Consider the following 49,508-nt stretch of genomic DNA (forward strand, 5'->3'; position numbering starts at 1 on the left):
AGCGGGCTCAGTGACGTACTCGCGGCAATCGAGCACTGGGTACTGAACAATGTACAGCAGCTGTTCGCCGGCCTGCTTGGCGATGCCGGCAGATGGGCGCAGGCGGTCTACAGCAATGCGATCCTGCCTGCCGTTCAAGGCGCCGAGTACGTAGTCAATGTGCTGAAGAATGCTTTCGGCAAGACGCTTGATGAAATCGGTTACTTGCTAAGAGGGTCGACGTACGCGCTGGATGAAGTTGCGAATGCTCTGAGGAGCACCTTCGGTGCCGCAGCCAGCGATGTCGCGGGCGCACTGACTACAGCGTACCAGGCGACCGACCAGGAGGTGGCCAAGGCCCTGCAGGCGGCCGGCTATGCTGCCGATCAGATCGCCAGTGCGCTCAAATCGGTCTTCGACCTCACGGGTAACGCGGCTGCAACCGTGCTCAATGGCCTGGGTTATGGCGCCGACCAGGTCGCCAGCGCGCTGTCCACGGCCTATGGCGCTTCTTCCCAGGCCGTGGCCTCCGCGCTGCGCGGGGTCGGCTACGGGGCCGAGGCGACCGCCCGTGCCTTGAGCGACGTCTTCAACCTTGCGCCCGATGCGGTCAATACCGTTCTGCAGGGCGCGGGCTATGCGGCGAGCGAAGTGGAGAGTGCCTTCAACACAATAGGAGGAGCGTTCGCCAGCTTTGCGCAAAGCACGTGGGATACCGTGACACATTACGCCGACCCATCGAACTGGTAGGGAACAGGTTATGTTGATGAGCAATAGCGATGCCTTGAATTCGTTTGTCCGGAAACTCCAGGACCCGGCGTTCTTCGCCAAGGTCGGCCCCAGTTTCGCCTTGCTCGCCCCCGGCGACTGGCACGGGCTGCTGCGCTGGAGCGAAGCACTGGGCTACAGTTTCACGTTGGCGGAACTCCATGCATTGTGCTTGGACAACCCACAAATCCTAGAGCCGTTGGCAGGCTCGGAGCACTTGCGCAACTGGAGCCAGGTCAGCCTCACGCAGCTCGCCAAAGGTCTGTAATGGCGTCGCCGCACATGCCTCGACTACAGTTGCTGGGGCAGCACCTCGCTGCCCTGCCAGGTCTGCGCCTGGAATGTTCGTGGCGGCTGCTGGACGGTCGCCTGCAAACCCGCCCCAAGCCCATGTTCTGGCTCGGGGCGGCCCACCGTCACAGCCGCGTCGACTTCGACCGGCTGCACGGTCTACTGTCAGCCCTGGAGTGCCCGTCGGCTTGGCTCGAACTGCACCGACAGTACTCGGTCACTTCACGCTATCAAGGTGTCGCGGTCGACCTTGACGCTCGGCACAATCGCGGCACGCTATTCATGCACTACCGCGATGAAACCGGCGAGCGTCGCCTTGGCCTTGCCTGGGATGGCGACAACTTGCAGCGCAGCGAATACTGCAGTGCGCGCCTGAGCCAGTCGGGCGAGCATCACCGTTTGCTACATCAGGTGCATGCCGTTCATCGCGACCTTCTAGCAGCGCTGCTGCGCGATACGCGGTTGCTCGACCAGGGCGGCTATTGGGTACAGCACCGTCAGGGGCAAGCTATCGAAATCTACTTGACCTACCCTTGGCATCCATCGTCAGGTCAACTCTGGCAGCCGTTTGACGCCCGATTGCTGGCACGACTACCTGACGGTTGGCAACGCCACCAGGAAGTACTCATTCGCCATATCGGCTTCAGTTGCCAGTCCGTTGCCGAGCCGACGCTGACCTTCTATACACCGCTACCACGCCCTGACGTCTGGCCAAGCAGCCAAGCGATGCTGGAGCGTGGACTCTACACGCCAACGCAGGCGGACGCCGCTGGGGCCAACGGTCACTGCCCATTGACGGCTATCAAGGAAGACAGCTCCGGTCGATAGCCGCGCGACCGTAGCGCCAGAAGTTCGATCCGCTACACCGTTGCCTCGCATCATAGAAAAATCTGCAGCGACGGCGAAAAACACCCAGCAATCTATGCTCACCAGACCTACCTCATGGAGCCGTTCGAAATGGACATTCGCCAGAAAACCATCGGGTTCGGTCTGGTCAGCATCCTCGCCGCGCTGTTGCTCGGCGGCAGCGGCCTGCTCGCCGAGCATGACCAGAACCAGGCACTCAAGCGCAGCGAGGACAGCATGGCCGCCCTGCGCAATCACATGGAAGGCGACATGATGCACGACGCGCTGCGCGCCGACGTGCTGGCTGCCCTGCTGGTCAAGCCAGCTGATACGGATACCGCCAACCAGGTGCTGGCCGACCTCGACGAGCACGCCAAGTGGTTCCGCAGTGTCGTGCAGAGCAATCTTGAGCTGCCCCTGGACGCCGATCTGCACCAGGCTATCAGCGACCTGGGCCCCTTGCTGGAGCAATACATCGCCAGTGCCACCTCGATCATCCAGCTGGCACTGAAGTCGCCCGAGCAGGCCCAGACGCAGTTGCCGGCCTTCGTCGCGGCGTTCAAGGAGCTGGAGCAGCGCAACAGCACCCTCAGCGACCTGATCGCCGGCAACGCCGACAAGAGCCGCGAGCAGAGCACCGCCACCCTGCACCAGGGCATCGCCGTGCTGGTCGGCGGGATGATCCTGGCCACCCTGGTCCTGGCGCTGTGCACTTTCCTGTTGCTGCGCTCGATCCTGCGCCCCCTGAGCCAGACCATGGCGGTGGCCGAGCGCATCGCCCAGGGCGACCTGACTACTCAGATCCAGGTCCATGACCGCGACGAGACCGGGCACCTGCTGCGCTCGCTGGCCGACATGCGCGACAGCCTGGGCAACATGATCAAGGCGATCCACGAAGAAAACCTGCTGCTGCGCGAGGTAGCCGATGAACTGGGCCAGGCCTCCAGCAGCCTGGTGGAACGCACCAGCCAGCAGTCCGACAGCGCCGTGAGCATGGCCTCGGCTACCGAGCAGATGATCGCCAACCTGGCGCAGATCGCCGAACATGCCCGGGATGCGCAGTCCATTTCCGGTCAGTCCGAGCGCCTGGCCAGCGACGGTGGCGAAGTCATCCTCAGCGTAGTCGGCGGCATGCAGGGGATCGACGAGGCGGTCAATCGCTCCTCCGAAACCATCACTGTGCTGGGGCAAAGCTCCGAGGAAATCTACTCGATCATCCAGGTGATCAATACCATCGCTGAGCAGACCAACCTGCTGGCCCTCAACGCGGCCATCGAGGCGGCTCGCGCCGGCGACGCCGGACGCGGCTTCGCCGTGGTGGCCGACGAGGTGCGCGGCCTGGCCGGGCGCACGGCGCAGTCGACCCGGGAAATCGCCGACATGATCGAGCGCATCCGTCACAGCACCGGCAATGCCGTGGACAGCATGCAGACTGGCGTCACCCGGGTACGCGCCGGGGTGGAGCTGGCCACCCAGGCCGGCGCGTCGATCCAGCAGATTCGTGAAGGGGCGCGCCGCGCCGCCTCGGTGGTCGAGGAGATCTCGCAGACCATCGGCGAGCAGACCAAGGCCAGCCAGGAGGTGGCGCAGCAGGTCGAGCTGATTGCCCGCATGTCGCGGGACAGTACCGACACCACGCGGCAGCTGGCCTCGGCGGCGCAGCGGTTAGGGGAGATTGCCCATGGTATGCAAGCGAGTGTGTCGCGGTTTCGGGTGTGAGGGGGCTGCGGGGTGCCCGACAAGAGAGTTGCAGCGCTCTTGAGATCGAGCGCCACCCGCGCGGCGCATCGCGACACAAGGCCGCTCCTACATCTGTTTCGGGCCAGTCAATCCTGTGCCATTACCGGGTCCGTCTTGTTGGTATGACGCGGTTTCAGCGTGGGCACCACTGGCGCCTCACCTGTCTCAAGGCAAGCGCCAAGGCGGGCAACCATAGCCTGACAGGTTCGGCACGTTGCAAAAAATGTAGGAACGGGCTTGTCCCGCGATGCGCCGCGCGGGCGGCGCTCGATCTTGTAGGCGCTGCAAGACTATCGCCAAGCACTTGGTGACCACACGCCTGGCACCGGCTATGCCGGTGATCGCGTGCCAAGCCCGCTCCCACGCTGATGATGATTGTCAACTTCGAACCCTGTACGAGCGGTTATGCGTCACCGTGCGGCGCTGGTAATGGTGTGTCCGTGCCGAGGCTATCAACCCAGGCCTGAACGGCCTGATGATCAATCACACAGTCAGTATCAACATCCGCCAGTGCTTCCAATGTTAACCGCATGTGTTCTTTTTCATTGGCCAAGATTGAGCAGGCTTTGATACGAGTCGCCATGATCGGATCTCCTCAGTAGTCGGGCTGAAACTGACCGCCCGCTCATGAACACCTTCACCAGTGCTCCATTTTGCAAGGCCGTTCAGCAGTTTGATGCAAAAGTAGCAAATGGTCATCCAGCGTCCATGGGCTGCAGAGCCTGGCACCGGCTGCGTGGTGATCGCGGTGCAAGTCGCACCGCCCCTCCCACGTAGCCAGTGCTGGTCTGGCTAGAAATCCACCGAGGTAGAGAACAACAACGACCGCGGCGTCCCCAGCCCACCGGACAGGCCACTGCCATCGCCGCCGTTCCACGACCCGATCCAGTAGGCCTTGTTGGCCACGTTCTGCACGGTAGCGCGCAAGGTCACCGGCTTGTCCGAGATCTTCAGGCTGTAGCGGGCGCCCAGGTCGAAGATGGTGTAGGACGGCAGCGACAGGTTGTTGGCATCGGTGGCGTAGCGCCGGCCGGCATAGTTGGCGTTGCCGGTCAGGGTCAGGCCGGGAAGCGCGCGCAAGTCGTACTCGACGCCGAGCTTGGCCAGCACCTTGGGCACGCCAGTGGCCTGGTTGCCCTCGTTTTCCTTGCGTATCGATTTGGTCAGCTCGGCCTTGGTGTAGGACGCGCCCCCCAACAGGCGCAGGCCCGGCTCGAGCTCGCCGAAGAACGACCATTCCAGGCCACGGTTGCGCTGCTCGCCGTACACGCCGTAGATCTGCGTGGCCGGGTCGGTATAGGCGCTTGGCTTCTTCACCTGGTAGACACTGACCGTGTGGGCGAAGGTGCCCAGGTCGAGCTTGGCGCCCAGCTCGTACTGCTTGGTCTGGTACGGCGCCATGATCGCGCCCGCGTTTCGCGCGTTGTCCGGCGCGATGCCGCCCTGGCTCAGGCCTTCGATGTAGTTGCCGTACAGCGACAGCTCGTCGGTGACCTTGACCAGCAGGGCCGTGGCCGGCGATACACGGCTTTCATCGTAGGCCTTGGAGGTGCGCTGGTGGTTGCCGTCGTAGTTCGACGCTCGCACGTTCTGGTGGCGTGCACCCACGGTCCACTGCACCTTGTCATCGAGGAACGACATCGTGTCGAGCAAGGCTTCGCTGCTCAGCCGGGCGCGCATGCGCGAGGTGACGTTGCCGTACTCGCCGATCTCCGGGCGCGGGCCGTAGTCCAGGTTGTAGTAGTTGGTGAGGATGCGCGTCGGCAGGCGCTTGTCCTTGAAGCTGTTCTCGGAGTCGTAGCGGGTGGCCGCCAGCGACCAGGCATGGTCCACGGGCCCGGTGGCGAAACGCCCGCGCAGGCCGACTTCGCCAGACTTCTGCTCGCCGTCGCGGGCCGAGCGGATCGGTGTGGCGGCGATGTCGCCGGCATCATTGAGCAGCATGCCGCTCGTCATCAGCGCGTTGTAGCCCCCTTCCCTATGGCCCCAGCCGGCAAAGGCGGTAAGCGAGTCGTTGAGGTCGTACTCGCCGCGCAGCACTACGGTGTCGGTGTCGTTGACGGTGTAGCCCCACTCCGGAGCCAGCGAGTGATCGCCCTTCTTGGCCTTGGGCAGGTGGGTCACCCCGGGGCTGATCGAAGAGATACCGAAATAGTTGACCCCGTCCATGCGCTCGCGCTGGTGGTAGTAGTCCAGCGACGCCCTCGCCCGCTCGCCGCGCCAGTCCAGGGCCAGCGACGACAACTGCATGCGGTGCTGCTGGTCGTCCACCGGGGTGTCGCCGTCGCGGTAGACGCCGTTGAAGCGCACGCCGAACTGCTTCTGGTCGCCGAAGCGGCGGCCGATATCGGCATGCATGCCGGCCAGACCGTCGGACTCGTAGGAGGCGGTCAGCCGGGCCAGGGGCTCGTCGCCGGCTCGCTTGGGCACGATATTGATGCTGCCGCCGACGCTGCCGTCGGGCGGCATGCCGTTGAGCAGCGCCGACGGGCCCTTGAGCACCTCGATGCGCTCGGCCAGCTCGGTGGAGCCGCGCATGTTCGGCGCCATGCTCGACAGGCCGTTGAAGGTAATGTCGTTGCCGGTGCTGTAGAGGCCACGAATAAAGAAGGTTTCGAAGATGCCGCGCTTGCTCGGCACGTAGACCGACGGATCGGTGGCGCCGATCACCGAGCCGATGTCCTGGGCCTGGCGGTTCTCGATGTATTCCTTGGTGTAGCTGATGGCGTTGAACGGCGTTTCGCTGAAGTCCTTGTTGCCCATCAGGCCGAGCCGGCTGCCTGAGCCGACCTGGCCACCGGCATATTCCGGCGGCGGAGCGCCGAGGGCGTCGCGGGTGTCCTGTACCAGTGTTTCCGGCAGGGTCAGGCCCTCTTCCTTCACATCGGGGGTCTGTTGCTGCGCCGAGGAGGTGGGGCGTGGCGGTTGCGCGAAGGCATTGCCGGCAAGGGTGGCCATGCCCAGCAGCAGGGTTATGTGCAAGGCCCTGCGGGGCAGGTTTGGGGCCTTGGGGTATTGCAGTGGCGACATGAGGGGTTCCTTTGGGACGGAATGGTAATGTTTCTCATTAGTCATTCCGTACGAGGCGGTGAATCCCTCAACAGAAATTACAGTCATTTGGCCACTATCCGTGTAGGAGCGGCCTTGTGCCGCGAAAGGGCTGCGCAGCGGCCCCAGGATTTCAGCGTTGACGCAAAGATCGCCGGGGCCGCTTTGCGGCCCTTTCGCGGCACAAGGCCGCTCCTACAGGGAGTGTGTCAAATGGCAGGATCAGCCCTGATACCCCTTCACCACTTCGTCCGCTACCCGCTCCAGGCAGGTCACGCTGGCCGTGCACAGGTACCAGGTCTGCGGGTCGACGAACACCACATGGCCGTTTTTCCACGCCTTGGTCTGGCGCAGCAGCGGGTTGTCCAGGGTCTCGCGGTCCAGCGCGGCCCGGCGCTCCATCACCGCCGTACGGTCGATCACGTAGAGGATGTCCGGGTCGGCCTGGTGAATGAACTCGTTGGAGATCGGCTGCCCGTGCAGGCCGGCCTGCATGTCGTCGCTGGCCGGCTTGACCCCGAGGGTGTCGAAGATGAAGCCATAGCGTGAGCGCACACCGTAGGCGGTGAACGCGCCGTTGTTGTGCAGCACCACCAGCGCCTTTTCCGGGCGCCCGTCGGTCACCTGGCGTACCTGGGCCACCTTGGCGTCGATGCGCGCGGCGGTTTCCCGGGCCCGTTCTTCCTTGCCGAGGATCCGCCCGACGGTCAGCAAGTGCTGCTTGGCGGTCTCGATGACGTTGCCCTGGCGGTTGTCCATATCGATGTCGTAGTGCACCGTCGGGGCGATCTGGCTCAGTTCCTGGTAGCTCTGCGCCTGCAACGGCGAAATCAGGATCAGGTCGGGCTTGAGCGCATGCAGGCGTTCGAGGTTGGGCTGGATGGTGGTGCCGACATCGGCCACCTGCGGGTCGTCGCGGTACTTGACCAGGAAGCCCGCCACATAGTCCTTGGCGATGCCGACCACCGGCGCGCCGAGCTGGTCGAGGGTGTCCAGTTCGCTCATGTCGAAGGCCACCACGCGCTGCGGCTGGTGTTCGACCAGCGTGGTGCCCAGGGCGTGCTCGACCCTCACCGGGGCGTAGTCGGCGCTGGCGGCGCGCTCCTGGGCCGGCGGGGCCTGGTCGCAGCCGGGAAGCGCGGCCGCCACGGCGGCGGCCAGCAGTATCTTGCAGATTCCGTTCATACCAGCTCTCTCGATAGTGATGGGTTGAAGTAGTTGCAGACAAAACCGTGCGCGCTGGGCAGGATCTCGAAGGCCAGGCCGAACAGCGCGCGCAGGTTGGCCTGGGTGACCACCTCGGCGACCGTCCCGTGGCTGTGCACGGCGCCGCCCTTCATGGCGACGATGTGGTCGGAATAGTTGGCGGCGAAGTTGATGTCGTGCACCACCAGGATCACCGTGCGCCCCTGCTCGTCGCAGAGCCTGCGGATCGCCTGCATGATCTGCACCGCGTGCTTCATGTCGAGGTTGTTCAGCGGCTCGTCGAGCAGCAGCAGGTCGGTGCGCTGGGCGATGGTCATGGCCAGGAACGCCATCTGTCGCTGGCCGCCGCTGAGCTCGTCGAGGTAAGCCCCGCGCAGGGGTTGCAGCCCCAGGAAATCCAGCGACTCGTCGATCACATGCCGGTCGTCGGCGGTCAGCAGGCCGCGGCTGTACGGGAAGCGGCCGAAGGCGACCAACTCCTCGACGGTGAGGCGCAGGTTGAAGTCCAGCACCTGGCGCAGGGTGGCCACGCGGCGGGCGTAGTCGGCGATGGCGATGCGACCGATGTCCTGGCCGTCGAGCAGGATCCGCCCGCGATTGGCCGGCAGCAGCCGGGCGATGCACATCAGCAGGGTGCTCTTGCCGGCGCCGTTGGGGCCGATCAGCGAAGTGACCTGGCCTGCGGGAAACGCCAGGCTCACATCGTCGAGCACGGTCTTCTCGCCGTAGGCCTTGTGCAGGTGTTCAAGGGTGATCATGGGGTGCCTCGGGTGCGGACCATCAGCGCGAGGAAGTACGCGCCGCACACCAGGTTGACGAGGATGCTCACGCTGGTCCGGTAGTTGAACAGGTGCTCGACCAGCAGTTGGGCGAGCAGGAACATGCCGATGGCCACGGCGCAGACCAGTGGCAGGGTCACCTGGTGCCGGGCGCTGCGCGCCAGGGCGTAGGCGATGTTGGCGACGAACACGCCCATGAACGCGGTCGGCCCCACCAGGCTGGTGGACACCGCCACCAGCACGGCGATCAGCGCCATCTGCAGGCGCAGGCAGCGGCCATGGTCCAGGCCCAGGGCGATGGCCTGGTCGCGCCCCAGCGCCAGTACGTCGAGCACCCGCGTGCCGCGCGCCACCAGCAGCGCCACCGCCGCCACCAGCAGGCCCGAGTACAGCACCTGGGCCGGCTGGGCGCGGTTGAAGCTGGTGTAGCCCAGGCTCTGCAGGATTGAGAATTCCCCCGGACTGGTCTTGAGCTGGATGAACTGGGTGAAGGTGCCCAGCACCATGGTCAGCACCAGGCCCAGCAGCAACAGGCGGTAGACATCACCCCGCCCCTCGCGCAGCAGCCAGCGTTGCAGCAGCCACGAGTAACCGAGCATCAGCGCGATCGACAACAGCGCGTTGCCCTGGGCGCCCAGCAGCGCCACGCTGGCGGTGCCCAGCCACAGCACCAGCAGGGCCTGGAACAACAGGTAGATGCCTTCGTAGCCCATGATCGCCGGGGTCAGCACGCGGTTGCCGGCCAGGGTCTGGAAGATCACCGAGGACAAGGCGATGCACACCCCGGCCACGACGATCGCGCCCAGGCGCACCAGGCGCTTGGGGATCACGTAGCTGAAGTCCATGCCCGAGCCCAGCAGCAGGAACGCCAGCGCCAGGGCCGGCAACAACAACCAGGCGACGCGGCGCATCATTTGCACTTCCACAGGATCAGCAACAGGAACAGCACGCCACCGACACTGCCGGCGGTCAGGCCAATGGGTACCTCGTAGGGATGGATCAGCAGCCGGCCGAGGATGTCGCAGGCCAGCAGCAGCGCCGCGCCGCACATGGCGACGATGGGCAGGGTGCGCTTGAGGTTCTCGCCGTAGCGCAGCGCCACCAGATTCGGCACCACCAGGCCGACGAAGGGAATCGCGCCCACGGTGATCACCGTGGCCGACACGGTCACCGCCACCAGCACCAGGCCGAGGATGGCGGTGGCCGCGTAGTTGAGCCCGAGGCTGGTGGCCATGCCCTCGCCCATGCCGAGCACGGTGAAACGCTGGGCGTACAGGTAGGTGAGCACGACGATCGGCAGGATCAGGTAGATGATCTCGTAGTTGCCCTCGATCACCCGCGAGAAGTCGCCCAGCAGCCAGCCTTGCATGCTCTGCAGGATGTTGTGGCGGTAGGCGTAGAATTCGGCGATGGCGCTGAGCAGGCTGCCGTACATCAGGCCGATCACCGGCACCAGCACCAGGTTGGTGAAGCGGATGCGGCGGATGATCGCCACATACACCAGGCTCGCCAGCAGGCAGAACACCAGGGCGAACAGCATGCGCCCGCTGGCCCCGGCCCCGGGCAGCACGGTCAGGGCCACCAGGATGCCCAGCTTGGCCGCGTCGAGTCCGCCGCAGGTGGCCGGCTCGACGAAGCGGTTGCGCACGATCTGCTGCAAAATCACCCCGCAGATCGACAGGCCGACACCGGTCAGCACCAGCGCCGCCAGGCGTGGCAAGCGGCTGGCGGTGAGGGTCAGCCAGGCATCGTCGCTGGCCGACCACAAGGCCGACCAGGACATCTGGCTGGCCCCGACCATCAATGAAACGCCACACAGCAGCAACAACAGCGTTGGCAGCAGCACCCGACTCAAGCGGTCACTCCATCACCCGCCGCCTCACCGATACGCCAGCCCTTGGCGGCCCGGCGCTGCTCGAGGAAGTGTGCGTACAAGCCACCCTCTGCGGCCAGCTGGGCATGGGCGCCCTGCTCGCGGATGCGCCCTTGGTCCAGCACCACGATCTGGTCGGCCATGGCCACCGTCGACAGCTGGTGGGCAATGACGATCAGCGTGCGCTTGCCGCGCAGCCGGGCCAGTGCCTCGGCGATGGCCGCCTGGTTCTCGGCGTCCAGTGCCGCGGTGGCCTCGTCGATCAGCAGGATCGGCGCGTCCTTGATCAAGGCACGGGCAATCGAAATGCGCTGGCGCTCGCCGCCGGACAGCCGCGCCCCGCCCTCGCCCACCGGCGTGTGCAAGCCTTCGGGAAGGCGCTCGAGGATCTCCTGCACCCCGGCCAGCCGCGCTGCCTCCAGTACCTCGGCCTCGCTGGCGTCGGGTTTGCCGAGGCGGATGTTGTCGGCGATGCTGCCCTGGAACAGGTAGGCGTCCTGGAAGATCTGGCTGATCTGCCCGGCCAGCTGTTCGGCGGACATCTGCCGCACATCCACCCCGCCGACCTTGACCCGGCCCTGGGTGACATCGAAGAACCGGGCGATCAGGCGCACCAGGGTGGTCTTGCCCGACCCCGAGGCGCCGACCAGTGCGGTCATGCTGCCGGGCGCGATGTCCAGGCTGACTTCGCGCAGCACCTCGGGTTGGTCATCGCCGTAGCGGAAACCGACCTGTTCCAGTTGCACCGAACCGTCGGCCGGCGCCTGCGGTGCGGCGGGCTCAGGCAGCGGCTCGACGGCCAGCAGCTCGGCCACCGCCTGCAACTGGCCACGGGTGCCACGCAGTACCTCGCTGTAGCCGGCCACGTCCAGCAGCGGATCGATGAAGCGGGTCGCCAGCACCAGCGCGACCAGGGTAGCGATCACCGTCGCGCTGTCGAAGGCAGCGCCGGCCTGCTCGCCGAGCCACAGCGTGGCGACCACCAGCAAGGCGGCGAAGCTGGCCTGCACTGCCCAGACATTGAGCACCGACGACAGCGCCGAGAGCTGGATCAGCTTGCGCGCCGCCTGCTGTTGCTGGGCCACGGCGTGCTCCAGGAAGCGCGTGCCGCCCTGTTCGCCATTGAAGGCGCGCAGCACCGACTGCGCCTGGGCGAACTCGACCATGCGCTGGCTGGTCTGCGCGGTGTCGCGCTGGTAGCGCTGGTCGGCACGCTGGCCCAGGCGCATGGTCGCCAGCATCACCAGGGCCAGCAGCGGCAGGCTGACCAGGGCCACCAGGCCCAGGCGCAGGTCGACCAGCAACAGCGCGACGAGGATCACCAGCGGCGTCACCACCCCGGTGAACAGCGGCGTGAACACGTGGGCTGGCAGCTGGGCAATCTCCATCATGCCCTGGGTGGTGACATGGCTAAGGCGCGCGGTATTGGCGGCGCTGAACCAACCCACCGGCAGCGTGCCGACATGCTCGCCCAGGCGCTGGCGGCCGCCGCGCAGCACCGCGATGCCCACGGCGATGCCGGCCTTCTCCACCCGCCGGCGCAGGTACCAGCACACCACCACGCCCACGGCCAGCAGCGCCAGCCATTGGCCGGCGGCTTGCAGCTGGTTGCCCAGCAGGTGACGCAGGATCGGCACCAGGGTGACGATGGTCAGCCCGCACAGCACGCCATACACCAGTGCCAGGCGCAGGTAGCGGCGCAGGAACACGGCGTCGGCGCCGAGCAGTCGAACGAAAATCCCCAGCATGATCAGTGCTCCTCCACCTGCGCGGTCACCCGCGCCTTCGCATAACCCCCGGCGGCCCACAAGCGGGCGTACAGACCGCGACGGGCCAGCAGTTCATCGTGATTGCCGCGCTCTGCGACCGTGCCCTGGTCCAGCACCAGGATCTGGTCGGCGTGCATCACCGTGTCCAGGCGGTGGGCGATCACCAGCAGCGTGCGCCCCTGGGCGAAGCGCGACAGCGCCTGTTGCAGCTTGACTTCGCTCTCGGCGTCGGCCGCCGCGGTGGCTTCGTCGAGCACCAGCACCGGCGGGTCGAGCAGCACGGCACGGGCGATGCTCAGCCGTTGCAGCTCGCCGCCGGAGAACTGCACGTCCTCGCCGATCACCGCATCGTAGCCGCGCGGCTGGGCGAGGATGCGCTCGTGGATATTGGCGATCCGTGCCGCCGCCTCGATCTGCTCCTGGCTCGCCGAAGGCCGGCCCAGGGCGATGTTCTCGCGCACGCTGGCATGGATCAGGCGCACGTCCTGCAGGACGAAACCGATACGCCGGTACAGCTGGGCGCTGTCGATCTGGCGCAGGTCGACGCCGCCCAGGGTGATGCGCCCGGCGCTGGGGTCGAAGAAGCGCAGTAGCAGGCGCGCCAGGGTCGACTTGCCGGCCCCCGAGGCACCGACCACCGCGGTCACCGTGCCGGGCTCGAGGGTGAACGACACCTCGCTCAGCACCGGATTGCGCGGATCGTAGTGATAGCCCAGGCCCTGCACCTCGATCCGCGCATCGGCCGGCAGCTTGCCGGCGCCCTGGCCGTCGGTCTCCAGCACCGGCGTGCGCAGCAGCGTCTGCACGCGCTGGGCGGCGCCGGTGGCGTTGTTCAGGTCGTGGGTGATGTAGGCCAGCAACAGCAGCGGCGCGCAGATGCCCGGCGCCACCAGGGCGAACGGCAGTACCTGCACCGGGGTGATCCAGCCCAGGCTGACGAACAGTGTGCCGAACGCCAGCACCACACCGAGCACCGACACCGGCGCGATCATCGCGTTGGCATTGGCCATGGCGCTGACCAGCGGCCGGGTGAAGTCGGTGAAGGCCGCGGCGAAGGCGTCCACCGCCTCGCGGTAGCTGCCATGGGCCTTGCGCTGGCCACCGAAGGCCTTGACCACCGGGATGCCGTTGACGAACTCGACCACCGCCTGGTTGATCCGCCCCATGCCGGCGCCGAAGGCCTGCATGTTGCGGGCGCTGGCCTGGTGGGCGCGGGCGAAGAACAGGAAGAACAACGGAAACGGCAGCATCGACACGATCGCCATGCGCCAGTCCATGGCGAACAGGTAGACGATCGAGGCCAGCACCGCCCCGGCGCTGCGTCCGAGGGTGGTATAGAAGTGCGCGGTGAGGCTGTGCAGGATGCCGATGTCGTCCTGCATGGCCTGCTTGACCTCGCCCGAGGCGCGGCTGGTGAACCAGCCCAGCGGCACCCGCGCCAGGCGGCGGATGATCGCCAGACGCAGCGTGCCGGTGATGTGGTTGTCGGCCAGGTGCGCCACCAGGTCGCCCAGCGAGATCAGCGCCATGCCGGCAAACAGGCAACCCAGCCCCACGGCGATGACCGGCCAGGCCTGGTCGAGGCCCTGCCCGCCGGCAAAGGCCAGCCGGGCGACTTCGGCGATCGCCGCCAGGGGCGCCAGGGTCAGCATGGCGCCCAGGGCGGCAAGCAGCCCGGCGACGATCAATCGGCCGCGTATCGGCGCAAGCACTGCGGCGACCGGCCCACGGGCGGACGATTCCGCCACCCCTTGTTCAACACTCATGAATGCTCCTTTTCAGCACGAGGGGCGGGCCGGGCCGTCCCAGGGGCGCCCTGCCCGCGTGTCCTTCTCAACCTGTATTCCGCACGAGGCGGTCAAACCCGCAAGAAAATCTGCGCACGCTCAGGCGCCGCCCAGCCGGTAGCGCCTGCAGGTGCGCAGGCCGGCGGCGATGTATTTTTCCACCGAGGACACCGAAACCCGCAGCTCGGCGGCGATGGCGCGATGGGCCATGCCGTCGAGGCGGCACAGCAACAGGGCCTGGCGCGCCTTGGGCGAGTGCCGCTGCAGGGCGCTGTCGATTGCCCCCAGGGCCTCGACCACCAACGCCCGCGCCTCCTCCGACGGCACCCGTGGCTCGGGCAGCAGGCCATGGTCTTCGAGGTAGCGGGTTTCGCGCTGACGACGGCGGTACAGGTCAATGACCTTGCCGTTGGCGATCTGCGTGAGGTGGCAGCGCGACTGCTCGGCGCTGGGCACCTGGCCCTTGTTCATCAGGTGCAGGTAGATGTCGTGGGCCAGGTCCGCCGCGTCCACCGAGTTGCCGAGCTTGCGCCGCAGCAGGTCGCACAGCCAGCCGTGATGATCCTGATACAGCTGGTGCAGCTGCTGACGAAGCGCGAACGTTCCGTTGTCCACGGTACCTCTCCCTGAGCGTGGTGCATTCCAGACGGCTTGCTTTGACGTGCGCCAATCTAGATGATAATTATTTGCATCTTTCACACCATAACGAATCCCCGGGATTCACGCAATGCACCCCGGTGGTGCAACCCCTCTGCGCGGCCACTCACCGCGATCCATGGATGGCAGTGAGGCCGACGCGGGCCTTGAACGATCGAACAGCAGGAAGCTAGCTATGTTGGAACGCAACACCACCCCACCCTCGCCCCAGGTCCTTGACGAACACGAGGAACTCGCCTGGTTCGCCCAGCAGCAGCAACCCGAGCGGTTGCACCGGCAACTGGGTGCCTGGCGCCTTGGCCCCCGGGCCGACCTGTCGCTGCTGGCCCTGGCCGTGCAGGCGGTGGTCGAATCCACGCCGGGCCTGAACAGCCGCTACCACTTCAGCGACGACGGCGACCTGTACAAGACCCAGGAACCCGGCTGGTACCCGTGCCTGCGTATCGAACGGGGCGCGGCCGAGGGCATGGACGCCCTGCTGCGGGCGCGCCAGGCGGCGCCCTGGGATTCCACCAGGCAGCCGCCGTTCGAGGCCCTGCTGCTGGCCAGCGAACAGCAGGCCGCGCTCGGCCTGCTCTGCCATGCGGTGCTGCGCCAGTCGCCACAAGCCTTGCTCGAACGCATCCGCGCCGAATACGACGCCCAGGCCGGCGACCAGCCACTGCTGCTCGAACCGCTGTCGCAGGCGCCCTCGACGGACATCGCGCAACGCATCCTCGACGCGTTCCGCCAGGCGCTGGCGGAGCCTGGCATGACCCTGGACGACGACTTCTTCGACATGGGCGGCCACTCGCTGCTGGCCACGCGGATCATCGGCCGCCTGCAGGGCGAGCACGGTATCGAACTGCGCTTCAGCGACTTTTTCGCCTCGCCCAGCGCGTCGGCGCTGGCCAGCCGCGCCAAGCTGAGCCAAGGGCAAGCCGACCAGGCCAGCGATCAGGCCGGGGATATCCAGCAGGCGCCAATGGCCCTGGCCCAGGCATCGTTGTGGCGCGCCTGCGCGGCCTTCGACTACGGCACCATTTTCAACTTGCCCTTTGCCCTGGACTTCCACGACCCGGTGGACGAAGTGCTGCTGCAACAGGCCTTCACTGACCTGCTGGAGCGCCACGCCAGCCTGCGCACCACCTACCATGGCGAAGGCGACGGCGCCTGCCAGCGCATCGTGCCGCTGGCCGAACTGGGCCGCTACAAGTGGTTCTGGAGCAGCGCCGAGAGCACCGGGGCAAGCCTTGCCAGCGAGGCGGCGCACCGCTTCGACCTGGCCCGCGAGCTGCCGCTGAGGCTGCGCCTGCTGCGTGACCCGCACAGCGGCCACCAGGTGCTGTCGTTCCTGGTCCACCACATGGCCATCGACGAGTGGTCGCTGAACGTGATCATGGCCGAACTGGCCGAGGCTTACCTGGCCCGCGCCCAGGACCGGGCGCCGCAATGGCCGACGGCAGCGCGTACCTTCCACGAATTCGCCCTCGCCCAGAGTGCCCAGGGCCCGAACCCGCGCCACCTGGCGTACTGGACCGAACTGCTGCGTGACGCCACCCGCGGCCTTGCCCTGCCCGCCTGGGATGATGCCACGCTGCTGCCCGCCGACCAGGCGACCACCCGGGCCCGATGGCTGGAGCTGCGTCCCGCACCCGGCGTGCTGGAGCAACTCGGCGCCAGTGCCCGGCAGCACCAATCATCGCTGTTCAGCGTGATCTACACCGCCATCGCCCTGTCGCTGCACAAGCTCGGCAACCTCTCGGACCTGGTGATCGGCACCTCGGCCTCGGGGCGTACGGATCCGGCGTTCTTCGACACCGTCGGCTACTTCACCACCATGGTCGCTCACCGCGTGCAGTTCGCCCCGGAGCAGTCGCTGGGCGAGCTGCTGGGTGAAGTGACGCGGATGATCAACGACTCGATGGCCTATGCCGACGTGCCCATGGAGACCATCCAGCAGGCACTGGGCATGACGCCCGCCGAGGGCCTGATGTTCGATGTGTACGTGCAGATCCACGCCAACAACGCCCTCAATGGCGCCCTGCGCACGCCCGAGGGCCAGGCGATCCGCTACAAGCAGATCGACCCGGACAAGAGCGAGTCGATGTTCGGCCTGCAGTTCGAGATCATGGAGGATGTGTTCGACGGCCAGCGCTCGCTGCGACTGGTGGTCACCTACCGCAGTGATCGCTACAGCGCTGTCCAGGTCGAGCGCCTGTGCGCGATGATTTCGGCGGCGTTCGGGGTATTTGCCGAGGTGGATGCCGGCCGGCGGGCGCTGGGCGACGTAGTGTTGTAGCACCCCGGGGGGGGCGCTTTGCGCCCCTTTCGCGGCGCAAGGCCGCTCCTACAGAGAGGTACGCGTTCCCCTGTAGGAGCGGCCTTGTGCCGCGAAAGGGCTGCGAAGCAGCCCCATGGCTCAGTCCTGCGGCAACCCGTAGAGCTGGAACGACGACCGCTGCGGCACCCGGTACTGCGCCCGGCCCAGCAACTGGTTGAGGATCACCGCATTGCGCACCGGCCCCAGACCCAGGTCCGGCGAGCCGACGCCATGCTGGAAGATCTCCGCGTTCTGCACGAACACCCGGCCACTGCCGCCATCGCAACGCTGTGCGGTGAAATCCTCACCGACGATGCAGTCACCGTGCGCGTCGGTGGCCAGCACCGTGCCCTTGAGCTGCTCGAACCACTGCGGCCAGGCATGGGCATAGCCGGTCGCCGCGACGATCGCATCGGTTTCCAGCGTCGCCCGCTGGTCCAGTTGGCGGTGGCGGAAGGTCATGCGCAGGCCCGCCGAGGCCAGGTCCTCCACAGTCTCCACGTCGCAGTTGGACAACAACGTCAGCCCCGGCTCGCGCCCGCCGATGGAACGCTCGTAGATCAGGTCGTAGATTGCGCCGATGGTGGAGAAACTGATGCCCTTGTACAGCAGGCCCTGCTCCGCGACGATCTCGCGGCGCTTGTCGCGGTCCAGGGTGTGGAAGTAGTTCATGTAGGACGGGGTGAAGCACTCCTGGCCAAGCTTGGAGTACTCCATGGGATGGAAGCCCCCCGACCGAGTAATCCAGTGGATCGACGCCCCCGCCTCCACCTGCTGCGGCGTCAACGCATTGAACAGGGCCAGCACGCACTCCGCCGCGCTCTGCCCGGAGCCGACCACCACCACGCGCTGGCACTGCTCCAGTTCGGCCTGGCGCTTGCCGAACTCCGCAGAGTGCAGCACCGGCGCCTGGCTGCGCGCGCGCGCCCAGGCCGGCAGCCACGGCCGGGTGCCGAGGCCGATGGCCAGGTCGCGGCTGCTGTAGCGCCGCTCCAGGCCCGACACCGACACACTGTCGATGACGAAGCGCTCGCTGCCGCCATCGTAGCGCACCCCGGTGACCTCTTCGCCGAAGTGGCAGGCTGGCAGCTGGCGCGCGGCCCAGCGGCAATAGTGATCGTATTCGCGCCGGGGCACCTGGAAGTGGTCGTAGTAGTAGAACTGGAACAACCGGTCGTGCTGGTGCAGGTAGTTGAGATAGCTCAACGGGTGGCAAGGGTCGGCCAGGGTCACCAGGTCGGCGAGGAACGGCACCTGCAAGGTGGTGCCCGGCAGCAGCAGCCCCTCGTGCCAGCGAAATTCCGCCTTGCGCTCGAGGAACGCGCAGCGCAGGTCCGGGTGGCGCGACAGCAGCGCGGCCAGGCCCAGGTTGAACGGTCCGACGCCGATGCCGGCGATGTCTACGGTTGCTATGTCCATATGCTCGATGATTTCCCAAAAACTACGGATGGCGCCCTGGGTGCGACCCAGGGCGGTTGATTCAGGCAGGCGTGGCGGCGAGCAGGCGCTCGACGTCTTCGACCGTGCGGCACGGCAGCAACTGTGCGGGCGACAAGCGCACCGCAAAGGCCTCGCCCAGGCGTGCCGCCAGGGGCTTGAGGTGCTGCGGGCGCAGGCCCATGGCGAGGAAGTCCAAGGCCGGCTGCGTGGCACCGAGCACCTGCTGGTAGATCGCCAGCACCTGGGCGCAACGCTGCGGGTCACTGGGCGTCGCTGCCGGCGCCTGCTCGGTTTCGCCTTCCAGCAACGCGCGGGCGCGGCGGCGGTCCGGCTTGCCGTTGGCCGTCAACGGCAACTCGGCCACCTCGACGAAGCGCGTGGGCACGTGGGACTGCGCCAGCAGCGCCCGGGCATGCTCGCGTAGCGCCACGGCGCCGGGCGGCGCGCCGTTGCGCCGCACATAGAGCGCGCCGATGCAGGCCTCGCCCTGTTGCGTGTCGCCATAATCCACCACCAGCACCTGCTGCACCGCCGGGTGGCGGATCAGCTCGATCTCGATGTCCGGCAGCGACACGCGCACGCCGCGCACCTTCACATAGCCATTGACCCGGCTGTCGAACAGCAGCACGCCGTCCTCGCGGTAGCGGCCACGGTCGCCGGTACGGAAAGCCCGCACCGGCGCACCGTGCTCGTCGCGCACGCTGACGAAGTCGTTCTGCACCAGTTCGCCGTCCTCCAGGTAGCCCAGGGCCAGGCCCACCCCACTGGTGTGGATACGCCCGGCGACGCCCTGCGGGCAATGCTCGCCGTGCTCGTCCAGCAGCCAGTAGCGGTTGCCCGGCAGTGGTCGGCCATAGGGCACCCTGGCGCGGTCCTGGTCGCCGATCTCGTGCCAGATGCTCCAGATGGTGGTCTCGGTCGGCCCGCCAAGGGACACCAGCCGCGCCGCTGGCAACTGCTCGCGCAGCTCGGCGATCACCGCCGGCTTGATGTAGTCGCCGCCCTGGGCCAGCAGGCGCAGGCTGTTCAGTCCGTCGCCCTGGCGGCAGGCCAGGAGCATTTCGAGGATGGCCGGCACCGAGCACCACAGGCTCACTCCGTGCTGCCTGACCAGCTGGTTCCAGCGCAGCGCGTCCTTCTCCTCGCCGGGCTCGGGCAACACCAGCGCCGCCCCGGCGCAGAGGCTGCCGAGCACGTCGAACACCGACATGTCGTGGTGCAGCGGGGTCACCGAGATGAACACGTCATTGCGGCTGACCTGCCACTGTGCCAGGGTGCTGCCGATGACGTTGGCGGTGGCGCGGTTGTTCAGCACCACGCACTTGGGCTTGCCGGTGGTGCCAGAGGTATAGAGGTAGTAGGCCGGCGCGCTGCTGGCCGACAAGGCCGCCAGGCCACCCAGGTCCAGGGTTGCCGGCGGACTCGCCAGCAGTGGACCGACTGCGTCGACCACCAGCGCCGGCTGGCAGTTGTCCAGCAGGTAGCGCAGGCGCTCCTCGGGCGCCGCCGCGTCGATCGGCACCCAGACCAGCCCGCTCAGGGCGCAGGCCAGGGTCGTCATGCTGTGCTCGGGGCCGCGCGGCAGGCAGATCGCGACCACTTGGCCAGGCTGCAGGCCCCGGGCCTTGAAAGCCTGGGCGATACGGGCGACGCCCTCGCCCAGTTCGGCGTAGCTGATCCGCCGCTCGCCGTGCAGCAAGGCAATGCGCCCATTGTCCGGGCCGAACAGGTTGTGGGCGATGCGCCCGAGGATGTCGACAGGTTCGGCCTGCGCCTCGGTGCTGTTCAGGCGGTAGTGACCAAGGTCGATGAACTGCCGTGCGTGAATTTCGAACGCGGCCTGCCCGGCCAACTGCTCCACCGCCTGGCCAAGAGCCGCGAGCAACTGCCCGACCCAGCGGCCATCGACCGCTTCGCGGGCATAGTCGATCTCGAACGCCAGGCCTCCCTCGGCGGTGTTGCAGAAGCGGATGTCCATCGCCACCTGGGGCGTCTGGGTCAGGCCCGCGCTCAAGGTCATCGGGCCATCGACCGCGCCCACCGGCCAGGACAGGCCATTGGTCAACACCACCGGCAGTGCCGGGCCCGGGCCGTTGCTGTCGTACAGCAGGCGGGCCAGGTCCACGCCGGAGAACGCCAGGTGCTGCAGCCCCTCCAGCACATCGGCCTGCAGGCGCTTGGCGCGCTCGGCGAGCGTGGGCAGGCTGCGTTGCCAATCGAGGGCGATAAAGCTGGAACGGTTGGCGAACGCGCCGTCCTGGGGCGGCGCCACCGGCACCGCCACGCACAGGCTGCCCTCATCGAGCCAGTGGCCGAGCACTTCCAGTACCACGGCCATGATCGTCGAGTTCTTGAACAGCCCCTCGCGCGCACCGGCACGACTCAACGCCTTGAACGCCGGGGCCGGGATCACCTGACGCTGGCGTGCATACCGGGCCACGCCGACCTTGTCCAGGGCGCAGCGCCACGGTAGCCGTGGCGCGCCATCAACCTCGGCCAGCTTTGACTTCCAATACTCGGCATCGGCTTTGCGCACCTCGCTTTGGTCGTTAACAGCCGCCGTCGGCTCGCTGGCGGTCAGCGGCTGGCAGTGCCCGTTGAACAGTTCGACCATCAGGGTAGCGATGGAGCGTCCATCGAGGATCAACGCATCGAAGCGCACGAACACCACCAGCTCGCCCTGCGGCAACGGGAAGGCGGTGACATTCCAGGGCGGCCCGGCCAAGTCGAACAGCGCATGGGCGTAGACCTCACGACGAACGTCGAGCTGTGCCTGGGCCTGCTCGGCCGTCAAGGCGTGCAGGTCGATCACCTCCAGGTTGACCTGCACCTGGTCGCTTACCGACTGGGTCAGCGCCTGGGCGTCGATGCGGGTGCGCAGGCTGTCGTGACGGTGCACCATGTCCGTGAGGCGGCTGCGCAGCAGCGCCAGGTCCATGCGCCCGCGGTACTCGCGAAACTCCTGCATGGCCACGCCGCCCAGTGGCAGGTGCTCGCCACGCCCCAGCAGGTAGGCCTGCTGCAGGGCGTTCAAGGGTCGGTCCCGGCTGGCCTCGATCGCCAATGGCTGGTGCAGTGCGCCGGAGTCGGCGGCCACCGCGACGGCCAAGGCAATGAAGCGCTCGAACAGTGACCGGACCCAGTCCGCCGGCAATGCATCCAGGCGTACATCCCAGTTGACCAGCAGGCCGCCGTCGACCTGGGCCACCTGCGCGTCCAGTGCCACCTGCGGACCTTGGGAGATCACCCAGTCCATCGGCCCGAACACCCGGCCCACGCGCTCGGAGAACAGCTCGCCACCGGGCAGGTCCAGCCCTGCGGTAAAGACCACCGGCGCCAGTTGCGGCGTGCCGTGATGGCGCGACAGGTCGCGCATCAGGTCCACGCCTGGATAGGCACTGTGCGCCAGGCGCTCGACCAATTGCCGGTGCAGGTCCTGGCACAGCGCGGCAAGGCTGGCGACGCCGGTGAAGTCGACATCGACCAGCACCAGGTTTGCGAACTCGCCGACGATCCGTTGCACCGGCTCCAGCACCGGCTCGCGCCAGAACACCGGCACGTTCAGGCGCAGGCGGCGGTCCCCGGTGTGTTCGCCCAGGGCGCTGGCGAACAGCCCGAGCAGCAACGCCGACGAGGTGATCCGCTGCGCCCGCGCCGCCTGCTGCAGGGCGCGGTACTGGGCCGGCTCAAGCCGGGCGGCAAGGCGCTCGCTGCGCGCCGGCCCTGGCGGGAGCAAGGGTAATGAGGGCGCCGGGGCGATATGCGCCAGGCGTGCTCGCCACCAGCCGCGGTCACGGCTGCGGGCGGCGCGCAGGTCGGCATCGGCACGCACCTGGTCCAGCCAGTCGAAGTAGCTCGGCGTGGTCGGCAGCACGGTTCCAGGGGTGTCGTACAGCCGGGCCAGGTCTTCCATCAGTACCCGGAAGCTCGACGGGTCCACCGCGATCATGTCGGTGTCCACATGCAGCCGGCTGGCATTGCCCGGCAGCAGGCTGAGGCCGAAGCGTGCGCCCTGGCCGACATTCAGGTCCAGGCGCTGGTGGCTCCACTGGCGACGTTTCTCCAGCAGGCGCCGCTCCACGGCCGGCCCGTCCAGGTGGCTGAAATCCTCCAGCTCCAGCTGGGCGCACAGCGCCTCGTCGATGGTCTGCCGCCCCTGCCCGTCGATGCGCAGCCTGAGCATCGAATGCGCCCGGTACAGCCCCTCAAGTGCGCCCGTCAGGCGCGCCACATCGATGGCCTGGCCATCGAACTCGGCATACAGGTGAGCGCTGACGCCACCCAGTGCCGCATGTGCATCCCGCCCGATCCAACAGGCGGCCTGCATCGAAGTTAACTCTCTCATCGCTTACCCGCGTGGTTGACAAATCCATGTGTTTCGCGTCCTCATATTTACTAACGAGAATGATTATATTTCAAGGTTTTCTTTCTCACCCATCGCCAAGGAGGCTACCCATGAAGACAGGCACCCTGCGTTTGCAAGACAGGGACACCGTGCCGCTCAGCCAAGAGGACTCGAGCTTTTCATTCACATCCGGCGACCGCGAACTGAGCGTCAGCGGTCTGCGCGAGCGTATCGACACCCCGGCGCAAGGAAGCCATCTGGCCGGCGGCGCACTGCGGCGCAGCATCGACCAGGCCTTCGAACGCGCCCGCCAGGCGGGGCAGGACAACCCGATCGTGGTCGGCGCCATCCCTTTCGACACCACCCAGGCTTGCAGCCTGTACGTCCCCCAGGCCTATGCCTGGCAGGCGCGCACCGCGGCTCCCGCCCAGGCCGGCGCACTGCCGGCGTTGCTCAGCCAGGCCAACATCCCCGACGAACACGGCTTCAAGCGCGCCGTGCGCCACGCCATCGTCAACTTCCAGCACAGCGATGTGCGCAAGGCCGTGCTCTCGGTGCAGCGTGAACTGCACTTTGCCGCACCCGTGGACCCGGCACAGGTGCAGGCCAACCTGAAAGCACTGAACCGCGAGGGCTACCACTTCCGCGTGCCCCTGGCCGATGGCGCCACCCTGCTGGGTGTGAGCCCGGAGCTGCTGGTGCACAAGCAAGGCACGGCGTTCGTCAGCAACCCGCTGGCCGGCTCGGTGCGGCGCATGGCCGACCCTGAGGCCGACCGCGCCAATGCGCAATGGCTGGCGGCGTCGGAGAAGGACCACTACGAGCACCGTCTGGTCACCGAGGACATCGCCCAGCGCGTCGGCGAACTGTGCAGCCGCCTGCAGGTCCCCGAGCGACCGTCGCTGATCAGCACTGCCGCGCTGTGGCACCTGTCCACCCGTATCGAGGGCGAACTGGCGGCCGATATCGACGCCCTGCAACTGGCCTGCCGCCTGCACCCGACCCCCGCCGTGTGCGGCTACCCCACCGAGCGGGCACGCCAGTTGATCCGTTTCGTCGAGCCTTTCGAGCGCGGCCTGTTCACCGGCATGGTCGGTTGGTGCGACGCCCAGGGCAACGGCGAGTGGGTGGTGACCATCCGCTGCGGCACCTTCAACGGCCAGCGCGTGCGCCTGTTCGCCGGCGCCGGCATCGTCGAGGCCTCCAGCCCCGACACCGAATGGAACGAAGTACAGACCAAGCTCGGCACCATGCTGCGTGCCTGCGGCCTGGACCATTGACCTCAAATCCGTTTTCCGAGACCTTCATGACTATCGAATTCACCCCCTGGCCCGCGGACCGGGCGCAGCGCTATCGCGCCGCCGGCTACTGGAACGACCAGCCGCTCAGCCAGTTGCTGATCGAGCGCGCCGCCGCGCAGCCACAAGCACCGGCGATCCTCTGCGGCGAGCGCCGCATCAGCTACGGCGAACTGGACCGGCGCGCCTCCAACCTGGCCTCGCGCCTGGCCGCCCACGGCCTGGGCCAGGGCGACACGGCGCTGGTGCAACTGCCCAACGTCGCCGAGTTCTACATCGTGCTGTTTGCCCTGTTCAAGGCCGGCATCGCCCCGGTCAACGCGCTCTACAGCCACCGCCAGCACGAGCTGGGCGCCTTTGCCCGGCAGATCCACCCCGCCCTGCTGATCGCCTCGGCCGAGCACGAAGTGTTCCGCAACGACGCGTTCCTCGACGACCTGGCCAAGGAAGGCCTGCGTCCGAAGCTGACGCTGATGCTCGATGCCCTCGACGACTGGAGCGCCAGCGCCGATGTGCGCGGCACCCACTACGCGCCCAGCCCAGCCGGCGCAGTGGCGCTGTTCCAGCTGTCCGGCGGCAGCACCGGCACTCCCAAGCTGATTCCGCGCACCCACAACGACTACGCCTACAGCGTGCGCGCCAGCGCGCAGATCTGCGCCCTGGACAGCGACACACGCTTTCTCTGTGCCCTGCCCGCGGCGCACAACTACACCCTCAGTTCCCCCGGTGGCCTGGGCGTGCTGCACGCCGGCGGCTGCATCGTCATGGCGACCAACCCGGAGCCGCTCAACTGCTTCGCCCTGATCGAGCGCCATGCCGTGACCATGGCCGCCCTGGTGCCCAGCGCCGTGGCCCTGTGGCTGCAGGCCGCCCCAGGGCACGCCGCCAAGCTGCGCAGCCTGCGCCTGCTGCAGGTCGGCGGCGCCAGTTTCGCCGAGGCCCTGGCCCGGCAGGTTCCCGAGGTGCTGGGCTGCAGGCTGCAACAGGTGTTCGGCATGGCCGAGGGCCTGGTCAACTACACCCGGCTGGATGACAGCAACGAGCAGGTGTTCACCACCCAGGGCCGGCCGATCAGCGAGCTGGACGAAGTGCGCATCCTCGACGAACAGGGCCAGCCGGTCGCCGACGGCGAGCCGGGCATGCTCGCCACCCGCGGCCCCTACACCTTCTGCGGCTACTACAAAAGCCCCGAGCACAACGCCCAGGTGTTCGACCAGGACGGCTTCTACCACTCCGGCGACATCGTCCAGCGCAGCGCCGACGGCAACCTGCGGGTGGTCGGCCGGGTCAAGGACCAGATCAACCGCGGCGGCGAGAAGGTCGCCTCGGAAGAGATCGAGAACCTGATCGTCATGCACCCGGACGTGACCCACGCCGCCCTGGTGGCGCTGCCCGACGACCTGCTCGGCGAAAAGAGCTGCGCCTTCATCGTCTCGCGCAATCCGCAGCTCAAGCCGATTGCCCTGCGCCGTCACCTGATGGGCCTGGGCATCGCCGAGTACAAGCTCCCGGACCGGATCCGGCTGATCGACGCCATGCCGCTGACCGCAGTGGGCAAGATCGACAAGAAGCAACTGCGCGCGCTGCTCGCCGTTGCCCCGACCGCCTGACCGTCCAAGGACCCGACATGACCATTCCAACCATCCACGACTATGCCATGCCACAGCGGGCCAGCTACCCGGCCAACAAGACCCAGTGGCAGCCCGACCCGGCCCGCGCCGTGCTGCTGATCCACGACATGCAGCGCTATTTCCTGCGCTTCTACCAGCCCGACGGCGCCCTGCTCACCGCCCTGGTGGACAACCTGTCGCGGCTGATCCAGTGGGCCCGCGAGCAGGGCATCCCGGTGGTCTACACCGCCCAGCCCCATGAACAGCCGCCCGAGGACCGCGCCCTGCTCAACGCCATGTGGGGCCCGGGCCTGCCGGCGGCCAGCCCCGAGCAGCAACCGATCATCGACGCCCTGGCGCCGCAGCCGGGCGACACCGTGCTGACCAAGTGGCGCTACAGCGCCTTCCAGCGCTCCGACCTGCTCGAGCGCATGCGCGGTTGGCAGCGTGACCAGTTGCTGATCGGCGGCGTGTACGCCCATATTGGCTGCATGATCACCGCCGCCGACGCCTTCATGAACGATATCCAGGCGTTCCTGGTGGGCGATGCGGTGGCCGACTTCTCCGAGGAGGAGCACCGCCTGGCCCTGAAGTACGTGGCCACCCGCTGCGGCCATGTGACCGACACCGCCACCCTGCTGACCCAGCCCGCGGGCGAAACCACCCGCGACTGGCTGCACGGCCGGGTGCGCCAGATGATCGAGGACGACAGCGACCTCGACCCGCAGGAAAGCCTGATCTTCTACGGGCTGGACTCGCTGCAGGTGATGAAGCTGGCCGCCGAGCTCAAGCAGCGCGGCATCGCCGTCAGCTTCGAGGAACTGGCCAACGCGCCGACCCTGGACGGCTGGTGGTCGCTGGTGCAAGCGCGGGGTGCCGCCTGATGGCCATGGCCCGTTTCACCGGCCGGCGCGTGCTGGTCACCGGTGCCGCCAGCGGCATTGGCCGCTGCGTGGCGCAACAGTTTCTCGACGAAGGCGCCGAGGTCATCGGCCTGGACTGCGAGGAGGCCGACGTGCCGTTCCCGCTGCTGCATGTCGACCTGACCGACCCGGCCGATGTGCAGCGGGTCTGCGACCGCCTCAAGGAGCAGGCGCAGTACCTCGATGTGCTGGTCAATGTCGCCGGCGTGCTGCGCCTGGGGCGCAGCGACGAAGTGTCCTGCGAGGACTGGCAGCGCTGCCTGGATGTCAACGTGAGCGCGCCGTTCTACCTGATGCGCCAGTGGACCCCGGTGTTCCGCCGCCAGCGCCGCGGCGCCATCGTCAATGTCGCCTCCAACGCCGCCCACGTGCCGCGCCTGAACATGGCCGCCTACTGCGCCTCCAAGGCCGCTCTGGTCAGCCTGAGCCACTGCGTGGGCCTGGAACTGGCGCCCTATGGCGTGCGCTGCAACGTGGTCTCGCCGGGCTCGACGCGCACGCCGATGCTCGCCGGCATGCTCGGCGACCCGGCGCTCGAGCGCCAGCTGGTCGACGGCCTGCCCGGGCAGTTCAAGCTCGGCGTGCCGCTGGGCAAGATCGCCACGCCCGACGACATCGCCAATGTGGTGCTGTTCCTGGCCTCCGAGCAGGCCGGCCACGTGACCCTGCAGGATATCGTGGTCGACGGCGGCGCCACCCTGGCCGCCTGAGCCTGATGCGGCACTGACAAGGACTTTCACCCGCACCGCGCTCGGCCCTGGCTGGCCGAGCGCGCACCATGGAGCTGGACATGACATTCTCACCCGCCAACCACAAGCGTCTCGAGGCTTTCTGGCAATACTGCCTCACCCACCAGTACTTCAATGTCGGCTACCCCGAGTCAGCCGACTTCGACTACAGCCTGCTGCACCGTTTCATGCGCTTTTCCATCAACAACTGCGGCGACTGGAACGAGCCCAGCAACTACCTGCTCAACTCCTTCGACTTCGAGCGCGAGGTGATGCGCTACTTCGCCGAGCTGTTCCACATCCCGTTCGAGGACAGCTGGGGCTACGTCACCAACGGCGGCACCGAAGGCAACATGTTCGGCTGCTACCTGGCCCGCGAGCTGTTCCCCGCCGCCACCCTCTACTACTCCAAGGACACCCACTACTCGGTGGCCAAGATCGTCCGCCTGCTGCGCATCAAGGCCCAGGTGGTGGAATCCCAGGCCAATGGCGAGATGGACTATGACGACCTGGTCGCGCGGATCGCCGCCGACGGCGAGCGCCACCCGATCATCTTTGCCAATATCGGCACCACCCTGCGAGGCGCCACCGACAATATCGCCACCATCCAGCAACGCCTGGCCCGGGCCGGCATCCGCCGCGAGGACTACTACCTGCATGCCGACGCGGCCCTGAGCGGCATGATCCTGCCCTTCGTCGACGCCCCCGAGCCCTACTCGTTCGCCGACGGCATCGACTCGATCTGCGTCTCCGGACACAAGATGATCGGCTCGCCGATGCCCTGCGGCATCGTCGTGGCCCGGCGTGGCAACGTCGAGCGCATCTCGGTGGAAATCGACTACATCAGCGCCCGCGACCAGACCATCAGCGGCTCGCGCAATGGTCACACGCCACTGATGATGTGGGCCGCCCTGTGCAGCCGGTCGCGGGAGGACTGGCGCGCCCGCATCCAGCGCTGCCTGGACCTGGCCCAGCACGCGGTGGACCGGCTGCGGGCGGCCGGCATCGAGGCCTGGCGCAACCCCAACTCGATCACCGTGGTGTTCCCCTGCCCCTCGGCCAGCGTGTGGAAACGCCATTGCCTGGCCACTTCGGGCGACACCGCGCACCTGATCACCACTGCCCATCATCAGGACAGCGCACAGATCGACGCCCTGCTCGACGAGGTGATCGCTGACCTCAAGGCTCGCACCCGATACCCGCTGCAGGCGCCACTGGTGGATGGCCTGGGCAGTCGTACCCGAGTCTACAGCACGACAGGACTACCCCGGCCGGAGCCGCTGCCGGGCCATGCCAGACCCTCGCGCGACAGCGGCCTTGCCCGCCTCAAGGACAGCGATATCTGAACGCCTGGTCATCTTTACAACCATTTACATGTAAGCCTTTTCTTACGGCGCACTGCTCCGGGACCTTGCGTGCCGAAAAACAGGGGGCGGGCCTGCCCGCCGCCTCGGTACCGTGACGGGGCACCGCCTTGCAGACACCGGTCGCCCCCCGTTTGACGGCCCATGGCGTGGCTCTATAGTCCGTTTCCTGGCAGCGGCAAGGATTTCCGCTGGCCTTGGACAAGAACCCGCCATGTACAGGAGTCGTATGATGGCCATGCTCACGGATGACGCACCCTCGCCTCACCCTCTACACGCATCACCCAGCCGCGCCGACCTGCGACGACATCCCCGTCACTGACCCCTGCACCCACCCCGCCACGTGCCTGTGACCCGCCTTGGGCGGTCACTGCATTCGTTCGCCTTCAATAAAGACAAAAGGTGCGTCATGACTGCGACCCGTTCGCCGCAAACGGCAGTTGCGCCGTTGCCGGAAACCGAATCACTGCGTTATCGCCCGGCCAGCCCCGCCGATATCGAAGCCCTCGCCGCGCTGTTCCAGCAGGTGTATGGGCAGACCACCCACCCCTGCCAGAACCCGGGCTATATCCACTACTCCATGGGCAGTGGGCAGCAACAGTGGTTCGTTGCCGAGGCCCAGAGCCAGCTGCTCGGTTGCTGCTGCATCGCCCGTCGCCCCTGGAACCGCTCGTGGGAAGTCTGCCACGGGGTCATCCACCCCGATGCGCGAAGGACCGGCGCCATCTCCAGCCTGATCCGCCTGGGCTTCGAGACCCACCGGCCCGAGCCCGTGGAACTGGGCTTCTACATCACCCGCAACATCGCAAGCCACAGCGTCATGAACAAGATCCGCCCCGCCGTGCTGGTGGGGCATGACGGCGGCCCGGACACGGTCGACGGCCTGCGCGAATATCACCTGACCGCCATCCAGCCGGTGCTGCAGGCCGGCTTTGTCCATGTTGCGCCCTGGTACGTGACCACTCGCGCCGCCGACTTCGTCCGTCGCCTGCTCTACCCCGCCCTGCGGCTCGGCGTCACCCCAGGCAGCTACCCGGAGACCTTCCTGAGCGGTCCCACCGGCGCCGAACGCCATGGCCAGCTCAGCTACACCCACGATCCCAAGGCCGGAGCGCTGATGCTGTCGGGCCAGTGCGGTCGCTACCTGTCGAGCCACGCCGTGCTGGCGGAGCTGGGCGCGCTGCTGCGCCAACATGCGCAGGCCGAGTATGTCAGCCTGGTGATCCTGGCCGACAAGCTCGAACTGCTGGCCAGCCTGCGCCGCCTGGGTTTTGCCATCACCGCCTACCTGCCGGCCTGGCACCTGGAGAACGGCACGCGCTACGACTGCATCCAGCTGGTGTTCCAGGACTTCGACGTGGCGCCGCGCAGCCACGGCTTCGACGACGACATCGCCCGCTTCGACCTGGCCTACGCGCACCTGGCCAACAACCTCTGCAGCCTTCCCGCGGCCCCGGCTTCCCGGGCCGCCAGCTAACCGATCGGAGTTTTTGCAAGTGACCAAGGACCAATGGCTTAGTGTAAGAAAACAGATCCCCGACGGCGCCCGGGAACCCTGGACCGTGATGCTTTGGGTCGCCGACCTGGCGTTGTTGGCGGTGGCCTGGAACCTGTGGCTCGCCGACTCCACCGCCTTGCAGTTGCTGGGCCTGGTGCTGGCAGGCCTGGCCACCGTGCAGCTCTACCTGATCATGCACGAGGCGACCCACGGCGCCGCCTCGGCCAACCGTCGGCTCAACGACTTCATCGGCCACTGCGACGGCTGGCTGATCGCCTTGCCGTTCCTGGTCCGTCGGCGCTTCCACATGGCCCACCACACCTGGACCGCACACCCGGTGAACGACCCGGAGAACCGCGGCATGATCGAGCGCTTCTCGGTGATGACGAAAAAGCAGGAGCGCACCCTGGAGTTCGTCTGGAAGCACTGGATCCCGATGATCGCCGCCAACCATTTCCTGCTCAACTGGCGCGCGCCGTTCATTGCCCGGGCCAAGGGCGACAGTTCGCCGAGGATTCTCAAGGAGATACGCTTCGCCCGCCTGTACCTGGCCGGTTACCTGGCGGCGGCCGTGCTGGCCTGGAGCCTGGGGCACCTGCTTGACCTGGTGCTGTTCTACGGGATCACCTGGCTGTTCCTGTTCTTCATGGTCGAGCTGCTCAACCTCCCCCACCACGCCGAGGCACCGTTGCTTGCGCGGGACGCCGACCGCCTGCAGTTCTGGGAGCAGGACGGCGTGTCCCATGACTGCAAGGACCTGCCGCTGTGGTCGCGCTATGTGATCCTCAACTTCAACCTGCATATCGTCCACCACGCCTTCCCCTCGGTGCCGTGGTACCGGTTGGCCCAGGTGCAGAAGCTGCTGAGCGAGCATGAGGTCGGCCATGCGCCGTCGCAGACCCATGAGTGGGAGTTCGCGGTGAAGAACCGGCGGCGGCCGTTGTTGCAGCTGATGGGGCATTTCTTCGATCAGCGGGGTTGAGCTGCCCCTCCGGGTCAGTACAGGTATTCGTGGGAGCGGGCTTGCCCCGCGATAGCGTCAGTTCGCTAATGACGCCATCGCGGGGCAAGCCCGCTCCCACAGGCGCCATGCTCAGTTCGAAAAATGGCGATTGGGCACATACCGCAGCCCCAGATTCTCCCGCAACGTACGCCCCTCATACTCACGCCGGAACAACCCCAGCCGCTGCAACTCGGGCACCACCTGCCCGACAAAATCATCCAGCCCACCCGGCAGGTGGGTAAACAGCAGGTTGAAGCCATCCGCCGCCCCCTCCTCGAACCAGCAGGCCATCTCCGCGACGATCTGCCCCGGCGTGCCCACCAGCAGCCGGTGCCCGCCCGCGCCGAGCCTGGCCAGCAACTGCCTGGCGGTGGGCCGTTCGCGGCGGATCAGGTCCACCACCAACTGCTGGCGGCTCTGGTGCCGCTCGGTCAACGGCAAAGGGTCCGGCAGCACCACCGGGGCATCCGCCGGCAACTGCTCCAGGTCGATGCCGATGTCCAGCAGGAACGACAACGCCTTGAGCGCCGCCTCCGGATCCACCAGCGACTGCAGCTGCTCGTGCTTCTCCTGGGCTTCGCTGGCCGTGCGGCCCACCACCGGCGCCAGGCCCGGAAACACCAGCAACGACTCCGGCGCCCGCCCGGCCAGGGCCAGGCGCTGGTGGATGTCGGCGTAGAACGCCCGGCCCTCGCTCAAGGTCTGCTGGGCGGTGAATACCAACTCGGCGCTGCGTGCCGCCAGCGCCCGGCCGGCCTGCGAGGAACCGGCCTGGGCAATCACTGGCCAGCCTTGCAGCGGCCTTGGCGCATTCAAGGGACCCTGTACGCGAAAATGCTCGCCCTGGTGGTCGAGCACCCGCATGCGCGCAGGCTCCAGCCAGGTACCGGAGGCCTTGTCCAGCGGGAAGGCATCGTCCGCCCAGCTATCCCAGAGCCCGGTGACCACGTCGAAGAACTCCTCGGCGCGGGCATAGCGATCGGCGTGGGGCAGATGCGCCCCCTGGTTGAAGTTCTCGCCACCGATCAGCGCGGTCACCAGGTTCCAGCCGGCGCGACCACCGGACAGGTGATCGAGGGAGGCAAACGTGCGGGCGATGTTGTAAGGCTCGTTGAAACTGGTGTTGGCGGTGGCGATCAGGCCGATATGGCGGGTTACCACCGCCAGCGCCGGCAGCAAGGTCAGCGGATCCCAACGCAGGCTGTAGGCGCTGCTGCGCAGCACCCGTGGGTCCAGCTCGCCGACGGCGACGTTGTCGTTGAGGAACAGCGCGTCGAAACGCCCGCGTTCCAAGGTCTGGGCGTACTGCCGGTAGCGCTCGAAGTTGATCGAGGCATCGGCGTCGGCCTGCGGGTGCCGCCAACTGCCGGCGTGCGCCCCGGCGCCGGAGAGGAAGGCGCCCAGCCGCAGGCGGCCGTCACGCCTTGCCATGGCTGGGCTCCTGGGCGGGCGCGGCGACTTTCGCCGTGCGCAGCAGCAAGGTCACGCCGCCCCAGACCAGCAACAGGCTGACGGCGAGGAACACCATCAGCGCCTGGTAACCGTCGAGGAACGCGGCATGCACCCAGCCCTGCAGGACATCGCCGCCCTGCCCCAGGTGCTCGGCCAACAAGGTCGCACCTTGCTCCGGCGCAGCCGCCGCCCGGGCCAGCCAGTCGGTCTGCACGGTCACGCCGCTGGCGGCGGACAACCTATCGGTGGCCACCGCCCGGTACAACCCTACCCCCACCGCCAGCCCTAGCCCACCGCCGACATTGTGCAGGGTCATCAGCGAGCCCATGGCCACCGAGCTCACCTGCTGCGGCACTGACGAGATCCCCAGTACCGTCGAGGGCCCGAGGATGCAGGCCCAACCCAGCCCCATCACGGCGAATGCGCCCAACAGATGCAACAGCGAGGTGTGCTCGCCAAATGCCGCCTGCAGCACGGCGGACAGCACGAACAGCAGCAGCCCGGCCTGCACCAGCAGCGCCGGGCCCTTGCGGTCCACCAGGCGGCCCACCAGCGGCGACAGCAACGCCACCCCGAGCGTTGTCGGCAACAACAGCAGGCCGCTGGCCTGCACGCTCTCGCCACGGATCAACGCCAGGTACAGCGGCATGACGAAGAATGCCACGCAATAGAACACCGCCAGGCCGAAGCTGGCGGTGACCGCCGCGACGAAACGGCGGTTGGCGAACAGGCGCAGGTCGATGATCGGTGCATCGACCCGCAACTCGACCCCAACGAAGACCAGCAAGGCGAGCAGCGCCACCGCCAGCAGGCCCAAGGTATTGGCCGAGGTCCAGCCCCAAGCGGCGCCCTGGACGATCACCAGCACCAGGCTCGGCAAGCCCACCAGCAACAGCAGCGCGCCCAGCCAGTCGAGCCGCGCGCCCTCCTCGCCGGCCCGCGACTCGTCCGCCGCCACGGCGATGATCGCCAGGCTCAGCAGCACGAACGGCACGTTGACCAGGAAGATCCACTGCCAGCCGAAGGCGCTGGTGATCAGCCCGCCCAGCACCGGCCCCGCGGCAAGACCAATGCCGTTGACCCCGAACAGCACGCCGAAGGCCTTGCCCTGCTCCTCGCTGGCGAAGGTGGCCGCGACGATCGCCCCCGACGCGGTGTACAGCACCGCGCAGGCCAGGCCCTGGGCGACCCGGGCCGCCACCAGGGTGTCGATGCCGGTGGCCAGCCCCGCCGCCAGCGAGGCCAGTCCGAACACTCCCAGCCCGATATTCAGCACCCGTCGGCGGCCTTTCAGGTCGGCCAGCCGGCCGACCAGCACCATGGCGCTGGAAAGCGCCAGGATGAAGCCGTTGATCACCCACTGCAGGCTGTCCACCGAGGCGCCGAGGTCGGCCTGCAGCGCCGGCAGCGCGGTATTGACGATGGTGAAGTCGACGCAGCCGAGAAAACTGGCGATGCTCACACCGAGCAAAGCCCACCATTTGCGTTGCTGTTGCGCAAAAACGCCCATGGAAACTCCTGTTCCGGATTTCAGTATGAAGGCCGTCGTCCGTGTGGCGTGGGGCCGGGATTGCGAAGACTCAGATGGCAATGGCGCTGGCGGCCCAGGCCGGATGCGCCGCTCCTGGCAGGGTGAAGGGAATCGGGATGCCGCGCTTCTTGAACTTCAGCGGCAACCAGTGCACCCGCTCCGGCGCGTGCGGCTCGACCAGCAGGCGCCGGGCGGTGGCCATGGCATCGGTCATCTGCTGCGGGTAGATCACGTAGTCGTACCCCTCCTCGGCCCACTGCGGCAGGATGATCGGCACCTCCTCGAGGATGTACTCACGGCATTGGGCGGCAGCGCGCTCCAGGTCCGCCTCGGGGTCGCGCAATCGCAAACGCTCGATGAACACGCCGATGGTCGCCTCGATGGCGCCGCGCAGGTCCTCGCTGTCGCGGTACAGCTGGTTCACCTGCTGGCGCAGCTCGGCGTAGCGGTCCGAGGCCAGCTCCTGGTTCCAGCGGCTGATGCGCACCGGCGCCTCGAGCCCGGCCAGGTACTTGCGATTGCGCGCCAACCACGCGTCGCCGTCGCGGATCGACGCCGACAGCGCCTCGCCCGGCGACTTGCCGTGCTTGTTGTGGCGCTGCAGGGTGTCGGCCACCACCACCTTCACCTGGCTGAAGCCGGATTTGTTGATCAGGTGCACGGTGGAGCTGAGCTTGTGCTCCTCGTGGTATTCCTGGCCCACGCTGACCGCCAGCACGCAGCGCTTGCCGGTGAAGTCCAGTTCTTCGCCGCCCTTGTTGAAATAGGCTTTGAGGTTGATCGCTTCCACATTGCTCATGTCGCTTAGCTCCAGTAGGCCAAAGGCTGGTCGTCGCCGAAATAACCGATGAATACGCCGAGGGTGACCCGGGTGCTGGTGGCCGAAGGGCGCACCGCGTGGATCAGCCGCGGGTTGAGGAAGATCAGGTCGCCCGGCTCGGGCTTGACCACCAGGTCCGGCGGCGGCAGCAGGTGGCGCTCGATGCCGTAGGCGCGCTGGCCACGCAGGCGCTGGTATTCGGCCTCGTCCGGGTGCAGGTTCCAGATCTCCAGCTCGCCGCCGTCCTCGGGGATCTGCAGGTAGATGTTGGTCGACAGCTGGGTGAGCAGCCGCGGCTGGTGGTCGGCCGGGGCGTTGCGCGCCAGGTCGTCGGTATGCGGCGTGAGGTCGACATTGTTGCCCTGGAAGCGGGCAATGCCGACGAAGCACTTCTGCCCGTTCACATCCAGCAGCCGCGCCCCCTTGGGCCAGACCTCGTCGAGCAGCAGGCGCAGGTGATCGATGGGCGACGCCAGCGGGCCGAAGGCGCTGCGGATCTTGCGGATGTTGCCGATGGCCTGGCCGTGATACTCGGCGCGGCTGGCTTCGTCCTTGATCTCGATATAGGCCTTGCCCAGGCGCACGAACTCGGTCTGTTCGCTGAAGGCGCCGCGCAGTTCGTGATGGCTCAGGCGCTCCAGGGCCAGTGCCACGGTATCGGCGGGTGCGAAGCCTTTGATCAGGATGCCCAGTGTGCGGGCGTGAATCACATCGTCTAACTGTGCGGCGGTCAACTCCTCGACCGTGGTAATTGTCAGCATGAACACTCCCTCGCCTATTCCTGAACGGTTTGACTGCACCTGTGATGGGCGGATAACCGGCGACATCCGATGGTCGCCAGGCCATCTTCAACAAGCGGCAAGCGCTTGTGAAATATCGTTTTTCTCTAGCATCAAAACTTTTTTCAAAATATTACATAGCAACTTCAACCATTATCAGCAATGCGCATGAACATTATAAAAATGACAACTTGGTTCATGCGTTACGGGTAACTTTTACTGAACTTTCGGCGCCTCATTGAACTGCGTATCCACCTGTTGTTCGGCAACGAAGCCCGGACCGATCACCCCCTCGTCCCGGTACAGCCGGGCGGTGTCGGCCAGGTCCCTGACCAGGGCGTCGTCCACTGCGACCCGGCGTGGCTGTGAATAGCGGTTCGAGCGCAGGTGCACTTCCAGTGGCAGCCCGCTCTGGCGGGCCTGGATCGCCGAGAATTGCTCGACATGAGCGTTGGCCCAGTCCCAGGCGCGGCCGACCCGATGCAGGAAATCCCGCAGTTGCGCCGGCTTGTCGCGAATCGCCGCGGGGTTGGCCACCAGCAGCATGTTGCCGGCGAACAAACCTTCGCCGCTGACCAGCACCCGCGTGCCGCCTTCGAGCTGGACCATGCTGGTGTACGGATCCCAGGTGGCCCAGGCATCGGCGCCGCCGTTGGCCAGCAGGCTGCGCGACTCGCCCGGCTGGAGGAACACGAACGTGGCGTCGCGGCCTTTATGGCCGCTGGCGCGCAATGCGGCCAGCGCCAGGTAATGGCCGATGGAGCCACGGGTGGTGGTGATGCGCCGGCCCACCAGCGACGCCGCGTCGGTCAGGGGTGAACTGTCGGGCACGACGATTGCCACCGCCGTGGGCGTCACCTGCAGGCGCACCACCCCGACGGTCTTGAGCCCGGCGCCGGCCGCCGTGGCGAACACGAACGGCGCGGTGCCCAGGGTGCCGATATCCACCGCGCCGGCCGCCAGGGCTTCGGCGGTGGGCGCGGCGGCGCCGAAGGCGGCGAACTCCAGGGGGTATGGCACATCCTCGAGCTCGCCGGCGGCCTGCAGCAGCACCTGCAGCGAGTTCTTCTGGCTGGAGACGCGCAGGGTTTCTTCGGCGTGTGCGATCCCCAGCATCAGGCACAGCAACCCCGCCAGGATGTAACGCCCCCTGAATCCCGTGGGAGCGGGCTTGCCCCGCGATGCAGGCAGCGCGTTGGATGGCACCGGCTCTGCCGGTGATCGCGGGGCAAGCCCGCTCCCACGCTCAATCATGCAGGAAACTCCCATGGCTGGCCGGCGTGTGACACGCCCAGCATCAGGCACAGCAACACGCCAGCGAGCCACGCCCCTGTGGGAGCGGGTTTACCCGCGAATGGCACACCGCGGTGGATGGCACCGGCCATGCCGGTGTTCGCGGGTGAACCCGCTCCCACAGGAAAGCCGTCAGCTTCGCGAGTACCCATCAGAACGCCAGGCTCACACGGCCGTAGTAGTACCCCCCACCCAGTCCATAAGGCGAGAACATGCCGTACTCGTAGGTCCCGGCCCAGGGCACGATGCCGATCTTGTCCGGGTACTTGTCGAACAGGTTGTTGGCGCCCAGCGCCACTGTGATGTTCTGGGTGAGGTCGTAGGCCACGTCGATATCGGTGATCCACTTGGCGCCGTAGGTTCGGTCGTTGGCCGGGATGTTCGAGCCTTCGGTGTACTCGCCGTAGCGGGTCAGGGTCAGGTTCACCGTCCAGTCGTCGACCTTGTAGTTGCTGTTGAGGATCCACTTGTCCTTGGGTGTGGCCTTGGTCAGGTCGATCTGCTGCTGGCGGTCGAACAGCACGTAGCCCGCGCCCAGGCTCGACAGGCTCGCCGGGGTGTCGGCCAGGTCGCGGATGCTGGTCTTGTTGTGGTTGTAAGCCAGGCTCCAGCGCACGGTGCCGTACTCGGCCAGCGGCTGGCGATACTCGGCCACCAGGTCGACACCCTTGGTGCGGGTATCGGCGGCGTTGGCAAAGTATTGCCCCGAGAGGTCCGGCGACAGGCCGTTGGCCACCAGGATGCTCGACACGGCGGGGCCGGTGAGCACGCCGGTCTGCAGGATGCGGTCGTCGATGTCGATCAGGTAGAAGTCGGCGGTCAGGCGCAAGCGGTCGGTGGGCTCGGCGGTGAAGCCCAGGCTGTAGTTGCGTGACTTCTCCGGCTCCAGGGTCTGGGCACCCAAGGCGATGGCCTCGGGCGAGCCTGGGCGCATCTGCTTGGTGCGCGCCGTGCTGGTGCTGCCGCCGGCGCCGAAAATGGTCACCGAACTGGTCGAGGAAAACACGTTCTGCGCCAGCGACGGCGCGCGGAAGCCATTGCTCACCGCGGCCCTGACCGCATAGCCCGGGGCGAACTCGTAGCGGGTGGTGAACTTGCCGCTGACGGTCTCGCCGACCTCCTGGTTGTAGCGCTCGTAGCGCAGGGCGAAGGCGCTGTACCACTGCGGCGTGAGGTTAATGCCGAAATCGACATAGGCCGCGCCGCTGTGGCGGATCATCTGCCCGGCGTCCTCCGGCGTGGTGCCGTTGACCGAGAACAGCCCCGGGTCCGGGCGCCGCCCGGCCAGCGGGCCGCTGGGGATCACATAGTCGCCGTAGTTGTAGGAATTGGGCTCGCCCTCGGTAAGCTCGTACTTCTCCCAGCGGTACTCGACGCCGAACGAGGTTTCCAGCGGGCTGCTCCAGCCGATGTCCAGGGCCCGGCTGAAATCCAGGTTGGTGGTCCACTGGTCGAAGATCTCGTCGGTCAGGTGGAAGCGCCGCTGGCTCAGCAACGGGTCGTTGGACAAGTTGAGGTTGTTGTCGGTGTACAGCTTGGCCTTGTCGCGGCCATAGGTGGTCGACAGGTCCCAGTCCCACTCGGCAGCCAGGCCCTTGAGGCCGGCAAGCACCTGGTAGTCGGTCTCCTCCACTTCGCGGGTGGCCTGGCCGCCTTTCGGATAAGGCGCGTTGGGCAGCCAGTTGGTGGCGGTGATGTCGGTGGGCGCGCGGTGGCCGAGGACTTTCTTGCCGTCGCGGTAGCTGAGGGTGGAGAACGAATACAGCTTCAGTTCCTCGCCCAGCGGCAGTTCCAGGTTGTAGGCGCCACTGTAGGTGCGGTCGCGGCCCAGGCCGTATTCCTCGCCCCAACCGTGACGCTCTGTCAGGCGCGGGTCGGGCTGGCCGTTGGCCAGGGTGGTGAAATTGCCGCGCACGGCGCCGGCGCGGTCGTAGGGCTCCTGCACCTTGGCGTCGAACGACAGGTTGAGGAAGCCGCCGTCACCCAGGCCGAAGCCGGCATTGGCCGCCTCATGGCCGCTGGTGCCGTCGCCGGCGTAGTACTGGCCGAGCGAACTGTCGGAGGTGATGCCCTCGGCATCCTGCTTGAGGATGATGTTGATCACCCCGGCGATGGCGTCGGAGCCGTACTGCGCCGCCGCGCCGTCCCGCAGCACCTCGATGCGCTCGATCGCCGCGGTGGGAATCAGGTCGAGGTCCACCGGCACCGCGGCGGTGCCGACCCGGGCGTTGTTGTTGATCATCGCCGTGTTGTGCCGGCGCTTGCCGTTGACCAGGATCAACACCTGGTCGCCGCCCAGGCCGCGCATGCTGATGCCGCGCACCAGGAATGCAGTGCCGCCGCCGTTGATGGTCGGCGCGTTGAACGAGGGCAGCAGGCGCGTGAGCATGTCCTTGAGGCCGTTCTGGCCACTGGTGCGCAACTGCTCGCCGGAAATCACGTCCACCGGCACCGGGCTGTCGGTCACGGTGCGCTGCTGGCTGCCACGCACGCCGGTCACCACCACGGTGGACAGCGCCGGGTCTTCGGCGGCCATGGCCTCGCCAGCCAGGCTCAGGGCCAGGGCGGTGGCCACGGGGGAAAGCTTGAAGGTCTTGGGCATCTGCGGATATTCCTTGTGGCGACCATGGCCCGGCCGCCGCTATCGGGTTCGGGGTTCAACGGGCCTTGGCGGCGACCGCCTCGACTTCGATCAGGGCGCCGGGCAACACCAACCCGGCCACCTGCACCGTGGTGCGGGTCGGTTTCAACGGTTGACGGTCATTGCCGAAGAACTGGCGGAAGCCGCGCTGCAGGCCGTCGAAATCCATGCGTCCCTGCAACCCCGGGTCGCCCACCAGGTACACCCGCAACTGCACCACGTCGCCCAGGCCCAGCCCGCGCGGCGCCAGGGCGGCCTCGACCTTGCGCAGCACCGCCACGGTCTGCGCCTCGGTGTCGCCGCTGGCGCGCAGCTCGTCCTTGGCCGCCTTGGGGTCGGCCGGGTCGGGCAGGATGCCGGAGACGAAGGTCAGCGCCGTGCCCGGCGGCAGGGTCGCCGACTGCAGGATCGGCGAGTTGGGATAGGTCGAGGGGACGCGCTCGATATCGGCGGCCTGGCTGGCCGCGGCGAACAGGACCCCCAACCCCAGAAGGGCGTGCTTGAAAGGCATGGCGAAGCTCCACTGATGTGTAGGCGCCAGCCTCGGAGGTCCGCTACCTGGCAGATGGTTTTAGTTGTGTAGTAGTCAGGCTGTCTGCCGGCTCTGCGAGGTGCCCTGGGCACGCTCGCACAGGTTGCGCACCACCCGCCGGGCGGCTCCGGCAGCGGTTTCCTGCCAGATACCGATACCGCTGTGGGCCAGGGCGTCGCTGGTCAGGTGCACCCGGCCCTGGGCCTGGTTGAGCAGGTCGTAGTCGGCGTCGGCCAGCGGGTGGCTGATCCACGGCCCGAGGCTGTGGGGTATGCGCCCCCAGTCCACCACCAGCGGTTTGCGCAGTTCGTGGTCGTGGCCCGGGTGCAGCAGCTCCACGGCCTGGCGCGACAGGGCGATCTGCTCGGCGACCGACTTGTCGGCAAACTGGCGGGCGGTCTCGCCGTTGTTGTAGGCGGCGACGAGAATGCCCTCGGCCTGGTTGAAGCCGCCGCTGGGGTACCACAGCCCGGACGACGCCTGGTTGATGAACGACAGGCCGCCGTAGATCTGGTAGTCGGTCTCCCAGAAGCGCCGGGACTGCCAGGCCACCTTGTTGGCGTGACCGAACTGCACGGCGGCGATGGCCTGGCGCACCGGGGCGCTGAAGTTGCTGTCGAGCTTCGCCAGCAACGGCAGCGGCAAGGCGATCACCGCATAGTCGCTGGTGATGCGCTGCGGCTGGCCATGCTGCTGGTAGCCGATCTCCACCCGGTCGTCGAAATGGCGAATCGAGCGTACCTCGGCCCCCAGGCGCAGGGCATCCTGCAGGTGGCGCTGGAACGCCAGGGGAATGCGGTCCATGCCGCCCACCGGCTGGAACATGGTCGGCGAGAACTCCGGGTACTCGTCGATCATCAGCGCCGTGCCCAGCGCCGGGTTGAGCAAGGTGCGCAGGGGCAGCGGGTCGTTGCGCAGTGCTTGCTGGTCGCCGGCCCCGGGCCAGACCTTGTAGCCCGAGCGCGCCGAACCCAGGTACTCGAGCTTCTCCGACAGGTCGCCCCAGGTGCGCAGGAAGCCCAGCAGGTTGCGCTGGTCGTCCAGGCTCAACTCCTGGTCCAGGGCCTGGCGGTCGACGGCCTTGGCCAGCAGTTCGGCCAGGTGCCCGCGGCTGTCGTTGACCGCCTGGCGGATCTGCATCGGTGGCTGGTCGAGGTCGGGACGCACCAGAGCGTTGCGGCTGGTGTTGACCAGCACTTCAAGCTCCACCCCCAGTTCGCGGCAGTAGCCGAGCATCAGCTGATGATGGCTGGGCAACCGGCCAGGGCCGGCGTTGAGGTAGAAACCATCGTCGAACTCGACGGTCTGCACGCTGCCATCGGTGAACGCGACCCGGTCACCCCGGCGCACGGTCCAGTTGCGCCCGCCGACCCGCTCGCGGGCCTCCAGCAGGGTGACGGCAAAGCCGGCCTTGCGCAGCTCGTAGGCGGCCACCAGGCCGCCGATGCCGGCGCCGACCACGGTGACACTGGCGCCCTGCCCGACACGGGCCAGCGGCAGCTGGGCGTAGTTCTCCTGGCCGGCCCGCGCCGGGCCCAGCGACCCGAACAACCCCAGGGCCGCCGTGGCGGCTTGCAGGCCACCGACCATACCGATACGGGCAATGAGCTGGCGTCTGGTCAATGGCATCGCGGGCACTCTCCCTGGTCCACGGTTATCGCTTTCGGTTATGACTTGATGTTTTCAAGCTACGAAAACGCTCTATGTGGAGCCATCCTAGAGAGCGGGATGAGCTAAGAGAAATACATTTTGAGCATATGCAAATATTAAAATGTGTAATGTCTTAAGCTTTGCATGCTGCGCAGAACGCATAATTATTTTGAAACACCTGCTTTTTTGTAGGAGCGGCCTTGTGCCGCGAAAGGGCCGCAAGGCGGCCCCGACGATCGACGATGTGACACCAATGCCTGGGGGCTGCGATGCAGCCCTTTCGCGGCACAAGGCCGCTCCTACAGTGGACACGTAGATTGCGCTTCTTCCATCACCCGCAACAGGTTCCCACCCCAGATATCCGCCAGGTCCTGCTCGCTGTACCCCGCTGCCAGCAACCGCGCAGTGATCTCTGGCAACTGGCTGACATCGCGCAACCCCTCCACCCCTCCACCACCGTCCCAGTCAGCGCCGATGCCGACATGCCGCGGGCCGACCACCTCGAGGATGTGCAGCAGATGGCGCATGAAGTCGTCCAGGCTGGTGGCCGGCAACGGATGCCGGGCCTCGGCCTCGCGTATGCGCCGGGCCAGGTCCGCCACCTGCGCCGGCGGCAGGCTGGCCGCCAGGCGGAACTCCCGGTACAGCGGCGCCAGGGCCTTGTCCCGCTCGGGGTTCGGCGCACGCGGCACCAGGTCGCTGGCGTAGGTGTTGACTTGCACCACTCCACCCTTGGCGGCGAGATGGCGCAATCGTTCGTCATCGAGATTGCGCGGATGCGGGCCGATGGCCCGGGCCCCGGAATGCGAGGCGATCACCGGGGCGCTGGACAACGCCAGCACCTGGTCGAACACCGCATCGGAGGCATGGGACACGTCAATGAGGATTCCCAGGCGGTTGGCCGCCTGCACCAGTTCGCGGCCAGCCGGGCTCAGCCCATGCCAATTCGGCAACGCGGTGGCCGAGTCGGCGAAGTCGTTGTTCTGCGCATGCACCAGGCCCAGCATGCGCAAACCCAGGCGGTGGTAAGTGGCCAACCGGCCGGGGTCGGCCGCCAGCGGTTCGGCATTCTCCATGCTGATCAGCACCACCCGCCGGCCGGAGGTGACGATCGCCGGTACCTCCTGCGCCCGCGTGGCCAGCGCGAACGCGTCCGGCCGGGCGGCGACCATGTCGCGGATCCGGGTGATCACCGCCAGGCCATGCTCGCTGGCCAGGGTACGGCCCTCGGGCGTGAGCGGTCCCTGGGGGGTGAAGATGGCGAAGAAACCGCCGTCCAGACCACCGTCGCGCATGCGCGGCAGGTCGACCTGGGACAGGTCGTCGGCATAGCGGTGGCGCTGGCCGATGTCCCAGCCGGGCCGGGCCAGTTGCATGGGCGTGTCCAGGTGGCTGTCGAGGACAATCAGGCGTTCGTGGAGGGCGCGGACATCGGCCAGCGCGCAGCCGCAGGCGAGCATCAACGCCACCCAGACATATCGAGTTGAGCGAGGCATAGAATTCCTTATTGCCAGGCGCGGTCCCTGTAGGAGCGGCCTTGTGCCGCGAAAGGGCCGCAAAGCGGCCCCAGGATTTTGGCGTTGTCGCAAAGATCGACGGGGCTGCTCTGCAGCCCTTTCGCGGCACAAGGCCGCTCCTACAGAGCGGCCGCGTTAATCACGAAGCCCAGCTGAAACTCCGATCCCACAACGGCGCCACATCCAGGCGCTGGGGCAGCACGCCGGCGGCGTAGAAAGTGTCGGCCACATCCTGCTGCGAGCGCACCGCGGCATCGTCCACCGCCTGCAGCACCCGCGGCCCGCTCTGGGCCTTGTACTGGGCGATGAACACTTCCCGGGGAATGCCCAGCACCTGCTCGCAACGCGCGGCCCAGGCCTCGGGGTGGTGCTGCACCCACTGCCAGCTGCGGTACTCGCGGCGCACGTAGTCCTCGATCGCCGCGCGCTTGCGCGGATCTTCGATCGCCCGCTGGTTGGCGGCGATCACGTAGTTGCCCGACAGGTAGCCCTGCCCGGTGCGCAACACCCGCGCCCCGCTGCGCAGCTCGGCCAGCTGGATGAAGTAGCCGAAGGTCACCCAGACATCCAGGTTGCCGTTCTGGAACGCGGCGAAACCATCCTGGGGCGTCAGCGCCAGGGGCTGGATGTCCGCCAGGGTCAGGCCCTGGTCCTTGAGGGCGCGCAGCAGCATGTAGTGCGAGGACGTGGAGCGGATGTACCCCACGCGCTTGCCCGGCAGCTCGGCCAGCGACTGCATGGTCGAGCCCTTGGGCACGACAAAGGCCTGGTTGTTGACGTCACCGGTCAGCACAGCGATGAGCCTGACCGGCGCCTGGTTACGAATGCCGAAGATCGGCGGGATCTCGCTCATCGGCGCCAGGTCCAGGGTACCGCTGATCAACGCCTCAAAGCCGAGGTTGCCGCCGTTGAACTCGGCGTATTTCACCGCGTAGGGCGGGCGCTCGATGCCGGCCTCCTCGAAGAAGGTCGGCGCGGCGCCCTTGTAGGTGGCCACGCCCAGGGTCAGCCCCTGCCAGTCGCGGGCAAAGGCGCCGGGCAGCGCGCAGGCGAGCCCGCCCAGGGCGCTGTACTGCAGAAAACGACGGCGATTCATGGCGCCTCCTTGCACTCAGTCGAGAAAATCGGGTTCGTCGCGCAGCAGGCGGTCCCAGTACGGCTGGAAGCTGAACCAGCCACCGAACTCGGTGCCGACCTGGCGTGCGGTGTGCTCGGCCACTGCCGCCGGGATCGGCCGCGGCGTGCCGGCGGCCTCGGCCAGCAGTTGCGCATGGGCGGCGTTGTCCAGGGCGATGAAGCGCCACACCGCGGCCTCTACCGTGCGCCCGACGGTGAGCAGCCCATGGTTCTGCAGGATCAGCGCGACCTTGTCCGGCCCCAGGGTGGCGGCGATACGCGCCCCCTCGCTGGCCTCCAGCACCACCCCGGTGAAGTTGTCGAACAGCGCGTGCTTGCCATGAAAGGCGCAGGCGTCCTGGGTCAGCGGGTCGAGCAGGCGTCCCAGGCTCGACCACGCCTTGCCGTACAACGAATGGGCATGGGCGGCGGCCACCACGTCCGGACGCGCCTCGTGCAGCGCCGCATGGATGGCGAAGGCGGCCAGGTTCAACGCGCCCTGCCCTTCGACGATCTCGCCCCGTGGGTTGACCAGCAGCAGGTCGCTGACGCGGATATGGCCGAAGTACACGCCCACCGGATTGACCCAGAAGTGATCGGGGTACTGAGGGTCGCGCACGGTAATATGGCCGGCGCCGCCCATGTCGAAGCCGTGCCGGGCGAACAGCCGGAACGAACCGGCCAGGCGCTGCTTGCGCAGCAACCGCTCGGCCTCGTGAGTCGATTGTTGCGGCGGGTCCTGCCAGCGATGCACGGTGTGGCCGTCGCGGGGCAATGAATAGGCGGTGGGTAGGCGGCTCAGCCTGGCGCTCATGCGGTCTCTCCTTGGGCCAGCAGGTTCTCCAGCGGTCGTCCGCTACGGAAATGGTCGAGGTTGCGCGCCAACAGCGCGGCGAGGTTGCGGTACACCTGCGCCGTGTTGGCCGAGGTGTGGGGGCTCAGCCGGACCTGGGGGTGGCTGTACAGCCGGTGCCCGGCCGGCAGCGGCTCGGGCTCGGTGACGTCGAGGCTGGCCAGCGCCACCTGGCCACTGTCCAGGGCCTCGAGCAAGGCGTCCTGGTCCACCAGGGCGCCACGGGCAATATTGATCAGGTGCAGGCTGGGCTTGGCGTGGGCGAGGCTGCGCCGATCGACCACATGCCGGGTAGACGGGTCGGCCGGCGCCGCCAGCACCAGGTGATCGGCGCGGGCGAACAGCTCCTCGAGGCTGGCCACGCCCCGTACGCCGGGCACCTCGAACGGCCTGGCCGAACGGCGCAGGGCAATCACCTCGATGTCCAGGGCCAGGGCCTTGCGCGCCAGGGCCTGGCCGATCCGCCCGAAGCCGTAGAGACCCAAGGTGCTGCCGGCCAGCGAGGCCAGCGGACGTGGTTGCCATTGCCCGGGTTCGTCGATCCACAGATGTGGCAGTTGCTTGGCGGCGGCGAACATCGATGCCAGGGCGAATTCGGCCAGGCTGTCCGCCGTCACCCCGCGAGCACTGGCCACAGGCAGCGGCTTGAGCAGCCAGCCGGGAAAGTAGTCGATGCCGGAGCTGACCAGTTGCACGAAGCCGAGCCCGAACGGCCAGCCCGAGGGCGGCGCAACGGCGTCACGCAGGCTAGCGTCGGGCGCGGCCAAAAGGACCCGTACATCGTCCGGCAGGCCATGGGGCACACCCCTGGGCAGCGCCAGGATCTCCACGCCCGGCACGGCGGCGGCCAGCAACGCGTTGAACCGGGCGTCCAGCTGGCTGGCGATACGCACGCCGCTCATGCCTGGCCGCCACGGCTGGGCAAGGCGAACGCCGCGCGACCGGCGGCGCCGAGCACCGCGTCGTTCTGCGGCGTGTGGATACGGCTGCACAGCACGTCGCGGTAATGCCGCTCAAGCGGATTGCCCCGGGCCAGCGCCGGGTTGCCGATGGCCTCCACGCCCAGCTCGACGGCGCTGATGGCCTGGGTGGTCACCAGGTACTTGACCTGGGTGGCCTCGCTTGCCGGGATGCGCCCTTCGGCGGCGGCGTCGAGCAGGACCCGGTTGGACAGCAGCAAGGCATCGATGCGCCCCACCAGTTCCTGGAATCGCGACAGGCTCGACAGCGGCGCGCCGAGGTTGCCCGGCGTGCGCCCGGCCAGCCAGCCCACCAGCCAGTCGCGGGCGGCCCGGGCGACGCCGTCGTAGATGCTCGACAGCAGCACGGCCAGCCACAGTACGCCGTTGTGGTCGAGCTCGGACGGGCGTGGCTGGTGCGCCGGGAGGACATCCACGGCCTGTTCGGCGGGCACCAGTACATCATCGAAAATCACATCGTGGCTGCAGGTGGCACGCATGCCCAGGTGGTCCCAGGTTTCCTCGATGCGGATGCCCGGCGTGTCGCGGTGCACCAGCCAGGTGCCGACCCGCGGTTCGGCCTCGTCGCTGCGTGCCCACACCGCCAGCCAGGTCAGCCCGGGGATGCCGGTGGAGTAGATCTTGCGCCCGCTGATCCGCCAGCCCTCGGCCACCCGCCGGGCGACGGTGCCCGGCAGGCCGCCCCGCGCCGGGGTGCCCAGCTCCGGCTCGACACGCAGGGCGTTGACCAGCGCACCGTCGGTCACCGCCTCGCGGGCCAGGCGCAGGCGCAGGTGCTCGGGCCAGGCCTGGTTCTGCTGCAGGCGGGCATGCTGCAGGTACTGCATCACCAGCACCAGGGCGGTGGATGGCTCGCCCCGGGCCACGGCGGCGATCACCCGCCGAGCCTGGGCCAGCGTTGCTTCGCCACCGCCCAGACGGCGCGGCACGGTCAGGGCCAGCAGGCCGTGTTCATGCAGGCGGTGCAGGTTGGCGTGGGGGAAGCTGCCCTGGCGATCGTGCTCGGCGGCGCTGGCGGCAAATTCGTCGCTCAGGTGGGCCAGCAGATCGGCGAAGGCCGGTGAATCGAGATCGGGCGCCTTGGCGCTGGTGTGCAGGTCGAGGCTCATCGTTGGGCGGTCCGTGCGAGGGTGTGGGCATGGCTGGCCGCGGGCGCTTCGACGCCGAGCAGGGCCAGCAGGTGTTGGCGCAGTTCCTGGAAGCCACGGCTGGCCACCTCGCGGTGACGCGGCAGGCGGATCGGGATCTGCTCGGCGAGGCGCCCCGCCTCCAGCACCACCACGCGGTCGGCCAGCAGCAAGGCCTCGTCGACGTCGTGGGTGACCAGCAGCACCGACGGCTGATGGGTGCGCCACAGTTCGAGGATCAACTGGTGCATGCGGATGCGGGTCAAGGCATCCAGCGCGGCGAACGGCTCGTCGAGCAGCAGCAGTTGCGGCTCGCGCACCAATGCCCGGGCCAGGGCCACGCGCTGGGCCTCGCCGCCGGACAGGGTGCCCGGCCAGGCCTCGGTGCGGTGCGCCAGGCCCACCTCACGCAGCGCCGCCAGGGCACGCGCTTTCGGCTCGGCGCCCCTCAGGCCCAGGACGACATTGCGCCAGGCCCGCTTCCAGGGCATCAGCCGCGGCTCCTGGAACACCGCCGCATGGGCGCCGGGCACCTCCAGGGTGCCCGCCTCCACCCGGTCGAGCCCGGCCAGCGCCCGCAGCAGGGTGGTCTTGCCCGAGCCGCTGCGGCCGAGCAAGGCGACGAACTCGCCGGGTGCCAGGTCCAGGTCCAGGCCGTCGAGCACCGTGTGGCCCTGGAACCTGCGCGTGAGCCCGCGCACCCGCACTGGGGGGCGCAGGCGTTGCAGTGCGACTTCCATGGTCAGTTCCTTATGAAGGTGGGGCGCCAGGCCAGGGCCAGGCGTTCGAGCAGGCGCACCAGGGCGTCGATGGACAGGCCCAGCACGCTGTAGACGATCAGGCAGATGACGATGACATCGGTGCGCATGAAGTCGCGCGCGTCATTGACCAGGTAACCCAGGCCAGCACTGGCGTTGATCTGCTCGACCACCACAAGGCCCAGCCAGCTGATGCCGAAGGCATAGCGCAGCCCGACGAAGAATGCCGGCAGCGCGCCGGGCAGGATTACATGCCAGACCAGCCCCAGGCGGCCCAGGCCGAACAGTTGCCCGGCCTCCACCAGCTTGGGGTCGACGCCGCGGATGCCGGAGAACAGGGTGAGGTACACCGGGAAGGTGGTACCCAGGGCAATCAGGGCGATCTTGGGCGTCTCGCCCACGCCGAACCACAGGATGAACAGCGGCACGATGGCCAGGAACGGCAAGGTGCGCAGCATCTGCACCGGCGAGTCGATGGCCAGCTCGCCGCGCCGTGACAGGCCTGCGAGCAAGGCCAGCGCGGTGCCCACGCTGACACCGATGGCCAGGCCGCTCAGGGCGCGCTGGAGGGACACCCACAGGTGCCCGGCCAGCTCGCCGCTGACGATCATCTGCCAGAGGGTGTCGCCGATGGCGCTGGGCGCGGCGATGATTCGCGGCGGTAGCAGGCCGCTGCGCGAGGCAAGCTCCCAGGCCGCCAGCAGCAGCAACGGGCTGACCAGTCGCAGGCCCAGATTGCGAAAGCCCTGCCAGTGCAGCAGGGCTGTGATGGGTACCAGGGTGTTGCTGTGCCGGGACATTCCATCTCCTCGCTCAAGGCCGTTCCATTGATTGCTGGCGGTGGCGGGAGTGTGGATCGAGCCCGCCGGTGCCTGGCTTGATCCTTATGCTATCGATCTTAAAAAGGGACGTGAAATTCGATCTGCTTCTAACCTAATATACAGAATGTGCATTTATTTATTGTTGTTATATAAATAATATTTTTGGTATTCGGGCGCAGGGGTTTTGATCGTGTTATGGCCGCAAGGTGTCCGCCGCAACCCTTGCAGCGCCCTCAAGATCGAGCGCCGCCCGCGCGGCGCATCGCGACGCAAGGCCGCTCCTACATCTGTTTCGGGCCAGTCAATCCTGTGACATTACCTGGTACGCCTTATTGGTACGACGCGGTTCCAGCGTGGGCACCACTGGCGCCCCACCTGTCTCAC

At 67.5% G+C, this 49,508-nt stretch carries 38 protein-coding genes (1 of these 38 only partly in view); 12 read left to right on the plus strand and 26 right to left on the minus strand.

The features are described from left to right. The 4 genes from POF53_RS05670 to POF53_RS05685 form a co-directional block, all read left to right on the plus strand. Positions 1-729, plus strand: the end of a protein-coding gene (locus tag POF53_RS05670; RefSeq protein WP_232856221.1) for a phage tail tape measure family protein. The gene continues 2,031 nt to the left of window position 1, outside the view; 729 of the gene's 2,760 nt are visible here — the last part of the coding sequence; the start codon falls outside the window, past its left edge; the stop codon is at positions 727-729. A 16-nt stretch (positions 730-745) separates the two neighbouring features. Further along, positions 746-1,015, plus strand: coding sequence for a hypothetical protein (locus POF53_RS05675; RefSeq protein ID WP_232856220.1), 270 nt, complete (start codon positions 746-748; stop codon positions 1,013-1,015). Positions 1,016-1,029: 14 nt separating this feature from the next. Further along, on the plus strand, positions 1,030-1,866 hold the full coding sequence (locus tag POF53_RS05680) for a hypothetical protein (protein WP_475858567.1): 837 nt from the start codon (positions 1,030-1,032) through the stop codon (positions 1,864-1,866). Positions 1,867-1,980: 114 nt separating this feature from the next. Next, positions 1,981-3,603: a methyl-accepting chemotaxis protein gene (locus POF53_RS05685; RefSeq protein ID WP_498966762.1), complete on the plus strand. Its 1,623-nt coding sequence runs from the start codon at positions 1,981-1,983 to the stop codon at positions 3,601-3,603. Positions 3,604-4,027: 424 nt separating this feature from the next. Here POF53_RS05685 and POF53_RS05690 read toward each other — a convergent pair whose 3' ends face one another. From POF53_RS05690 to POF53_RS05730, 9 genes are all read right to left on the minus strand, one after another. Further along, a complete protein-coding gene (locus POF53_RS05690) occupies positions 4,028-4,207 on the minus strand; it encodes a hypothetical protein (protein ID WP_498966764.1) in 180 nt (59 codons plus the stop codon). 209 nt (positions 4,208-4,416) lie between these two features. After that, on the minus strand, positions 4,417-6,654 hold the full coding sequence (locus POF53_RS05695; RefSeq protein ID WP_498966766.1) for a TonB-dependent receptor: 2,238 nt from the start codon (positions 6,652-6,654) through the stop codon (positions 4,417-4,419). 240 nt (positions 6,655-6,894) lie between these two features. Further along, the gene (locus tag POF53_RS05700; RefSeq protein ID WP_498966768.1) at positions 6,895-7,857 is read right to left on the minus strand and encodes a siderophore ABC transporter substrate-binding protein; all 963 of its coding nucleotides are present in this window, start codon (positions 7,855-7,857) and stop codon (positions 6,895-6,897) included. Continuing rightward, a complete protein-coding gene (locus POF53_RS05705) occupies positions 7,854-8,636 on the minus strand; it encodes an iron ABC transporter ATP-binding protein (RefSeq protein WP_254463675.1) in 783 nt (260 codons plus the stop codon). Before POF53_RS05705 ends, POF53_RS05700 begins: the two co-directional genes overlap by 4 nt. Then, entirely contained in the window at positions 8,633-9,568 is a 936-nt protein-coding gene (locus POF53_RS05710) for an iron chelate uptake ABC transporter family permease subunit (protein WP_498966803.1), read from the minus strand. Before POF53_RS05710 ends, POF53_RS05705 begins: the two co-directional genes overlap by 4 nt. Further along, positions 9,568-10,503: an ABC transporter permease gene (locus tag POF53_RS05715; RefSeq protein ID WP_498966805.1), complete on the minus strand. Its 936-nt coding sequence runs from the start codon at positions 10,501-10,503 to the stop codon at positions 9,568-9,570. The genes POF53_RS05710 and POF53_RS05715 overlap by 1 nt, the downstream gene beginning before the upstream one ends. A gap of 5 nt (positions 10,504-10,508) precedes the next feature. Beyond that, complete coding sequence (locus POF53_RS05720; protein ID WP_498966771.1) at positions 10,509-12,278, minus strand: ABC transporter ATP-binding protein; 1,770 nt, start codon at positions 12,276-12,278, stop codon at positions 10,509-10,511. A 2-nt stretch (positions 12,279-12,280) separates the two neighbouring features. Further along, positions 12,281-14,065 (minus strand): ABC transporter ATP-binding protein, encoded by a 1,785-nt coding sequence (locus POF53_RS05725; protein WP_498966773.1) that lies wholly within the window; start codon positions 14,063-14,065, stop codon positions 12,281-12,283. A 120-nt stretch (positions 14,066-14,185) separates the two neighbouring features. Beyond that, positions 14,186-14,701, minus strand: a complete 516-nt coding sequence (locus POF53_RS05730; RefSeq protein WP_232856213.1) for a sigma-70 family RNA polymerase sigma factor — start codon at positions 14,699-14,701, stop codon at positions 14,186-14,188. Positions 14,702-14,918: 217 nt separating this feature from the next. Between POF53_RS05730 and POF53_RS05735 the strand changes: the two genes are divergently transcribed. Continuing rightward, positions 14,919-17,024, plus strand: coding sequence for a condensation domain-containing protein (locus POF53_RS05735; RefSeq protein ID WP_498966775.1), 2,106 nt, complete (start codon positions 14,919-14,921; stop codon positions 17,022-17,024). 120 nt (positions 17,025-17,144) lie between these two features. Here POF53_RS05735 and basC read toward each other — a convergent pair whose 3' ends face one another. Together basC and POF53_RS05745 are read right to left on the minus strand one after the other, a co-directional pair. Beyond that, positions 17,145-18,464, minus strand: coding sequence for a putative histamine N-monooxygenase (gene basC, locus POF53_RS05740; protein ID WP_232856211.1), 1,320 nt, complete (start codon positions 18,462-18,464; stop codon positions 17,145-17,147). Between the two features lie 61 nt (positions 18,465-18,525). Further along, on the minus strand, positions 18,526-22,812 hold the full coding sequence (locus tag POF53_RS05745) for an amino acid adenylation domain-containing protein (protein WP_498966778.1): 4,287 nt from the start codon (positions 22,810-22,812) through the stop codon (positions 18,526-18,528). A gap of 128 nt (positions 22,813-22,940) precedes the next feature. Between POF53_RS05745 and POF53_RS05750 the strand changes: the two genes are divergently transcribed. The 7 genes from POF53_RS05750 (at position 22,941) to POF53_RS05780 (ending at position 31,233) form a co-directional block, all read left to right on the plus strand. Further along, entirely contained in the window at positions 22,941-24,110 is a 1,170-nt protein-coding gene (locus tag POF53_RS05750; RefSeq protein WP_232856209.1) for an isochorismate synthase, read from the plus strand. Between the two features lie 26 nt (positions 24,111-24,136). Then, entirely contained in the window at positions 24,137-25,738 is a 1,602-nt protein-coding gene (locus tag POF53_RS05755) for a (2,3-dihydroxybenzoyl)adenylate synthase (protein WP_498966780.1), read from the plus strand. A 17-nt stretch (positions 25,739-25,755) separates the two neighbouring features. Further along, the gene (locus POF53_RS05760; protein ID WP_232856207.1) at positions 25,756-26,622 is read left to right on the plus strand and encodes an isochorismatase; all 867 of its coding nucleotides are present in this window, start codon (positions 25,756-25,758) and stop codon (positions 26,620-26,622) included. Continuing rightward, positions 26,622-27,371 carry a 2,3-dihydro-2,3-dihydroxybenzoate dehydrogenase gene (gene dhbA / locus POF53_RS05765; RefSeq protein ID WP_232856206.1) on the plus strand — a complete coding sequence of 250 codons (750 nt, stop codon included), beginning with the start codon at positions 26,622-26,624 and terminating at the stop codon, positions 27,369-27,371. The genes POF53_RS05760 and dhbA overlap by 1 nt, the downstream gene beginning before the upstream one ends. A gap of 80 nt (positions 27,372-27,451) precedes the next feature. After that, positions 27,452-28,735, plus strand: a complete 1,284-nt coding sequence (locus POF53_RS05770; protein ID WP_498966783.1) for a histidine decarboxylase — start codon at positions 27,452-27,454, stop codon at positions 28,733-28,735. 427 nt (positions 28,736-29,162) lie between these two features. After that, a complete protein-coding gene (locus POF53_RS05775; protein ID WP_498966785.1) occupies positions 29,163-30,230 on the plus strand; it encodes a GNAT family N-acetyltransferase in 1,068 nt (355 codons plus the stop codon). Positions 30,231-30,318: 88 nt separating this feature from the next. After that, positions 30,319-31,233: a fatty acid desaturase family protein gene (locus tag POF53_RS05780; protein ID WP_475861446.1), complete on the plus strand. Its 915-nt coding sequence runs from the start codon at positions 30,319-30,321 to the stop codon at positions 31,231-31,233. Positions 31,234-31,344: 111 nt separating this feature from the next. Here POF53_RS05780 and POF53_RS05785 read toward each other — a convergent pair whose 3' ends face one another. The 15 genes from POF53_RS05785 to POF53_RS05855 all read right to left on the minus strand — a co-directional run bounded on the left by POF53_RS05785 (position 31,345) and on the right by POF53_RS05855 (position 49,103). After that, a complete protein-coding gene (locus POF53_RS05785; protein WP_498966787.1) occupies positions 31,345-32,685 on the minus strand; it encodes an LLM class flavin-dependent oxidoreductase in 1,341 nt (446 codons plus the stop codon). Beyond that, on the minus strand, positions 32,672-34,216 hold the full coding sequence (locus POF53_RS05790) for a DHA2 family efflux MFS transporter permease subunit (protein ID WP_498966789.1): 1,545 nt from the start codon (positions 34,214-34,216) through the stop codon (positions 32,672-32,674). Before POF53_RS05790 ends, POF53_RS05785 begins: the two co-directional genes overlap by 14 nt. A gap of 70 nt (positions 34,217-34,286) precedes the next feature. Continuing rightward, positions 34,287-35,036 carry a tRNA-dependent cyclodipeptide synthase gene (locus POF53_RS05795; protein ID WP_096050126.1) on the minus strand — a complete coding sequence of 250 codons (750 nt, stop codon included), beginning with the start codon at positions 35,034-35,036 and terminating at the stop codon, positions 34,287-34,289. Between the two features lie 5 nt (positions 35,037-35,041). Further along, on the minus strand, positions 35,042-35,818 hold the full coding sequence (locus POF53_RS05800) for a 2OG-Fe(II) oxygenase (protein ID WP_050705786.1): 777 nt from the start codon (positions 35,816-35,818) through the stop codon (positions 35,042-35,044). A gap of 234 nt (positions 35,819-36,052) precedes the next feature. Then, complete coding sequence (locus tag POF53_RS05805; RefSeq protein ID WP_254463652.1) at positions 36,053-36,952, minus strand: aliphatic sulfonate ABC transporter substrate-binding protein; 900 nt, start codon at positions 36,950-36,952, stop codon at positions 36,053-36,055. Positions 36,953-37,280: 328 nt separating this feature from the next. Next, entirely contained in the window at positions 37,281-39,731 is a 2,451-nt protein-coding gene (locus POF53_RS05810) for a TonB-dependent receptor plug domain-containing protein (protein ID WP_232856200.1), read from the minus strand. A 55-nt stretch (positions 39,732-39,786) separates the two neighbouring features. Further along, positions 39,787-40,281, minus strand: coding sequence for a RidA family protein (locus tag POF53_RS05815; protein ID WP_110737047.1), 495 nt, complete (start codon positions 40,279-40,281; stop codon positions 39,787-39,789). 75 nt (positions 40,282-40,356) lie between these two features. Then, on the minus strand, positions 40,357-41,931 hold the full coding sequence (locus POF53_RS05820) for a flavin monoamine oxidase family protein (RefSeq protein ID WP_498966792.1): 1,575 nt from the start codon (positions 41,929-41,931) through the stop codon (positions 40,357-40,359). 320 nt (positions 41,932-42,251) lie between these two features. Continuing rightward, positions 42,252-43,448, minus strand: a complete 1,197-nt coding sequence (locus POF53_RS05825) for a dipeptidase (RefSeq protein WP_498966793.1) — start codon at positions 43,446-43,448, stop codon at positions 42,252-42,254. A 160-nt stretch (positions 43,449-43,608) separates the two neighbouring features. Further along, positions 43,609-44,565: an ABC transporter substrate-binding protein gene (locus tag POF53_RS05830; RefSeq protein ID WP_203646428.1), complete on the minus strand. Its 957-nt coding sequence runs from the start codon at positions 44,563-44,565 to the stop codon at positions 43,609-43,611. A gap of 15 nt (positions 44,566-44,580) precedes the next feature. Next, positions 44,581-45,399, minus strand: coding sequence for a class II aldolase/adducin family protein (locus POF53_RS05835; protein WP_203646427.1), 819 nt, complete (start codon positions 45,397-45,399; stop codon positions 44,581-44,583). Next, a complete protein-coding gene (locus POF53_RS05840; protein WP_498966794.1) occupies positions 45,396-46,340 on the minus strand; it encodes a D-isomer specific 2-hydroxyacid dehydrogenase family protein in 945 nt (314 codons plus the stop codon). Before POF53_RS05840 ends, POF53_RS05835 begins: the two co-directional genes overlap by 4 nt. Then, a complete protein-coding gene (locus POF53_RS05845) occupies positions 46,337-47,527 on the minus strand; it encodes an acyl-CoA dehydrogenase family protein (RefSeq protein WP_498966796.1) in 1,191 nt (396 codons plus the stop codon). Before POF53_RS05845 ends, POF53_RS05840 begins: the two co-directional genes overlap by 4 nt. Next, a complete protein-coding gene (locus tag POF53_RS05850) occupies positions 47,524-48,285 on the minus strand; it encodes an ABC transporter ATP-binding protein (RefSeq protein ID WP_443201107.1) in 762 nt (253 codons plus the stop codon). Before POF53_RS05850 ends, POF53_RS05845 begins: the two co-directional genes overlap by 4 nt. A gap of 2 nt (positions 48,286-48,287) precedes the next feature. Beyond that, positions 48,288-49,103, minus strand: coding sequence for an ABC transporter permease (locus tag POF53_RS05855; protein WP_254463619.1), 816 nt, complete (start codon positions 49,101-49,103; stop codon positions 48,288-48,290). Between the last annotated feature and the right edge of the window lie 405 nt (positions 49,104-49,508).

Origin of the sequence: Mitsuaria sp. RG, from assembly GCF_028369275.1 — a bacterium.
GTDB lineage: Bacteria > Pseudomonadota > Gammaproteobacteria > Pseudomonadales > Pseudomonadaceae > Aquipseudomonas > Aquipseudomonas peradeniyensis.

Bases quoted from the DNA above. Each gene is read 5' to 3' on its own strand.
- POF53_RS05785 (WP_498966787.1), bottom strand. From the start codon at position 32,685: ATGGCAAGGCGTGACGGCCGCCTGCGGCTGGGCGCCTTCCTCTCCGGC.
- POF53_RS05700 (WP_498966768.1), bottom strand. From the start codon at position 7,857: ATGAACGGAATCTGCAAGATACTGCTGGCCGCCGCCGTGGCGGCCGCG.
- POF53_RS05805 (WP_254463652.1), bottom strand. From the start codon at position 36,952: ATGCTGGGGATCGCACACGCCGAAGAAACCCTGCGCGTCTCCAGCCAG.
- POF53_RS05695 (WP_498966766.1), bottom strand. From the start codon at position 6,654: ATGTCGCCACTGCAATACCCCAAGGCCCCAAACCTGCCCCGCAGGGCC.
- POF53_RS05830 (WP_203646428.1), bottom strand. From the start codon at position 44,565: ATGAATCGCCGTCGTTTTCTGCAGTACAGCGCCCTGGGCGGGCTCGCC.
- POF53_RS05725 (WP_498966773.1), bottom strand. From the start codon at position 14,065: ATGAGTGTTGAACAAGGGGTGGCGGAATCGTCCGCCCGTGGGCCGGTC.
- POF53_RS05810 (WP_232856200.1), bottom strand. From the start codon at position 39,731: ATGCCCAAGACCTTCAAGCTTTCCCCCGTGGCCACCGCCCTGGCCCTG.
- POF53_RS05760 (WP_232856207.1), top strand. From the start codon at position 25,756: ATGACCATTCCAACCATCCACGACTATGCCATGCCACAGCGGGCCAGC.
- POF53_RS05690 (WP_498966764.1), bottom strand. From the start codon at position 4,207: ATGGCGACTCGTATCAAAGCCTGCTCAATCTTGGCCAATGAAAAAGAA.
- POF53_RS05780 (WP_475861446.1), top strand. From the start codon at position 30,319: ATGCTTTGGGTCGCCGACCTGGCGTTGTTGGCGGTGGCCTGGAACCTG.
- POF53_RS05775 (WP_498966785.1), top strand. From the start codon at position 29,163: ATGACTGCGACCCGTTCGCCGCAAACGGCAGTTGCGCCGTTGCCGGAA.
- POF53_RS05680 (WP_475858567.1), top strand. From the start codon at position 1,030: ATGCCTCGACTACAGTTGCTGGGGCAGCACCTCGCTGCCCTGCCAGGT.
- dhbA (WP_232856206.1), top strand. From the start codon at position 26,622: ATGGCCATGGCCCGTTTCACCGGCCGGCGCGTGCTGGTCACCGGTGCC.
- POF53_RS05820 (WP_498966792.1), bottom strand. From the start codon at position 41,931: ATGCCATTGACCAGACGCCAGCTCATTGCCCGTATCGGTATGGTCGGT.
- POF53_RS05795 (WP_096050126.1), bottom strand. From the start codon at position 35,036: ATGAGCAATGTGGAAGCGATCAACCTCAAAGCCTATTTCAACAAGGGC.
- POF53_RS05850 (WP_443201107.1), bottom strand. From the start codon at position 48,285: ATGGAAGTCGCACTGCAACGCCTGCGCCCCCCAGTGCGGGTGCGCGGG.
- POF53_RS05735 (WP_498966775.1), top strand. From the start codon at position 14,919: ATGTTGGAACGCAACACCACCCCACCCTCGCCCCAGGTCCTTGACGAA.
- POF53_RS05835 (WP_203646427.1), bottom strand. From the start codon at position 45,399: ATGAGCGCCAGGCTGAGCCGCCTACCCACCGCCTATTCATTGCCCCGC.
- POF53_RS05710 (WP_498966803.1), bottom strand. From the start codon at position 9,568: ATGCGCCGCGTCGCCTGGTTGTTGTTGCCGGCCCTGGCGCTGGCGTTC.
- POF53_RS05750 (WP_232856209.1), top strand. From the start codon at position 22,941: ATGAAGACAGGCACCCTGCGTTTGCAAGACAGGGACACCGTGCCGCTC.
- POF53_RS05845 (WP_498966796.1), bottom strand. From the start codon at position 47,527: ATGAGCCTCGACCTGCACACCAGCGCCAAGGCGCCCGATCTCGATTCA.
- basC (WP_232856211.1), bottom strand. From the start codon at position 18,464: ATGGACATAGCAACCGTAGACATCGCCGGCATCGGCGTCGGACCGTTC.
- POF53_RS05770 (WP_498966783.1), top strand. From the start codon at position 27,452: ATGACATTCTCACCCGCCAACCACAAGCGTCTCGAGGCTTTCTGGCAA.
- POF53_RS05825 (WP_498966793.1), bottom strand. From the start codon at position 43,448: ATGCCTCGCTCAACTCGATATGTCTGGGTGGCGTTGATGCTCGCCTGC.
- POF53_RS05815 (WP_110737047.1), bottom strand. From the start codon at position 40,281: ATGCCTTTCAAGCACGCCCTTCTGGGGTTGGGGGTCCTGTTCGCCGCG.
- POF53_RS05675 (WP_232856220.1), top strand. From the start codon at position 746: ATGAGCAATAGCGATGCCTTGAATTCGTTTGTCCGGAAACTCCAGGAC.
- POF53_RS05800 (WP_050705786.1), bottom strand. From the start codon at position 35,818: ATGCTGACAATTACCACGGTCGAGGAGTTGACCGCCGCACAGTTAGAC.
- POF53_RS05755 (WP_498966780.1), top strand. From the start codon at position 24,137: ATGACTATCGAATTCACCCCCTGGCCCGCGGACCGGGCGCAGCGCTAT.
- POF53_RS05705 (WP_254463675.1), bottom strand. From the start codon at position 8,636: ATGATCACCCTTGAACACCTGCACAAGGCCTACGGCGAGAAGACCGTG.
- POF53_RS05685 (WP_498966762.1), top strand. From the start codon at position 1,981: ATGGAGCCGTTCGAAATGGACATTCGCCAGAAAACCATCGGGTTCGGT.
- POF53_RS05720 (WP_498966771.1), bottom strand. From the start codon at position 12,278: ATGCTGGGGATTTTCGTTCGACTGCTCGGCGCCGACGCCGTGTTCCTG.
- POF53_RS05840 (WP_498966794.1), bottom strand. From the start codon at position 46,340: ATGAGCGGCGTGCGTATCGCCAGCCAGCTGGACGCCCGGTTCAACGCG.
- POF53_RS05855 (WP_254463619.1), bottom strand. From the start codon at position 49,103: ATGTCCCGGCACAGCAACACCCTGGTACCCATCACAGCCCTGCTGCAC.
- POF53_RS05745 (WP_498966778.1), bottom strand. From the start codon at position 22,812: ATGCAGGCCGCCTGTTGGATCGGGCGGGATGCACATGCGGCACTGGGT.
- POF53_RS05790 (WP_498966789.1), bottom strand. From the start codon at position 34,216: ATGGGCGTTTTTGCGCAACAGCAACGCAAATGGTGGGCTTTGCTCGGT.